The organism is Rhodococcus sp. NPDC077669, assembly GCF_040686915.1.
GTDB lineage: Bacteria > Actinomycetota > Actinomycetes > Mycobacteriales > Mycobacteriaceae > Rhodococcoides > Rhodococcoides fascians.
This window is the reverse complement of record NZ_JBFBMD010000006.1, coordinates 170,596-228,266: the sequence shown is the minus strand read 5'-3', so window position 1 is coordinate 228,266 and position 57,671 is coordinate 170,596. Positions and strand designations below refer to the sequence as shown.

Sequence of the window (57,671 nt, the reverse complement as noted above, 5' to 3'; positions counted from 1 at the left end):
TCGGGGTCGGCGGCGAGCACCTTTTCCACCGTCAATGCGTTGGTCACGTTGTCCAGCAACGTCGGAGCGGGGCCACCGCTGGCGTCGATGGCGTCGGAGATCCACGGATAGATCAGGTCGTCCCCACCGCCGTATTCGGCCGACGGCATGGCCACCGGCACCACGCCCAGTGCGAGCACGGCGTCGGTGGTGCCGAAGCCCCACGTGGCAACCCGCTCCGGCACGGCGTCGAGGGTGGTCTCGCCGTACATGTGCTGCACGGTCAACGGAAACGAGTCGGTGGACGACGCGGCGGAGGCGGAAGCGTCGTCGGCATCGGACGAGCTGCAGCTCACCAGGGCGAGCGAGGTGAGCACTGCGGCAGCGAGGCTGGTCAGTACACGATGAGTCATGAAAAGTCCTGTATGTCGGGGTAGTGACTAGAGGTTAGCCTTAGCTTGCATGAACCGCGAATCGGGCTCCCAGGAACCTCCCAGCCGGAGCCCAGGGTTCTCCCCGGATCTCCGCAGAGTATTGGCACTACCGAAACATCCAGTGCCACATCGAAGGAGACAGAGCACGATGCCTCGCATTCCCGAACCCACGAACACCCCCGACGGACCCGCGTACGAAGGTCGACTGCTCGACCGTCCCGACGAGGAGGTGGTCGATCAGGGTGCCGCGTTCGACATCACCACCCTCCTGACCCGTCGCCGCGTTCTGAGCATCGTCGGAGCCGGTGCCGGAGCACTCGCCCTCGCGGCGTGCTCGAGCACGTCGAACGCCGGAAGTACCACCACCACAGCTGCATCCACGACGGCGACCACCGCCTCGGCCACGAGCGAGATTCCACAGGAGACCAACGGCCCGTATCCCGCCGACGGCACCAACGGCGTCAACGTTCTCGAAGAATCGGGAATCGTTCGCCGCGACGTGACGTCGAGTCTCGACGGCGGCACCACGGTCAGCGGTGTGCCACTGTCGTTCACGTTCACCCTCACCGACATGGCGAACGACAACCGCCCCTTCGAGGGGGCAGCGGTGTACCTGTGGCAGTGCGACGCGAACGGCAAGTACTCGATGTACTCCGAGGGTGCCGAGGACGAGACGTACCTGCGCGGTGTGCAGACGGCCGATGCGAGCGGGAGCGCCACCTTCGACACCATCGTGCCCGGCTGCTACTCCGGCCGCTGGACGCACATGCACTTCGAGGTCTACCCCGACGCAGCGTCGGCAACCAACGCGGAGAACGCAATTGCCACGTCGCAGGTCGCCTTTCCGCAGGAGACCCTGAACGACATCTACCAGCTCGACACCTATCCGGGCTCCGCGAGCAACCTGGCCCAGCTCGGCAGTCTCGACAACGACAACGTGTTCGGTGACGGCTACGACCTGGAGATGGGCACCTTCACCGGCGACCCCACGAGCGGTTACGTCGGCTCGCTGGCAGTCGCGATCGACACCACCACCGAACCCGCCATGAGCGCAGCGCCTTCCGGCGGCGGTGCGGGCGGCGGGGGCGGCGGGGGCGGACAACCGCCGATGGGCGGCACACCCCCGGCCGACGGACCTGCCGGCACTGCTCCTACCAACTGACCCTCCCCGACCCTACCCACCGAAGGAAACATCATGTTGCACAACCTCACTGGATGGCACGCCCTCGTCGTTCTCGCCATCGTTCTGCTCGTGTTCGGTTCGACCAAACTCCCCTCGCTCGCCAAGGGTGTGGGCCAGTCGATGCGCATTCTGAAAGACGAAGTGCGTGAGGACAAAGCGAAGACATCGGCGACGCCCGACGACGTCTCGGTCCCGGTTCCGTACCGACACGCCTCATGACCGCAGCCACCGCCGTGCGGGGTGCGATGCCCCTTGCCGGGCACATGCGCGAGGCACGTCGCCGTGCGATCCGTGCGGCGGTGTCGCTGCTCGTCGGCATCGTGATCGGCTTCGCAACCTCCGATCGGATTCTCGATGTCCTCCGCGGCCCCGTCGAGGAACTGGCGCTGTCCCGCCAGGCCAGCCTCAACTTCGAGACCGTCACGGGCGCATTCGATCTCCAGCTGCGGATCGCACTGTTCACCGGCGTCATCGTGTCGAGTCCGGTGTGGTTGCGGGAGATCTTCGCTTACCTCACTCCAGGATTGACCCGTCGCGAGAAGAAGTACGTTCTCGGTTTCTCCGCGGCTGCTACCCCACTGTTCGTCGCCGGCTGCGCATTCGGGTTCACCATCTTCCCTCGTATGGTGAGCGTGCTCGCGGGCTTCTCGTCCGACGAGGACAGCACCATCCTCAACGCGTCGTACTACGTGGATTTCGTCATGAAGATCGTGTTGGCAACCGGTATCGCCTTCGTCCTGCCGGCCGTGTTGGTGATGCTGAACTGCCTCGGCATCGTCTCCGCAGACAGGCTGCGCAGCAGTTGGCGTGTCAGCGTGGTGGCGATCGCCCTGTTCAGCGCGCTGGTCACCCCCGCGGCAGACGTGCTGTCCATGTTCCTCGTCGCGCTGCCGATGGTCACCCTGTTCGGCGCGGCTCTCGCGATCACCGAGATACACGACAGACGATCGTCCAGACGTGCTACTGCACAGGAGAATTCATCATGTTCGGCCTGACATTCGAGAAATTGTTCCTCGTCGCGATCATTGCGGGGTTCGTCCTCGGCCCGCAACGACTGCCCGGCTATGCCCACCGACTCGGACGGGCGGTGCGCACGCTGCGGCACTTCGTCGACAGCACCCGCAGCACAGCGGAGGCCGAGATGGGCGTCCCGCTGCGCCGCAGCGAGTGGGAGTCGTTGGACCTCAAGCAGTACGACCCACGCCGCATCGTCGCCGACGCACTGCGAGAGAACGATACGGCGACGCCGACCGATCCAGATCTGGTCGCAGAGGCCGCCCGAGTGCGACCCGGTCAGAAGTATCTGATCACCGGGCCGTCGTCGCATCCGCGTCGCGTGCTCATCGAGTCACTGCCCGAGAACGATCCACGCCGGATCGCTGCCGAGGCATCGACGCGCGAAAGTGCGTGCTGAGGAGGTAAATTGTCGGCTCAGCAGCCGGGACTCCAGGAGAGTGAACGCCGATGTCCGATCACCGTGCACACGAGTTCGAGATCCCCACGATCGACATCGGCCCCTTCGCCTCGGGCAGAACCGACGACGCGGCGGCCCGCGCTCGTGTGGTGGCCCAGATCGACGACGCCTGCACCCGTTCCGGATTCATGCAGATCATCGGGCACGGCATCGGAGACGATGTGCTCGACGGTCTGGCGCGGTCCATCGACTCGTTCTTCGCTTTGCCGCTTGCGACCAAGAACGAGTACCGGATACCCGACGCGAATCGCGGATACAGCCCGCCCAAGAGCGAATCATTGAGCCTCAGTGTGGGAGTCGAGTCGGCGTCGCGGATGAACGACTTCTTCGAGGCGTTCAATGTGGGGGTCGAAGCGCGGTCCTTCGACTCCCACGATCTGGACGAATCGGATTACGGGATCAACGTGTGGCCCGACGAGCTGCCTGATTTCCAACGCGACGTCGACACCTATTTCGCCGAGGCGTCTCGAGTCGCCCGCACTCTCACCGGAATCTTCGCTGCGGCACTCGAGCTACCGGCCGACTTCTTCGACAACCTCACCGACCACTCGATCGATGTGCTGCGGATGAACAACTACGCCCTGCCCGAGGGCATGGTCACCCTCGACGGTGACCTCACCGGGATGGGCGAGCACACCGATTTCGGGATCGTGACGGTGTTGTGGGCCGACCAGGTGGCCGGTCTTCAGGTGCTGGGTACCGACCGCGTGTGGCACGACGTCGCTCCTCGTGACGGCGCTCTGTTGGTGAACCTGGGAGACCTCACTGCGCGATTGACCAACGACCGGTGGCTGTCCACTCTGCATCGCGTCAAGCCACCCGTCGTCGACGGCACGATCGTGCGTCGGCGGTCGGCAGCGTTCTTCCACGACGGCAATGTCGACGCGGTGATCTCCACGTTGCCGTCGCACCTGGACGCGGATTCCGGCCTGGCCTACGAGCCGGTGTCGGTACGCGATCACATCGCCGCCAAGCTCGCCGGATCACGGCAGGGCAAGGCGAATGTCGGCGCGGTCCGCGAGGCCGCACGCGTACGCGCGGCGGAAGGCCGATGACGGACGCGTCGGTCAGTCTTCCGACCTCTTGAGCACGGCGATGCACGTCAGAAAGACGATCTTGATATCGAGCCGGAGGGACCAGTTCTCGATGTAGTAGTTGTCCCATTCCGCCCGATCCGCGATGGGGGTCTGACCGCGTAGTCCGTTCACCTGAGCCCATCCGGTGAGACCCGCTTTGACGCGATGTCGCTCGCCGTAGCGTCTGATCTGCGCTGCGAACAGGTCGACGTACTCCGGCCGCTCGGGACGGGGACCGACCAGGCTCATGTCGCCGCGCAGCACGTTGATGAGCTGCGGCAGCTCGTCGAGCGAGGTCTGCCGCATGATCTTGCCGATCCGGGTGCGTCGATCCACGCCTTCCACACCGCCGGGTGCCGCTCCCTCGGTCCGGACGGAGTCCGCATCGGAGTCACGTGGTGGCCGCATGGATCGGAACTTCAAGCAGTCGAACGGAACTCCGTCTCGGCCGATTCGTTCTTGCGCGAAAAAGATGGGCCCGGGGGAACTCGCTCGTACCAGTACGGTGAGCACGAGGAACACCGGCGACAGCAGCAGCAGAGCCAGTCCCGCAGCGACCCGGTCCAGTGCACCCTTGAGGACGAACTGCCACCCCCTCGGGTCGACATGCCGCAACACCATCAGGGGCAGCCCGCCCAGATGCTCTATGCGCGCGTGCATTCCGACGGTATCGAACATGCGGGGTACGAGCCAGACGCGGGCACCGGCATGCTGTGCTGCACGGATCGCGTCGACTATTTGTTCGTGCGGAGCCGACGCGAACGCGATCACCACCTCCTCCACCCGATGCGCTCGGAGTATTCGAGTCAGGTCGGTGAGCGGTCCCAGATACGAAAGCCCGTGTTGCACAGAGGGGTCGACGTCGGGCGAGGAGTCGACTGTCCCGACGAGATCCATCCCGTATTCGGAGGACTGCTTCATTCTGCGCGCCAGTTGCTCTGTGACGGGACCACTACCGACGATGACCGTCGGTGCACTCGCATGGTGTTTCGCGCGAAGCCAGCGCTGTCCCCATCCTTCCAAGTTTCATGTCCTCAGAGCGGTGACGCCGTTCGGCAGGCGACATTTCGTACACCGAAGACATATCACCCTTCACCTTCATCCGGCGTGCAACGCAAGCATTGTCACTATCGAAACAGGGCTGCTGTCAACGAATTCGCTGTTGAATCAGCCAGGCGATGTCTTCGAGGGTCTTCATGTGGCCCGACGTCCATTTACGTGGTCGGTAGTCCCACATCCAGCATTCCGACGGTGAAACCCGCGTCGGACTTGATCGGCGCTGCCATATAGGCGATCAGATCCGCAGTCGCGTGATCCCTCAGTAGCGCGTGCTCTCGAATGTCCTGTGCCACCAGCGTTTCGCCGGTTTCCACCACGACACGGCACGCCGACCGTTCCACCGCTACGGTCTGTGGCTGCGCTGCCGTTCCCGATGTTCCGACGCTGGCTTTGATGAATTGAGTGTGATCGTCGACGAACGAGATCGACGCACCCTGTGCTCCCATGGCTCGCAATGTCATCCGGGCCAGTTTGTCGAACTGCTCGTCACGAGAACTGCCGATCATGCCCGTAGCTCGTACGGCGGCGAGACGGTCGACGTCACCGATCTACAGGTACGTCTGCGGAAGTGACGTCGAATCGGGATCGGACAACTCGATGTTCTCGTATTCGAAACTACGGGCGTCCGCGAGCACGGCGGCCACTTCCGGTGAGGACTCTCGTTCGAGTTCGGTGACGAGCCGAGTGATGATTGCCCGACGTGCGTAGGTGTTGAGGGACTCGCCGGCCTTGTCGGCATGGTGCGTCAACAGCCTGTTGATTCGATCTCCGAATCCGGTTTTTCCCAAGTCCACCTATCGGACGGTAGTTCACTCCGCGCTGTTGCGCGCAGCGATCGGACGGCCACCCCGGCTCACACTGGGCGGAAGCCGGCTCCCGGCTCTCCCGATTGATTCATCAGCCGAACGGATTCCGCTGCCGACGCGTACGCGGTGGGACTGATCAGCGGCACCCCGGATGCGTGGCTGGTGATCCCGACGAGGGTGGTGCCGACGACCAGTGGCCCACCGGAGTCGGACCAGACCGTGAGGGCGTCGGACATCAAGTCGCTGCCGCGCGCGTCGACGATGCTGCCGCAGGTCACTCCGCTGCCGAGCCCGGTCTTGCAGACGGGCTGCCCCACCGATGCGGTGCCGACGTCGGTGACGGTGACTCCGCCCAGACTGTTGACGGGTGTCACCTTGCTGGGGTCGAGAACGATGACGCCGTAATCCGGGCCCCAATGTCCGACGGCGGTAGTGCCGACCGGGGACACGGGCGATCCGACGAGCGTGACGGGTAGGCCCGGGCGAAGGATGCAGTGGCCTGCGGTGAGTGCGACCAGCCGGCCCGCGTCGTCGTAGCCGACGGCCGCGATGGAACAAACGGTGAGGTCGTCGAGGCCTCCGGTGGTGACGAACCCACTACCGGGGCCGACGACCGGAAGCGGCGCTGCGGTTGCGGTGCCGGTGGACGTCGCCGTGAACGCGAGAACCAGGGCGGTGAACAGTCCACTGACAACACCGAATCGAGCAGTCTTCATGGTGGGCATTCCTCGTCGATGAATGTCGGTTCGGGGTGAGCGACAATTGTCGCGTTTCACGCCCATCCAACCAGCGCCCGGCTACGAATGCGACTCGTGTGGTGGGTTGTCGGCATCGTCGCCGTGTGGTTGCTGATCGGCGCGCTCGTAGCCGTGTGGATCGGCCGTGGCATTCGCCGAGCCGACGTCGAGGAGTCGGCAACCGAGTCCCCGCACAGATCGACACAGGAACCACCACCTGAAAAGGATGCCGCGTAATCGAGCGGAGTCACTCCACACCGGCTTCAGGAACGCATCACGAGCGAACCGTGCGACTTCGAATCAACACGGCAACTCCCATCCCGATCAGGGCCAGAATCAGCGGTGCCGCTATTGCCATGTTCGCGCAGATGGCAGTGAACAGGACCACCGCCGCCAGAGCCGCGAGGAAATACACAACCGCAAAACGTGGTGCCCAGAACACTGTGTGCATGGATCCTCCTACATCGGAAGCAGTCTCACTCGGACCAGAAGACGAGAATTACTACGAACAAGACGACGAACAGCAACAGGCCACCGCCGGACAGAGCAAGTGTTCGCGCGTTGGTCACGGTGAAAACTCCGTCGCCTGCTGGGGTGGCGTTGCTTTCGGTGATCGAAAACGTGACCGCGAGCAAGAGCAAGAACTCGACAACCCATGCCCACCAGGGCAAGTCGAGTCGTGCCATCGTCAACGCGGATCCAAGCGTGATGGCCAGCGACACTATTGCCGCGTAGACCGCTGACGGCAGGGTCACACCCCACGGAGTGCGGATGCTCTTCATGTCTCCACCCCCGCCCAACCGCTGCCCTGCATTTTACGAACATGGCCACTGTCGTTAGCCAGAGTGCCTAGTTGACCTCCCCAGTCAAGGGTTGGTCGCACCATCACTCCGTAGGCGCGTCCCCGGCTTCGAGGGTGAACTGCACAACGTTGATGCGTGAGTTCTTGAATCTCTCCGACGACCCGGTGAGGTATTGCACGTATTTGTCGTAGGTCGCTTCCGACGACAGTGCGATGGCCTCGTCCTTGGACGCGATCAACTTCTCGGCCCACGTGTCGAGTGTCCGTGCATAGTGCGGTCCCAGTGCATGCTCGCGGAGCAACTCGAATCCCGCCTCGGCCGCTTTCGCCTTCACCACCTTGACCAACGTCAACTGCCCACCGGGAAAGATGTCGCGCAGGATGAAGCGGGAGAAATGCGCATCCTCGCGCGTGAGTCCACCCCCGGAGGCCGGGTCGGGAGGCGTGATGACGATGGTGTGCAACAGCATTCGGCCACCGGGCTGCAACACCGAACGGCACTTGGCGAAGAACGCCGAATACCGCTGACGTCGGAAGTGCTCGAACGCGCCGATGCTGACGATCCGGTCGACGGGCTCGTCGAATTCCTCCCAACCCTGCAACCGGATGTCGACGTTGCGTTCGGTCGGGAGGTCGGCGACGAGCGCGCGGCCACGGTCGTACTGGTTTCGACTCAACGTCAAACCGATGACATTGACGTCGTATTTCTCCACCGCCCGTTTGACGAGAGCTCCCCAGCCGCAACCGATATCGAGCAGTGTCATGCCCGGCTTCAGATCGAGCTTGCCCAGCGCCAGGTCGATCTTGGCCGTCTGCGCTTCCTCCAACGTCATGTCGTCGCGCTCGAAATAGGCGCAGCTGTACGTCATGCTCGGATCGAGGAACAGCGCGAAGAAATCGTCCGACAGGTCGTAATGTGCTCGCACATCATCGACGAACGGCTCCAGTTGTTGGTTCATCACGCCACACCCTTCCCCACAGCATCGGTGCCGATCACTCGGCCTAGTGCACGGGCACCCTGCTCGCCCAGCATGTCTTCGTGTTCCACATCGACCTCTGTCACCGAGATCCGGCCGTCGACCAGAGCCGTCCAGTGCTTCGCGCCGTCCGAGCCCCGGGCGGCGAAGTAGTGGACATCGCCCGCGTACACCGCCGGCCGGTACGACGCGACCCAGCTGGCAGCGGAGACGACCGGTCTATACATGGCACGTAAATCGTCCTCGGTGAGGAATGTCAGTTCGGTTCGCGTGCTCCGCAATTCGGTCACGATGTCCTCGAAGGACGTCGCCTCGACCCCGAGCTGACGAGCGAGATCGTCGATGCCGAATTCCTCGGCGTCGTCGGGGGCTGCGAGTTGCGCATCGACGAGCGCCAGCAACGCGACGTCCTCGCCTTCCGACTGCAACTGCACGGCCGCCGCGTGGGCGATCACACCGCCGAGCGACCACCCCAGCAGGTGGTAAGGCCCGTGCGGCTGCACATCTCGAATCATCCGCACGTACGCGAAAGCGAACTCCTCGATCGACGACGGCGCAGCGTCACGGTTCGAGATACCCGGATCCTGCAGGCCGTACACCGGGCGGTCCGTCGCCCCCAGCAACGACAGGTAGCTCCACGCGATTCCGATGGCCGGGTGCACGCAGAACAGGGGTGCGCCCACGCCGTCGGTCCGCAGGGGCAGCAGCACATCGAACGGGTCACTCGGTTCGATGTCCCCGTCGTCCGCGTCGAGGCGCGCGGCGAGCGCCGTGATCGTCGGGTGCTCGAGCAATGCACTGATCGGGATTCGACGGCTCAGCTTGTCGCCGAGGGCGTCCATCACCTGCACCGCCGAGAGGGAGTGCCCGCCGAGGTCGAAGAAATTGTCGTCGATACCGATGTCGTCGGCAGCGAGGTGCAGCACGTCGGAGAACACGGTGTGTACGAGTACTTCGGTGGACGAGACCGGCGCGCGTCGTTCACTCGACATCACTGCCGGCTCGGGCAGCCTGCTCGTATCGACCTTGCCCGACAACGTCATCGGCAGGGCGTCCACGACGGTCACCGTGCTGGGCACCATGTAGGCGGGCACCGTTCGCGCCAGGAAGTCGCGAGACTCTCGCGGTTCGACCGCACCCACCACGTAAGCGGCCAAGGAGTTCGCATGCCCGATCACGCTGGCTTGACGCACGGTGGGGTGACGCAGCAATGCCGCCTCGACCTCGGCGAGTTCGACGCGATGGCCGCGGATCTTCACCTGTGAATCCACTCGGCCCAGGTATTCGAGCTCGCGCCCGGTATCGCGCGCCACCCACCGCACCAGATCACCGGTGCGATAGAGCCGGCCGTCGCCGAAAGGATTGGCGACGAAGCTGCTCGCCGTCAACGCGGCGTCGCCCACGTACCCTTCGGCCAGACCGGCCCCGCCCAGGTACAGCTCCCCCACAACGTCGGTGCCCACCGGTCGCAAACGCGCGTCGAGAACCACCGTGTCGAATCCGAGGGTCGGCTCGCCGATGGTCACCGCAGCTGCTGCCCAGTCCCGCTGATGCGTGGTGCAGGTGCTCATGACGGTCCCCTCGGTGGGCCCGTACGCGTTGAACACCGAACGATCCTGCGACCACCGCTGCAGCAGTGCAGAATTGGCGGCCTCGCCGGCCATGACGACCACACGAAGAGAAGGCAGAGCCGCAGAGTCGGTCACCTGCAGCACGGTCGGCGTGAGGCAAGCATGGGTCACCTGGTACCCGTCGATGAGCGCTTCGAGCTCACGCCCTCCATGCACCTCGGGCGGCACGATCACCACGCTCGCTCCGGCACCGACGGCCATCAGCGTCTCGAAGATCGACGCATCGAAACTTGGTGACGCGAACTGCAGCACGCGTGATGTCGGCTCGACGTCGAACAGGTCTCGTTGGCTCTGAACGAGATTCGCGATGCCGCGGTGCGTCACCCGCACACCCTTGGGTACCCCGGTCGATCCCGAGGTGTAGACGACGTACGCCGTGCTGTCGACGGGTGCTTCGCGTAACTGGAAGTGGTCGAGCTCGTCACCATCAGCCGTCAGCCAGTCGTTTCCGGCCGAGTGGAAGTCCACGGACGTGATTCCCGTGACGGGGGCAGCGCGATCGAGTATCTCCCGTACGCGCGCGGCGGGCTGTGACGGGTCGATCGGCAGGAAGCCGGCACCGGTCTTGGCCACGGCCCAGATCGCGGTGATGTGTTCGACGGAACGCGGCAGGGCGATCGCCACCAGAGAACCCGGCTCGACGCCGGCCCGGACGAGGTTGTCGGCCAATGCATTCGATTGCCTGTCCAGCTCGTGGTAGGTCACTGATCGTGCATCGCCGACCACCGCGATGTTGTCGGGCCAGCTACTCGCCGCCCGCATGAATACTTGCGCCAGTGTGGACTGATCGGCCGTACCGTCTCGACGGGACACGACCGCCGATCCACCCCGACCGAATTCTGCACTGCCGAGCCGAAGGTCCGGTGCCCCGGCGACCGTGTGCAACACAGTCGTCAGACGTTCCGCGAGTCCGGTGACGACCGCCTGGGAGAACCGGTCGGCGGAGTACGCGAGAGTGCCCAGCAGCCCGGCATCGGATTCTTCGACGACGAATTCCAGATCGAATTGCGTCGCCGTGATATCCACTCGACGCGGATTGACGGCGCTCGGGCCCAATTCGATTGTGGGCGTGCTGACGTCACCGAAGGCCAGAAGCACCTGGAACAGCGGGTGCGTGTCGACGGCGCGGGTGGGTTGTACCGCGTCCACCACCCACTCGAACGGGACGTCCGAGTTCGCGAAGGCATCGAGGTCTCGATTGCGCACCTCGGTCACGAAATCCTCGAACGTCGACGCCGGATCGACGTCGGTCCGCAGGACAACGGTGCCGACGAACATGCCGACGAGGTGGTCGAGTGCCGGATCTGCTCGGCCCGACACCGGAGTTCCGATGGCGATATCCCGAGTTCCGCTGGCCTCCGCGAGTACGGCCGCCAGCGCCGCGTGGACGACGACGAAGACCGTCGCGCCCAGACGATGCGCGAGCGACCGCAGACTCGCGAAAGTGTCTGCGTCGACGGCAAACTGGACTCCCGACGCCTCCTGCTCGGCGTCAGGAGTGCCGGTGGGCAGGTCGAGGAATTCCGGCAAGCCGGCCAGGGTGCGACGCCAGAAGTCGAGTTGGTCGGACGCCACCGCGTCCAGGACGTCGCGTTGCCACACGCGGTAGTCCGGATAGTCGACGGCGAGTGGAGTGAACTGCGGTGTAGCTCCGGCCGTTCGAGCCAGCAGAGCCGTCTCGATGTCGCGGCTCAGTGGACGTAGCGACAGGCCGTCGACCGCGATGTGGTGGGCGACGACGGTCAACACGCGCTCACCGCGACGTCCCGCGAGCATGAGTCGTAGCGGTGCCTCGACGGTCAGGTCGAAGCCCTGCTGTGCCACCCCGCCGATGCCCGCATGGGCGTCGTCCAGGGTCGAGAGCACGATCTGCGGATCGAGCACGACGGTCACGGGCCCATCGCCCGTCGACGGGTATACCGTGCGGAGCGGCGTATGCCGTTCCAGCACATCGGCAATCGCCGCGCGTAGCACCTCGAGGTCGAGGCCTTCCGGAAGCGTTACCTCGAAGGCGATGTTGTAAGCCGCCGATGTCGGGTCGTATCGATTCTGCAGCCAGATTCGTCGCTCGGCCGGCGCGAGGCCGGAGTAGGAGCGCGCATCCGCGCGGTGCACCAGCGCAGGGAGCGCGGTGTAGTTTTCGGACAGCAACTCGATCGCCGACGCGAGCTGCGCCGCGGTGGGGGCCTCGAACACAGTCCGCACCGGCACCCGAACGCCGAGCACCGCACTGATGCGGGTGGCGACGCGGGTGGCCGCGAGGGAGTCTCCCCCGAGGACGAAGAAATTGCTGTCGACCGCGGGGGCGTCGATTCCCAACGTGTCGGCGAAGATTCCGAGAATGACGTCCTGCGTCAACGTACGTCCGACACCCGGTTCGGAGTCCGGCATCATCGCCGGCAACAAGGCCGCCTTGTCCACCTTTCCGTTGCCGGTCAACGGAATACGGTCGATCGACGTGATCACGGCCGGCTGCATCGACAACGGCAGCCGGTCCAAGAGCCACTGAGCCGCGTCGAACTCGCTGATTCCCACCACCCAGGCGTGAATTCTGTTGTCGACCACCAGTGCTGTTGCTGCACTGACGTCGGGATGTGCCGTCAGCGCACTCTCGATGTCGCCCAGTTCGATGCGCACACCGTTAATCTGCACCTGGTCATCGCGCCGGCCGCGGTAGTCGAGCAGTCCCGACAGCTCACGTCGGACGAGATCACCGGTCCGGTACATCCGGGCACCGCCGTCGGTTGCGACGAAGCGCGCGGCGGTGGACGCCGGATCGGCTCGATAGCCGCGAGCTACTCCTGACCCCGCGAGATACAGCTCTCCGACGCCTCCGAGCGGCACCGGCTGCAACCGGTCGTCGAGCACGAACGCTCCGACGTGATCCAACGGCCGGCCGATCGTGACGGGCTCTCCGGCGCGCAGCGAATCGGCCAGGGTGGCCACCACCGTGGCTTCACTGGGTCCGTAGGCGTTGAGCATCGACCGTCCGGGCGACCACTCGTCGACGACCCCGGCACCCAGCACATCTCCGCCGACGGCAACGGTCTCGACGCCGGCCACCGGCGGCACCGTCGCGAGTACCGCGGGCGTGGACAGGTAGTGAGTCACCCGGTGCTCGGCGAGGAAGGCCGCCATCTCCTCACCGCCGAGGAAGTCACGTGGCGCGATCACCATGGTCGCTCCGGCCCCGAAGGCGAGCACGAGCTCGAGCACCGCAGCATCGAAGTTCACCGAGTATCCGTGCAGCACTCGCGACGCCGCTTCGACTCCATAGCGCGAAACAACGTGCTGCGCGAGCGAATACACACCCTGATGCGTCACGACGACGGGCTTGGGCGTGCCGGTGGAACCCGACGTATGGATCACGTACGCCGGGTGCGCGGGTTCGAGCGTGTCCAGGCGGTCGGCGTCGGTCAGTGGCGCTTCGCTGAACGTCTGCGCGTGGCTCTCCTCGATCCACAGCACTCCCGGTTCCGTTCCGCCGAAGCCGATCTCGATGGGCCCCAGCATCTGTTCCCGTCGGGCCGCCGGGTAGCGGGGATCCACCGGTACGAATGCTCCGCCGGCCTTCACCACGGACCACAGCGCCACGATGTACTCGGCCGAGCGCTCGAGCGACAACGCGACGAGGGTTTCCGGTCCCACGCCGTGGGCGATCAGCAGGCGTGCGATTCGGTTGGACCGACGATCGAGTTCGGAGTACGTCAGCGATTCCGGGCCATCGATCGCCACCGAATCCGCTGTTCCACCGGTCAACACGTCGAGAAGCGTGCCGGTGCCGGATTCGGTCGGCTGTGTCGGCTCATCGGCGAGAGCGAGGTTGCCGACGACAAATGCGGAGTCCGACACCGCCGCCTGCAGGATTGCCGTCACCGCCGATGCGAACTGTTCGACGGTGGCCCGCTGATACAGGTCCAACGCGTATTCGATCTGTCCGACCAGACCGGCGGATTCGGCCTGTCCGGCGGAGGATTCCTCCAGCACGAGATTGAGGTCGAACTCCGAGGTACGAGTGGGTATCTCCAGCACCGAGAACGGCAGGTCCTCGACCGATCGGTGCGGTGCGTTGTCGAATGCCAGCATCACCTGGAACAGCGGGTGCCGGTCCAGCGATCGATCGGTCGTCACCGCGTCGACGATGCGCTCGAACGGCACGTCCGAGTGCGAGAAGGCGTCGAGGTCTGCGGAACGGACGGCATCCAGCAGGTCGGCGAAACTGCCGGCCGGGTCCACTGTGACTGCGAGAGGGAGTGTTCCGACGAACATTCCGACCATCTCGTCGAGCGCCTCGTGGCCTCGCCCGGCCGTGGGAGATCCGACCACCACGCTGTTCGACGTGCCGAATCGACTCAGGGCTGCAGCCACCGCGGCATGGACCACCATGAACGTGGTTGCGTTGTTCGACCGCGCCAGCTCGCGGATTCCCGCATGCAGGTCCGGCCCGATCTCGAACGGAACCGCATCGGTGGTCATCGATTGCACGGCAGGCCGGGGGAAGTCGGATGGCAATTCCGCCAACGCGGTGTCGCGCTCCCCCAGCACCGAGGTCCAGAACGAGAGTTGTTCGTCGGCAACCGCATCCACCGTCGCGCGGTTCCACACCGAGTACTGGCCGTACTGCGCGCGTAGGCGTGGCCACGTCGGTGCATGACCGGCCGTGCGTGATGCGTGGGCGAACGCGAAGTCGCGCACGAGTGGGTCGAGGGACCATCCGTCCATCGAGATGTGGTGCACTGCCACGACGACCACCGTGTCGCCGGACTCCTCCGCGCTCAGCAGCGCTGCCCGGATGGGGACGTCGGCCGCGACGTCGAATCCGTGCCCGGCAATAGCCGCGACGGCGTCGTCGAGGTGATGCTCGGGCACAGTGCGCGCCGGTACACCGACCAGGACGGTGTCGGTGGGCCGCACCACCTGCCGCGGACCGTCACCGTCGTCCGGGTAGTAGGTGCGCAGCGCCTCGTGTCGTTCGGCGACATCGCGCAGTGCTGTCAGGACCAACGACGCATCGCTACCCGCTGCGACCCGGATGGCGATGGGCATGTTGTAGGCAGGTGATGTGGGGTCGAACTGGTTGAGGAACCACAGGCGTTGTTGCGCGTACGACATCGGAACATGTTCCGGCAGAACGGTATCGAGCAGGTCGAGGGAGACTTCGCGCTCGGCGGACGCATCGATGGCGGCCGCGACGGCGCGGACGGTGGGGTCGGCAAACAACGCGGTGAGCGAGACTCCCGAGCCGAGGCGAGCGAGAACTCGGGTGGCGCTGAGCGAATCACCGCCGAGGTCGAAGAATGAGTGCTCACGCCCCACCTCCTCGACGCCAAGGACGTCGGCGAAGGCTGCGGCGACAGCACGTTCGGTCTCGGTCTGCGGTGGCACGTACTCGGTGTCCGTCGGCGCGGTGGGGGCCGGTAGTGCCCGGCGGTCGACCTTGCCGCCTGCCGTCATCGGCAGTGCGTCCAGAACGACGATGTGGCGGGGAGTCATCCATGCCGGCAACCGGTTCCGCAAGTGGCTGTCGAGCCCGTCGGAGACACCGGTGACGTACAGGGCCAGTCGATCGTCACGAACGACGGCCGCGGCCGCGGTCACTCCAGCGAAAGAGGTTGCTGCGAATTCGATCTCGCCGAGTTCGAGTCGACGCCCGTGCAATTGGATCTGCTGGTCGGAGCGGCCCAGGTACTCGAGTGAGGACCCGTCGAACGACCATCGGACGATGTCGCCCGTCCGGTACAGCCGCGCTCCCGCCACGCCCGGGTCGGCAACGAACCGCGTCGCGGTCGAACCGGGTTGGCCGTCGTATCCGCGGGCGAGTCCGTCGCCGCCGAGATACAGCTCGCCGACGCCGCCGTGGGGTGTGAGCCGCAGGTGCGAATCCAGTACCAGCGCACGAACGCCCGGCAGTGGCGCACCGATCGTGATGCGGTCACCGGCGACCATCGGGTCAGACAGTGTCGCCAATACCGTTGTCTCGGTGGGGCCGTAGGCGTCGAACATCGTTCGTTCAGCAGTGGCGAACCGGTCCCGCAATGTGGGTGGGCACTCTTCGCCGCCGACGTCGAAGACCTCGATGGAGTGCAGATCCGCCGGGTCGAGTGTCGCCAGCACCGTCGGCGAGGTGATCAGATGGGTGATCTTCTCGCCGGCCAGAAACTCGGCGAGGGCAGGCCCGGCGTAGACATCGGCCGGGGCGATCACCAGGGTGGCACCCGCCGCGAATGCAGCAAGAACCTCCTGGATGGACGCGTCGAACACCGGCGAGGCCAGGTGCAGCACTCGCGAGTCGGCGGTGACGGCATACCGCTCGACGACGTTGTCGGCCAGTTGCGCCAGGCCGCGATGAGTGACACTGACGGCCTTGGGTTTTCCGGTCGAGCCCGACGTGTGGATGACGTAGGCCTCGTTGTCGACGTGCAACGCCGGCGGCGCGAGGTCACGTTCGTTCGCGTCGAGCAGATCCTCGATGTCGAACCATTCGATGGTGCTCGGAAGTTGTTCCAGCACATCCTTGGTGGTGATACCGAATTCGATGTCTGCGCCGGCCAGCACCGTGGCCAGCCGCTCGGTGGGCTCGGTGGGGTCGACCGGAACGAACGAGGCCCCGGCCGTGGAGATCGACCACGAGGCGAGCAGGGATTCGTAGGAGCGTTCCATCGCCACGGCGATGCGCTTCTCGATGCCTGCACCGAGCGAGACCAGTTGCGCTGCAATGTGTTCTGCGACCCGGGTGAAGTCCTCACTGGACTGGTCGACACCCGCGGCACGCACCACCGCACCGCGTCGCAGCAGCGACGGCAGCGGTGCCGGCGTCACCGTGTCTACTGGACGTGCCGTCAGCAACGCTGATCCGGCCTCGGCGTCGAGCACATCGAGTTCCGATACCGCGAGGCCCTCAGGGGCATTGACCACCGCACGCAGCAGTGCCAGGAACCGGCGGTGATGGGCTGCGAGCTCATCGGTGGAGTAGAGAGCCGGATTGCCGAGGAAGTCGACGCGGGTGCTGGTGCCGGCAACTCCGGGGTAGACGTTGACCATCATGTCGTCGATCGGGCCGCTGGAGAGTACGCGGTATTCGCCGATGACGTCGCCGAGCCGAATTGTGCTGTTGTACATCATGATGTTGACCGTGGGGCCGAACACTCCGCGTCCAGCGGCGGCGCTGCCGGTGCCGTCGCCGGTCTCGCGCTGCATGTCCTCGACGCGGAATCGCTGATGGCGCAGCGCACCGGTGAGTTCCACCTGAATACGTCGGAGGAGTTCTTCGACGGTCACACCCTGTTCGACGCCGATGCGCAGGGGCACGACGTTGGACATCATGCCGGACGATTCCCGCAGTTTGGTGGTGGCTCGCCCCGATACCGGGAGGCTGAGCATCACGTCGTCGGTGTCGGTCATGCGCGCGAGATACAGCGCGAACGTAGCGAGCACGACGGGAACATCGGAGCTGTTGTACCGATGTGCCACGGCCGCCACGGCTTCGGTGAGGTCTGCGTCCAGCACGGCACCCACACTCACCGTCACGCCGCTCGGTGCCGCGCGCGTGTACGTGTTGCCGGCCAGTCGGGGTGCGTCGAGGTGGCCGTCGAGTCGGCCGAGCCAGTACTGGCGGTCGGTGTCGTAGCGAGAGGAGTTGGGGTACGCGGCCTCGTAGTCGTAGATCTCACGGACGCCGATAGCGCGCGTCTTGGGTATCTCGGTGCCCTCGGTCAATGCGGTGTACACCGCGGCGGTGCGTTCCTGGACGGAGATCGCGCCGAGTCCGTCCATGACGATGTGGTGGGCGCGGCTGTACCAGTAGTAGTGCGCCTCACCCACCTGAATGATCTCGGAGGCGATCAACTGATCGCGAACCAGATCGACGGGGCGACGGTACTGCTCGTTCATGTAGCGCTGAGCATCCTCGACGGGATTCTCGCGGTCTCGGAAATCGCGATAGATCATCGCGTACGGCACCCGGAGGTCTCGCCACTGATACGGATGACCGTCGTGCAGTCCGATCCGCACTGCGGGCGATTCGAGTTGCCTGCAGGCGATGTCCGTGGCTCGGATCAGCACGGCCGGGTCGATGTCGCCGCGAATTTCGACGTACTGCGCGATGGTGAACGGCACGTCCGGTGCCAGCTGCTGGGCGAGGTAGATATTCATCTGAGCAGCGGACAAAGGGAAGCGGCCATCCTCGAACAGCTCACCAACCTCTGGCGACACTCGATGACCTCCTCAACGCATATGCTTCGACGGCGTGAATTTTCGGCTGACGTGCCGCCCAGCAACGTCGATCTACATCGCCCGTAACAAACCTAGTCGACCCACTGTGAATGCTCTACCCGGATCGAACGACAGGTACGCCGGAACCGCCGCTCCCCTTTAGGCTATGCACTCGACCGACTTCCTATGACCGAGAGGCCACCGACAATGGCGACCAGTTCCACCGATGTTCGTGGTTCTCGATCCGGCAAGAAGCGGCCGATTCTCCTGACGGTGGGGGTGCTGCTGGTCGTCCTCGTCGCGTTTCTGGTGTGGCTGGGGTACGAGGCCTACACCGCTCAGTCCAGCCTGAACGCGACGCGCGACTCCGCTACGCAGGCGAAAGATGCTCTGCTCGACGGTGATGCGGCCGGTGCCGAGGCCGCGGCCGCTCGGGCCTCGGAATCGGCGGACGACGCGGTGTCGGCAACGTCGTCCGTCCCGTTTTCGATAGCGAAAGCCGTTCCTTACCTTGGTAGTCCGCTGAAATCGGTAGCTCAGATCACCGATGTGGTGCACGGTTTAGCCGTGGACGTCCTCACTCCCGCATCGACGGCGGGCGAAAGCCTGAACCCGAGCAGCCTCGTCGAAGGTGGCGGCAAGGTCGATACCGCCGCTCTCCGGGACGCACAACCTGTGCTGGAGCAGACCGCCGCCGCAGCCGAGGAATTGAGCCTCCAAGCCCAGCAGGTGGACGAGCCCGCATTCCTCAGTGTCGTCAGCGATGCACGTACGTCGTTGATCGATCAAACACACGACCTCGCAGGCCTGCTCACCAACACGCGCATCGCCAGTCAGCTGTTGCCGTCGATGCTCGGCGACAACGGCCCGCGCAGTTACTTTCTCGCGTTCCAGACCAACGCGGAGGCCCGCGGTACCGGCGGCCTGCTCGGTGGCTACGGCATCATTCGCGCCGAGAACGGCACCGCCCGTGTCGACACCCTCGGCAGCAACAACGAACTCGAATTTGCGAAGCAGCCCATCGACCTGGGCCCCGAGTACAACGCACTGTGGGCGCCGCGTAACACCACGACCGACTTCCGTAACTCGAATGCGAGCCCGCACTTTCCGTATGCCGGCCAGATCTGGTCGTCCATGTGGACCGAGCAGACCGGTGAGGTGCTCAACGGTGCCATAGCCACCGATCCGATTGCGTTGAGCTACATCCTCGGAGCTACCGGGCCGGTCACGCTGGCCGGCGGTGAACAGATCACCGCAGACAACGTCGTCGAAATCACCCTCAGCACAGCCTATTCGAGGTTCGGCGACGACCAGTTGGCACGCAAGGCGTATCTACAGCAGATTGCGTCCGCAGTGGTACAGAAGATGACGACGGGCGCTGCCCCCACCAGATCTTTGCTCGACGCGGTGGGCCGCGCCGGCAGTGAAGGTCGAATTTCGGTGTGGAGCGCAGATCCGGCCGAGGAGGCAATTCTGGCCGGTACCAAGGTGGGTCACGTGTTGCCGGACAGCCCGGCTCCCTACGCCAATGTGGTAGTCAACAATGCCGGTGGCAACAAGCTCGATTACTACCTGGCCCGCGATATCAAATATTCCGCAGAATCCTGCACCGCCGGGACCCGTAAGTCGACAGTGACGGCGACCCTGACCAACAATGTGGATCCGAACGGCCTGACGTCGTACGTGGCGAGCACATTCCAGCCCAACGTCCCGTACGGCACCAACGAGTCGATCGTCTATCTGTACGGCACTCAGGGCGCGAAGATCACGTCCATGAAGGTGAACGGCGTTTCCGGATTCTCCATCCAGGCCGGAACCGAATTGGGTCGTCCTGTGCAGGCCGCGTATCTGACCATTCCGCCCGGAAAGTCGCAGACGGTTACCTGGGAACTCGAGGAGCCGTCAGCTCCGGGTGAGGCGACGGTGCCCGTGCAACCTTTGGTCGATCAGCCGACGGTCAGCATCGACGTCCCGCAATGTTGACTCCCCAGCGTTGACAGCCCAGCGCTGACAGCCCGATAACCCCAGCCCCGCGCGTCTTCGTCACACTAGGCGCGACGGGGCTGCGGTTGTTCTTCGGCTGACTTACAGTTCGTTCCGTGTTCGGAAAACGACGTAGGGACCGGGTCAGGCCACCAGAAAAGGCGCATCCATTTGTTTGGATCGCGTTGATAGTCCTGACGCTTGCACTAACCGTGCTGTTCGTGGTCGCGGAATTCGAGGGTCGCGTCTAGCCTCCAACAGTCGAAATGCCCCGCCACAGCAATTGTGGCGGGGCATTTCGGGTTGTGGCTGTGAGTAATCTCGGCCGCGCTAGTTCTGTCGACGGAACCGACTATTTACGGAAGCGGGGGTTGTCCGTACCGTTTCTAGGCGGGTCGGTGTGTACTTCGGGACGCCGCGCTCGTCCGTATGGAGCCGCGCTGACGGCCGAGCGTGCAGTTTCGGTCGGTGCCGAAGGCGCAGGCTGCGCCGAGCCGGTGGATGTCGATGCAGCCTGCGGCGGCGTGGGTGCAGCGACCGGGCCAGATGGCTCGACCGGGCCTTGCGGTGCCGGTGCGGGCACCGGGGGCACAACCTGACGAGGCAGGTTGGTATCGGCGGTGTAGTTGTACGAGTAGCTGTACATGTCCCCCTTCTTCGACGGGGTCAACGCCAGCACCACGCCGAGGACACGGGCACCGATGGTTTCGAGATTGCCGATCGCTCGCGCGAGTTCGTTGGACTTCGTGTGTCCGTAGCGGGTGACGAGCAGAGCACCATCCGCATGGGTGGTGAGGACAGCCGAGTCGGTGACGGGCAGCAACGGGGCACCGTCGACGATAACGTAGTCGAACCTCGAACGCAGTTCGACCAACAGAGCACGCGAGGCTTCCGAGCCCAACAGCTCGGACGGGTTCGGCGGGATGGGGCCCGAGGCCATGGCCTGCAGACCCTCGTACTTGGTGGGCTGCAGCACCTCTTCTACCGTTGCTTGGCCGGCGAGAACGGTACTCATTCCGACCGAGCCAATGAGACCCATGTACTTCGAGACGCGCGGCCGACGCAGATCGCCCTCCACGAGAGCCACGTGGTGGCCTGCTTCGGCCAGGGCGACAGCGAGATTCACTGCGGTGGTCGTCTTGCCTTCACTGGGGATCGCACTAGTGACGACGATGACTCGTGGTGGATGGTCAACCTCGAGGAACTGCAAGTTGGTGCGCAGCTCACGGAACGCCTCGGCGCTAGCCGATTGAGTGAGGTCTTGGAAGTCGACAGCCGGATGTGCCTTCCGTTCTTTGTCGAACGGAATTGTGCCGACGAGCGCCTTGCCGGAGATCGACTCGATTTCTCGACGACCCTTGATGGTGTTGTCGAGCCGGTCGCGCAGCACCGCGAGGGCAATTCCGAGCAGAAGGCCGACAGCCGCACCCAGGGCGAGATTGCGCTTGGTCTTCGGGCTGACCGGAGTGGACGAGGCATCCGCTTGCTGGAAAGTCTTGACTCCGGCGGATGGACTCCCGCCGTCTGCGGGTGTCTCCAGCTCTTCGACCTGCGTGGTCAACTCGGACGCCATCGCGTTCGCGATATCGCGTGCCGTCGAAGGGGACGAATCAGTGACGGTGATGTCGAATAGGACCGTGTCGGGAGTGGACGATGCTTTCACTTTTGCCGCCAACTGCGATGCAGTTAGATTCAGCGGCAGCACAGCCAGAACCCGAGTTGCCAACGCCTCACTGGTCACCAGTTCTGAGTACGAGGCGACACGCTGCTGGGAGAACAAGTTGCCCTGGTATGCCTCGTTGACCGAGGTTCCTCCAGACGTTGAAACGAACATCCTGGCGCTCGACTCGTACAGCGGCGTTGTCAGCAGGGACGCGCCCAGGGCACCGAGGATCGCTACGACCACGGTTACGGCGATGATGATCCATCTCGCCTTCAGGATTTTCAGATAATCCTGTATCTCCATGCTTCGAGCTCCTCGTCCGTTCCTACAACCCCGCAACGGGCTACTGTGTGGCTCAATCGTTACATAAGTATTCGATCGCCGTGCACCGGATGAGTACTGACACTGAAGCCGCACACTCATTCGTTTGATTCACGAGACTTACTCGGCGAATTCCCTGTTGTGACGTGTCACGACAATCCGTGTCCCTAATTTCGACTTCAGAATTCACTACCGGGCTAGGAGAGCCAGCAGCGTTCGCCCCAGCTAGAGCAGGAACGATAAAGAGCTTCGCCACCCAGGCCTAAGCGAGGGTGATTCTCGACACCTCGGGACCCATGCATCCCTGTTGTTCAAGCAGCGAGACAGCCCGACCTCGGCATCGTCGGCTCGGTAGGGGCCAGTTCCGTTCTCGCACACGACGCCGGCCTCGACGAGGTGGTGCAGACCACCGGCCACACCGATCTGTGGGCACTGGGTTCGGGCCCGGACCCGCCCAATCCGAGCGAACTGCTGGGAAGCTCCACTGCCCAATCCCTTCTGCGTGATCTGGGACGGGCCTTCGACTACGTGGTGGTGGATTCGCCTCCCCTGTTGACGGTCACCGACGCCGCCACTCTCGCCACACAATGCGATGGCACCATCCTGGTCACGCGGTACGGATACACCCGCCGCGAGGAATTGACGCGCGCTGCGGCCAACCTCGAGAACGTGGGTGCCTCGCTGCTCGGTGTGGTCATGTCGATGGTCCCGGCAACGGGACGCGGACGAGATCAATACGGTTACGACTTCGAGCCTGGTCGAGTGCCAACACCGCCGACGCAATCGGCACCCGTGCGCACCAACCGGCACTGACCCGATGTTCCTCACCGGGCGAGTAGGCCGCAGAGCAGGCCAATCCTCTGCAGAAATGACAGGACTCGTCTGCGCTGCCTCCGTCGTCGTGTACCTGGCGCTGGCCGTTCCCACGATCGCCTCGATCGCGCTGGCGGCGGCGATTGCTGTTGTCCTCGCTGTCGGATCCTTGAGAAGCATGGAATGGGCATGGTGCGTCTTCTTCTTCGCGTTGTGCTCCAACGGTGTTCAGGTGACGGTCGCAGGGCTGAGCATTCGTCCCGAGTACTTCGCAACACCGTTGTTCCTGCTCGCCCTGCACGCCCATGTACGGCGGGACCCGCCCGCGAGCGTCGGCAACTCACTCGGTCCGGGTCTCGTCCTCGGCGGGGCCGGACTCATCGCAGTCGCACTCGCGTCGAGCATGGTCTTCGCTCTCGACCCGGAGCGAGCCTGCGCATGGCCATCCAGCTGCTCGTCGCGCTCGTCGCGGTGGTTCCACTCGTCACGTCGGCTCTCGACCTCAGGTTCTTCGTCCGTTCCGGCACAACGATTCTCGGGTTCATCTGCGTTGTGAGCATCGCTGCCTTCGTACTCGATCCGAGTACCCGCATCGACGGCCTGGCCTTCGAGTACAACATCATGGGCTGCTTGTGCTTCGGATGGCTGGGCATCGACTACTACTTCGCCGGCACCCCGGCCGTGACCAAACACGTTCTGGTGATGACAATCCCGATCACTATCGCACTGATACTGACGTCCACCAGATCGGCCTGGATTGCCCTTGCGCTCATCGCCGTCTGCGTCTTGTTCCGTTGCGTCAAGCGTTATCCCACAGCCGTAGTCTCGGCGGTGGCCGCGTTCACCCTCGTCGCCTTCTACCTGCAGGACGTGTATTACCGCGTGGGTGACGAGGACACGTTTCTGTGGCGCGTGGTCCACGTGATCGACACACAGAGCGGGACCGGTGCCTACCGCGTCCAACTGTGGAACAACGCCATCGATCAAATTGCCGCACGCGGCTGGGGCGCGTCGTCGTTCGGAACCGGACTGAACACGTTCTCGCAGTTCAACCCCGTCGACCCGACCAATACCGGCCCCGCGTATCTCAGCTCGATGTGGCTGTCACTTCTGTACGACGTGGGCTTCGTGGGCTCGGCCTTCTTCGCCGTCTTCGCCGTCGCACTGTTCCTGGCCGCCCGAGACAAAGCGCACGCCCTTCCCTTGTTTCTGGGCTTGGCGATCTGCACATCCGTGACCAGCGTGATCTGGTTGGCATTCCCCTGGGTCTTCCTCGCACTGACGGCGACCACACCGATTCGGAACGCAGAGACGCATGCCCGGACGCCGGCGTCCCACGGATCGCCCCGACGGCGCAGACGGCATCGCCTCGCGGGGTCGCGATGACCTTCGCGGCGTCCGATGGTCGACCGCGTGCAATCGTGTTGTCCTCGTTTACGGTTCACCCGGACATGCCCAGCGAACCGGGGATCGGCTGGCAGTTCTTGATCGCCACCCTCGAGCACGCTCGAACCGTGGATGCAACGGTGGTCCTGGTGACGATGCGCCGTTCTGCCGAAGCCTGCGCCGGGCGGGTTCCTGCCGAGCTCGAGCAGCACCTCGAGATCGTCACCGTCGAGATTCCACTGGCACCGCCGTTCTTTCGTTGGCACTATCCTCGGTTCACCCGGCTCGAGCACGAATTATGGGTTCGACTGGCTGTCAGACACATTCGCGAGATCGAGCGGAGACACTCCGTGGTCTACGCGCATCACGTGACGTTCGCATCGGAGATACTGTCGACACCGATCACGAGGATGTCACCGAACACCTACAAAGTCTGGGGGCCGGTCGGGGCGGGCGGCGTCGCCGCGGTGTTCGCCATTTCGCCCACCTCGCCCGCATCACGTCGACATAGGATTCTGCAGACGGTTCGGGACCGTGTGGCATCGATTCCGGCGACGCGCATCGCGCGGCAATGCGATCTCGTACTCGCGCAGAACGGAGCGATGGAAGCGACTGTCGGACACTTTGATACCGAGTTCCGGCGGTTTCCCAACGTCGTGGTTGATCTTCCCACCGCACGGCCGTCTCGGGCCGACCACGACGGAATCGAGATCCTCGTCGTCGGGCACCTCATCACGCGCAAGCGGCAGGAACTGGCGATCGAGGCGTTGGCGTCGACCATGCTGCAGAACGCCCACCTGCACATCGTGGGCTTCGACAGTACGAGCCACGGCGCGTACCTGCGCAGAAGGGCAGAGATTCTGGGCGTGCACGATCGAGTGACCTTCCACGGATCCCTCGACCGCGCAGCGGTATTGGACATGATGGTCCATTCGGATGTGCTGATGCATCCCTCGGGCCGGGAAGGTGCGAGCGGCGTGGTGGGCGAGGCGGCCTCGTGCGGGCTCCCGGTGGTGTGCTTCGAGCGAACCGGCGCCAGCTCGGTGCTCGAGGATTCCGGAACGTCCGGGGTCGTGCTCCCTGCCGACCCGGCGACCACACGGGACATGTTGGCGGCGGCTGTCGTCCGAGCATCCACCATGCCGCGCATCAGCACGACGCAGTGGACCAAGCAGCGGTTTGTCGACCTCGCCGCGCAGCTGTACGCCGAGGGCCTGGCGTTCGGGGCAGCGATGCCTGGCCGAGTGGGTCGGCCACGATGACCGCCAGCCCCTCGGTCGAGAACTCGACCGTCACCCGAGCCGGCATTCTGGTCCGCACTCTCGACCAAGGCTTGTGGTCCCTCGGCTTCTTCGTCTTCAACGTCGCGGCCGGTGTGTCGTTGACTGTCGGCGAATTCGCTTCGCTGTCGGTCGGTGCCGCACTGGGTTTCATCGCCGTTGGGACCTCACGAGCGTGGGGGATCTACGCCCCCATCGTCGACGCAGCACGAATAGGTATCAGCCCCGAGGATTCCATCGACCGGTGGTCGAGTTGGCGCGGAACCCTTGTCTTCGCGACTGTGGTCGGTGTTGCTTCGTTCGCGTGGACAAGCCACGGCGGCGATTGGGGCTATGCCGCCGCGGTGGGAGCTCTGGCAGCGACGATGGTGATCTCCGATCTCCCGCGTCAGGTGCTCATCATCCGTGGCAGCTACTCGCATGCGGCACTGTTGGCGGGGCTCTACGCCGTCGGCGCACTCCTCGCTGCGGGAACGATCGCGCTCGGTGTCGACAACAGTGCGCTGCTGCCGATCTGGTTCTGTACGTTGCTGATCGTGCTCGCGGCCGGGCTCGTCTTCTGCGGCACAGCCACCTCCACCAGTAAGTCCGATTCGCACTTCGCCATCGCGTGGCGGATCACCGCAGAGGCCGTCTACCTGGGATTCGGAAGCCAGATCGCCACACTGCTGCTGTATCTGATTCAGGACAACACTGCCACTGCCGGGATCCGGTTCGCCTATTCACCGGTGTTCGCGCCGGCGTTCGTGATCATCCAGAGCATCCAGCCGTTGATCTTCAAACAGTTCGCCACACTCAGCGCGCAGGGAACCCGTGCAGTACTCGCGGTCTCGGTGCGCTGGAACATCGCGGTGGCCCTCGGCCTCGGCGCGTGTGGGGTGGTGGGTTACACGGCGCTTTCGACGCTGTTCTCCGACATCGGTCCCGCCGCTGCGCTGCCGTACGTGGTTCCGGTGGGAATGGCGATCCTGTCTACGCAGACCTTCGAGGTGGCACTGATGGCCACCCGATTCTTCGTCGGCCCTGTGTTCACACATCGAGCCCGACTGGCCTCGGTGCTCGTCGACGTAGGTAGCCAAACGATCGGCGTATTCGTTGGCGGTGCAGCAGGTTTGGTGTGGACGTTGATAGTCCTGAGCGGACTACGCATCGCGGTGGCGGTGGCGATGCTCGTCGTACTGCCCCGACGCGACAGAACGGAGACGACATGAGGGTCCTGTTCGATGGGTACTACTGGTTCGACGGTCCCCCCGCCGGCATCGTCATCACACACGAGAAGATCGCGGCGTGGCGACGCGAGTTCCCGGGCGACGTACTGACCGTGGCGCTGCGGCGCAGTCCCACAGCGGCGGAGGCGGCAGACTTGGAACGGCAAGGGGTGCGATGGATCCGCACATACCTGCCTACGCAGCCGCTGAAGAACATGGTGGAGCTGTCGATACGAGTACGCACAGGTCCATATGACATGGCATGGGGGTCGAATTACTCTCCGCTGCTGGGCAAATCGGCCGTCTTCGTACACGATGCTCTGTTCCAGTCCAACCCGGAGTGGTTCACCACGATCGAGCGCATCTATCTCTCCCCCATTATGATCGCCGCTCGCGCGGCGAGTGTGCTGTTCGTCAGTAGCAACACCGAGGCCGCGCGCATCGTTCGGCACAACCCTCGGCTGACGCCCACAGCGGTAACCGGCTTCGGCATCTCGCAATCCTTGCTCGACGCCGATCCGCAACCACCTCCCGCACTCGACCTCCGTCCCGGCTCCTTCGTGTTGTCCGTCGGTCGATTGAACACCCGGAAGAATCTGGCAACAACACTCTCCGCAGCAGTGCGTTCGGGAGCGATCTCACCCAACCGCCCGTTCGTGGTCGTGGGGCCGGCCAACGGGAAGGCCGACCAGCTCGAGCAAGAAGTACTCGCTGCTATCGACGACGGCTCCATTCGCTACACCGGTTTCGTCGAGACCGAGCAGCTGGCATGGCTGTATAGAAATGCCGCACTGTTCGTATACCTCTCACTGAACGAGGGCTACGGTCTGCCTCCACTCGAGGCGCTACGCCTCGAGGCACCGGTGCTGGTGACCGACCGCCCCATCTTTCGAGAATTGCTCGGTGAGTCGGTGCGGTACTGCGATCCCACCGACATGGACGCGGTAGCGCAGGCCATGACAATGAGCCTGTCCAGCGGTCCGCGCCCACTGCCGTCCGGTTTCGAGTTTCCGTCGTGGGAGCACATGGTCCACACGATGCGGGTCGCGATGACCCATCCGAAAGGCGTGTCCTGCCGGCGGTCGATCTCGTGACGCGGTGGCAAGTGGGGGCATCATGACGGGGCGCAGAACGGTGCTCATCTCGATCGCTGTCTCGGTGTTGGTCGTGGCGTTCAGCGGAATCGTGGGATGGCAGATCGGGTCGCGGTCCGAGGCTCCTCAGGCAGCAACACCCCCGCCTGTGTCCATTCCGGATTCCGTGCCCGTGGTCGCATTTCTGGGTGACTCGTACAGCAAGGGCATCGGTGCGTCGTCGAATGGACAGCGCTGGACGACGCTCGTGTCGGCGGCGATGGGGTGGTCGGAGCTCAATCTCGCTGAGGGCGGTTCCGGTTACACCACGAGCTACCTCGGACAAAAAACCGACTACGGAATCAAACTGGATGTGATCGCCGCGGCCCAGCCGGACATCGTCGTCGTGTCCGGTGGCCGCAACGACTACGAGGCCGGTACCGCGAGCGTCACCGGCCAGGTTGCATCGTCGCTGTTCGCGGCCATCAGGGCTGCGGCACCGAACACGGAGGTGATAGTCACCAGCCCGATCTGGGATTCAACCAAACCTCCGGCGGACTTCGCGACCCTGATCGACGGGGTGAAGGCCGCAACCGCAAGCACAGAGGCCAGGTATCTCGATATCGGTGAGCCACTGTCCGGTCATCCGGACGTGATCGACCCCGACGGCCTACATCCGAACAACGAGGGTCACCAAATAATCGCCAGCGCGGTCGTCAGTGCGTTGGTGTGAGACTTGCTCGTCCCGGTGGACGGATAAATGGGGGCATATCCATCTTCGAGATCCGGTAGCTAGAAGGTGGGCAGGTTTCCTGCTTCGAGGGCTTCGGTGAGGGTGGGGGCGGCTTTGTCTTTGGCGGAGAGCTCGTAGGTCAGGGGCGATCCGTCGCGGCCGGTGGTGGGCCAGTCGATGCCCAGCGCGGGGTCGAGGGGGTTGATGTCGCGGTCCAGTGCCGGGGTGTACTCCAACGAACACAGGTACATGACGGTCGAATTGTCTTCCAACGACAAGATGGCGTGCCCGAGGCCTTCGGAGAGGAACACTGCTTTGCGGTCTATGTCGTCGATCAGCACGCTGTCCCATTGCCCGAACGTCGGGGATCCGACGCGCAGGTCGACGATGACGTCGAGGAACGCTCCGCGGGCGCAGGTGACGTATTTCGCTTGCCCGGGTGGGTTGGTGGTGAAGTGGATCCCGCGCAGCACTCCGGCGGCGGAGACCGAGCAGTTCGCCTGCTTCAGATCCAACGCTCGCCCGGTGGTCTCCTCGAACGCGGACGCTTTGAACCATTCGAAGAACACGCCGCGGTCGTCGCCGAACTGGCGTGGGGTGTATTCGTAGGCACCGGATATTTTCAGTTCACGAAAGGTCATCGGTTTCCTCGGTCGATCAGGTCGAGCAGGTAGCGGCCGTACCCGGATTTGACGAGTGTCTCGGCGCGGGCGCGTAGTTCGTCGTCGGTGATGAATCCTCGTCGCCAGGCGACTTCTTCGGGGGATCCGATCTTGAGTCCTTGGCGTTGTTCGATGGTGCGCACGTAGTTGGAGGCGTCGAGGAGGGAGTCGAAGGTGCCGGTGTCGAGCCAGGCGGTGCCGCGGGGCAGGACTTCGACCTGGAGGCGGCCGGCGTCGAGGTAGTGGCGGTTGACGTCGGTGATCTCGTATTCCCCGCGGGCGGAGGGGGCGAGGTCGCGGGCGATGGCGATGACGTCGTTGTCGTAGAAGTACAGGCCGGGGACGGCGTAGTTGGATTTCGGGGCGGCGGGCTTTTCTTCCAACGACACAGCTTTTCGGTTCGCATCGAATTCGATGACGCCGTAGGCGGTGGGGTCGGAGACCTCGTAGGCGAAGACGGCTCCGCCGTCGATGGTGTCGAAGCGGGAGAGTTGGGTGCCCAGGCCGGGGCCGTAGAAGATGTTGTCGCCGAGTACCAGGGCTGCGGAGTCGGTGCCGATGTGCTCGGCTCCCAGGACGAAGGCTTGGGCGAGGCCGTTGGGCTCGTGTTGGACCTTGTAGGTCAAGGAGATGCCGAATTGGGAGCCATCGCCGAGGAGGCGTGCGAATTGGTCGGCGTCCTGGGGTGTGGTGATGATGAGGATCTCGCGGATTCCGGCGAGCATGAGGGTCGAGAGGGGGTAGTAGATCATCGGTTTGTCGTAGACCGGGACCAGCTGTTTGCTCACTCCCATCGTGATCGGATGAAGCCGTGAGCCCGTGCCGCCCGCCAGAATGATTCCCCGCATGAGGGCGAAGTCTTCCAGACCCTCCGATCACCCGCTCGGCGGCTTACACCCGTGGACGATCTACTTCCCGACGGACGCCACCCTACTCGCGCAGCGCGACCGATTCGGGGCATGTCTTACCTGGCTGAACTTCGTCAACCGACTGCCGTCGTAGGAAGCCCAAAACACAGCGTTGTGGAATGATCTGCCGTCATGGAGACCAGCAGTGGTTATAAATGGTGGAGGATGAACCAGTGAGGTCCACCTCCCGTCAAGTCCCACCACGTCGCCGCGTGCCATTAGCCGCGACGACACCGCTGGCGTCCCGTTTCTGAAGCCACCGCCTACTGAGCATGAAGGAAGACAGACGTATGGACCCGCTCACGCTCGATGACATTCAGGTCGTTGCCGCAGTCAACGACACACGAGTGCTTGACTTTTGCCTCCGTCGGTCACCGGCAATAGCATCGGGGGAAGTTCCTTTGGAGATTATCCAAGGCTGCCGAAGGCCAGCTGAGGCTTTCAACCCGCGGCTCCAAAATGCGTCATATAAGGTACTAATTTTTATACATCAAGACGTATACCTGCCTGCGCCATTCTTTACTAGACTGCTGGGGCAGCTCAACAATCTTGCGGACGACGACCCCGAGTGGGCAGTTATCGGCGCAGTTGGAATTGACAGCGAAAACAAAATATACGGACAAGCATGGTCATCTGGTTCAGGAAAAGTAGTTGGTGTCTCCTGCAGCGGACACCATAAAGTAGAGAGCCTCGACGAAGTACTCCTTGCCGTCCGTGTGGCCAGCGGTGTACAGTTCGACGACAACTTTCCAGGCTTTCATCTGTATGGAACTGACCTCGTTCAGACAGCGCAACGGCGTGGCCTGAACAGCTACGCAGTTCCAATGCAAATAGTTCACCACAGCAAGAGGCTGGCAAATTTAGCAGGATCATATAGGCAAACCTACAAATACTGTCGCCGAAAGTGGTCCAACGAGCTGCCAGTCCCTACCTTATTTGGCGGGATAAATCGGACTCCAATTGCACTTCTCCGAGCAGATCGATTCGTACGAAGAAACAACGATTGGAAGAAAGATCGACCTGAACCAACTGGCGACCCGAAGCAGATTGCTATTCAACTCGGATATGAGGACGCCACCGAGGACGATAAGGGTCATCAACCTAAGTCCATCCAGACTCAGAGCGCTCAGCGCCCGAGAACCCAATGACTGACGGAAACCCGGACATCAAACGCAAATCGTGGAGACGAGCGGTACGTAGGATCCTCGGATCACCCTCCATGATCGCCATTGGTAGGTTGATCGCTTTGCTCTTCTCGCTGGCCACGGTTCCGATTGTCGCGCGAGCACTGGGCCCCGATGGTCGCGGAATAGCCGCCTCGATGTTGGCAATAATTGCAGTCGGTCAAGTACTCTTCGGCCTTGGAATACCTTTAGCTGTTCGTCGACGGGTCGTATCGGGCGAGCAGCGACCGGATGTCATGAAAACAGCTCGCCTATACGCAGCACTAACCGCTCTGCCATGCCTCGCCATCGCACTTCTTCTTGACCGCGCATTTTTCGCAGACCAGACCCTGACGACACGGGTCGCATTCTATATATCTATGATGCTAATTCCATTGTCGATATCATGGGCAGCTGACGTCAGCGTACTGGTGGCCACCAAAGAATACCTACGTATGGCGATCCTCGGCGTCACACAAGCCGCATCTTCCTTTGTGGTGATTGTATCAATTTGGGCCACTGGGAACCTGACGATATCCAGCGTGCTATATGCAACCTTAGGCGGCAATATAGCCACATTCATAATGGGCCTTTACTGGGTACGGATGAAATCAGGAAAAATACAAGATTTTTGGGGAATGGCGAGAGAAGGGTCCACACTGGCCGGCGGACAACTCGCTGCGATTGCATCTGGACGAATAGACCAAATCATGATCCTACCGATCCTGGGTCCGACCGGCGCAGGACTATATTCCATAGCACTGACCGTCGGCACGCTTCCAACACCGATTTCTCAAGCGGTCGGCGCAAGTAGCTTTGCAGCCATGTCAACCGGTAACCAAAACCACATCTTACGGTCAATCCGCCAAGGCGCGGCGTTGTGCATATTGACCGCGTGCATATTATCCGTCGTCGCTTACTTCGCAATCCCAATTATATTTGGCGATGCATTCACCGAAGCCGTGCCCGCTGCAATTATTATGGTGACTTCCTCGATCTTCACAGGGATTGCGTTTATCGCATCCATGGCACTAGCAGGCCAGAAAAAGGGAACCGTAATGACGGCGGTTCAAGTAGCAGGACTCGCAGTCGGATTAATACTTCTATTTCCGCTTTCGTATATTCTCGGCATAATTGGAGCCGCCCTTGCGATGACAACGGGCGCAATAACAACAATGATACTCGCGCTAAACAGACTTAGGTTAACGCCGTTCGATGCAATCCCGAGAAAGCATGACTGGTCGAAGTCGATCCGAGAGCTGTTTAAGCTTTAGATTGAAAGGTAGACTATGCCCGAGAATATTACGCATACGCTCAAGTTGAATTGCGCACCCGACGAAAAGTACCGACTGCCGCACGGAGATTCTGTCGGACATTTCTTGCAAATTTTCCAACCATTCCGTACCCAACATACTTAGGCATAGTCGCACCGCCGACAACGCCTCCCAGCACCCTGCCGGCCACAGATCGTCTGCGGTCAACCTGGTAGCGTTGAACTGAAGCAAAATCGGCCAAGTCAACCTTCGCTAACCTTATGTAGCCGGCCGACTCAGCGCCCAGAACAGTCTCCAAGCCCCGTTCAGTCTTAGCGATCAACAGCGTTCGGCCCGGACGATCGTCCAGAATTGGCCAGCCATTTTCATCTGCATCCCAATAGTCCGCACCGGAGATATCCGCGCTGTCACCGACACCATCCGGACAGATTTTGCACCTCCACTGAAGCGTCTGATTCAAATGTCTGCCCCACGATTCCGAATAAGACATGGACCCTTCAGTTCCATCGGCGGCAGCTACGAAGAACTTCCCGGGCCAACCATGACCTCGATAGCGCAACTGATCGATCCGCACGGCAGGATCCACAAATGAACGAACGAGACGGCTCGTAGCCTCTTGAGACGGTACACCCGCGCAGAAGAAAGAGATGCGTAAAGGAGTTCCAACTCCACCTCCATTTGATTGCCTAAGCGCGCTAATCTCGCAGGGCTTTCCAACGACTACCGAATCAGAGGCTAGGAGATTCGCGCCGACCAGACTTGAGGATGGCGCGTAACGAGAGCCGGCAGATTTCATCACATCACCACTCGTCGACGCCGAGTGCGGCACGGTCCTCTCTGGGTCGGCGTCATCGGCAGCCACACCATATGTTGCCGCCATACGGTGGGTGTCAAGCAGGAACATCTGCAAGGCAGACAACGCACCACCACTGCTGCCGACGAAACGCACTACATCATCGGTTGCCTCTGCACTCCAGACGCTAAGGGCCGAACCTAACCCACCTGGGAGGTCGTATTGGTTCGAAGTACTCTGGGGCTTCGATACTAATAGGCCCGGACACGACCGTGAAAAAAGGTCGGCGCTGCTTGCCGTGGTGACCGATGCTGTGGCACCTTCCGGCATGAACGGACGGAGGAAGCCCTCCCGATCGAGTTGCATGGAGATCGACGAATCGAGCGATGCACAGAACCCGCAACCGGAACAATTGCCGTTGTCGATGACCTCTTCGATCATGCGCCACAAATCTCTCATGACCGACCCGTCAAGACTGATCCTATTAAGGACTCGACGGACTGGGTAAGCTTTAAACGAGCGTCATTCTCCACCCGCTGGGCGGCAACACCCGAGTCCATTGTCACTAGCAATTCGCCAAACACCTCATCCACGCTATTTGATACACGAAGGTCGATGACATGATGCCATCCGATGTCGCTCAACAATGGTTCAAATTTTCTTGAATATGCTAGGGCAAGGCTCGGAATCCCTAGCGACAAAGCATTAAGACAGGCATGCATACGTGCGCCGACTACAACTTGAGAGGACGAAATTATATCTCGCACCTCCGCCAGACTGTTAGGCACGTGAACCGTTCCACTAAAACCATTAGCAACTAAATGATTTATAGCAACCATGTCGTTGTCTGGGCTATCCGCTTCTGAGTGGACGTGAGCCAACAGGGAAACCTTCAACTCACGGCGTTCGCACTCGCGTATTAAACCGGCGGTTAGTTCGCGGTATCCGACATGGCTAACATGCGGATTCTCGTTCCACAGAAGCCCGGATACGTTGAGCAAAATGCCGTCCTTACGAACCGGCTTCCGAACTGAGGGCAACGCGAACACTAGATCGGTACTAGAAACACTCGGAACGTTCGGTGCCAGCACTTTGGAGGTCGCCGCACTTACTTCATCTCTCGACATAACCGCCGCAACACCCCTCAAACTCCATTTTGAAATGATTTTTCCACGGATGCTGTTAAATGGGCCGATGGTCTGAGGGGTCAATACCGTCGTCACACCAACGCGTATTGCGAGCTTCCGCAATAGCGCTATATGTTCAAGGCGCTGAAGCCCGTAGATGTCCGCGAAACTGTCACCCGAACCCGTATCCAACACCAAGTCGAACTGCCTCAACCATTGCGAGATTGGCCCAGGTCGTAGCAACTCGCAAAACAATTGTTTGCGACCAAATTCGAATCCAGGGCCGCGGTCGCCGAAGTTGTACTGCTCGCAATCTGAAGCACCAAACAACCTAGCCACCTCCGCCGCACCGCTGCCCAACACCCGTACGCCAAGATTTGCGGACGATTGGCTGCCCCATAAGATCAGTGTATTCAAAAGGCCTCCTTACATAGACTCGTTCGCATCCATTGCTCTATTCAATCCGCGCTCAAGGTTCTGCAGACCTGAACCAGCTTTTCCCCAGATACAAACACCGTGAGAGGGCTAATCGCGCCAATTAACACACGGCGCCACTGCCTTTTTGACAATGGCTTCAGGATAAAGTCGACGATCCAACATCCGATCCAGAGGACGAAAGAGAAATCAGGTAGCGATCGTACGATCTTCAATCTGTTTCGGGCACTGAAAGCAAACTCCAGATCACTGGAGACCGCCACAGTTGACGAACCGGCGTGGTGAACCACCAAATCGTGCTGGACTAACCCAACTGAGTACCTACTGGACATCTGCCACTCTAACTCTTCTAAGTACAGAAAGAAGTCCTGCCGCCAGTCCGAGGCATGAATTAACGTAGACTTGGGGACGACGATGTTTGCGCCGGAAGCCCACGATGTCGCTTGTGTAGCGCCGGATGAATGATATGAGCGATCGGACCCGTAGCCCACGTGTGCAGTTCGACCGGACCGTCGATCAACAAATCCCCCCGCGTACCACACAGTTCTACGATCTCCGTATGTTGACACAGAGGTGTACAAATCGTGCGAGTTAACACTGATCGCGTCCATGTAACGAACAAGGCAGTCGGCTCGAACTTCACAATCATTGTTCAGAATCCAAAGGTAGTCGACGTCTAGTAACCGTGCGGCATGCATTAAGATATTAACCGCTCCAGCATATCCTAGGTTTTTACCAGGACTAAGAACTTTAACAGATGGATTGTCGCTCGCATAACTTCCGGAATTGTCAACAACCAGAATTTGCAACTTTGCGGACGCCATATCAATAGAAAGCAGCGAAGTTACACAGCGGTCGGTGTCAGCGCTCGAATTGTAGTCAACCAACCCAACGACCCAGAAATTGTCGGTCATGAAACAACCTCCTCGTATAACGATAAGTAGGAGCTGCTAGTTTGCTCAATATCGAACTTTTTCTCAGCCAACTTCCGGCTGTTTTGACTGAGCTCACGATACTGTGCATTCGACAATTTACTAGCGGTCAAAGCGACATTGGCCAACGCGATGGGATCATTTGGCGGACACATTTGCCATGGTTCCACTACCAATTCGGGACACGATCCTACCGATGTAGTCAGTACCGGCACACCTAACGCGAGCGCTTCAATCCCAGACATTGGTAGCGCCTCACCGTATGAACTGGAAATAATCAGGAAATCAGATGACCTGATTATGGGAATCGGGTCTTTCACAGATCCAAGTGCATGGATCCTGTTCGCCTCAGGTTTCGACGCACCTGAGGAGAGCACCGCTAATTCGTCGCCGTTCGCCCCTACGCACGTCAAACTAATTCCCGGAATGCTGTCCGTCAACAACGCAAAACAAGTCAGCAACGTATTGTGGTCTTTCATTGCGTGCATTCGGCCGACGTGGACTAAGCGCATTGCATCTGTTCGACTACCGGGGGCGTTCCATTGCGGAAGAACAGTACCGTTCCTGATAGTGACAATTTTACTTGGCGTAATACCTTGCGATATGGCAAATTGCGCCGCTGAGTCTGTGCACGCGACAACTCGTTGCGGCCGGACAGCGATGATCCGGATTATTTTTGCGAGAGTTCTGGTGCGCCACCGATCACCAGAACCGTAACCTGATGAATGTATTGTCCAGACTAACGGCATACGCGGACGAAACCATAACGCAATAGCTGATATCAGATCCGACTGCAGAAGGTGCGATTGAACTAAATCCGGTGAGATACGACCGATAGCTTTATGAACTGCAACCACGGCGCGGTCAACGCGCCAGCTTTCCCGCGAAATATCCAAGTAAGACACCGATTGGCATACCTCTTCCAGGCGTTCTGACAAAACCCCGGGAGCGGAGAGAACTAAACAGTGGACATCCATGTCGATCCGTGGTGCATCCGTCGCTAAACTCTCTATGAGTGTCTGGGCACCGCCGAGACCGGTGTCGTTGATTACATGCAGAATCCTCACCGTTGGACCCCTCTCACGGTCGCAGTCTTGACCTGTACTGCATTGGTCTGCAATATGTCCCGGTAAGGGATGTACCTTATGGAGATAAAGACCCCCAGACACACCCATACCAAGCTAGCGGTGTCGTACGAAATTGCTAGGGTGGGGACTAGCGCAGCAACCAGTAGGGCAGCAGTAGCTTGGAGGCTACTTAACCTCGACCGCATTGATCGGTAACAGAATACGAAAACCGCGACTAATGGAATAAGGCCTAAGATTAGGCCGCCTTCAACGACGTATCGCACGAGAACACTGTATATTCCGCGTGGCGCGAAGGTGGGGTCCAAGTCCGCGACTGGTATTAGGCCTTGAGAGAACAAATACGCTGAAGAGTCTCGACCCAAGCCGACCATGGTCGTCCGCCAGTCCGAAAATGCAAATCGAAGAGCGCCGTAGGTAGAGGCCCACCGATCGCCCCATGACCATTGACTCTCAGCCGTGCGACTCGTGTATATCTGTGTCGCAGTGTAGACGGCGGCACCGAGAAATATATACACGACGGTTGCTCGACTGCCCATACGCCTTCTACTGAGAAACAGGACCACCAGGGGACAGATGCATGCGATCAACACACCGGAACGCGTCTGGATTGAGGCAATTGATGCCAGTGCAACGATAGACCATGTCATTTTCCCAATGTGGTCGGACCCGGCCTTCTCAATGCCGAGTAAAGCGGCAATGCCTAAACAGAGAGAACCGGCCAGGAATGAAGGCTCAGGGAACCACCCATACGGACGTTGAGTGGAATAAACGCCCTGCTGTCCGACGCCTTGCGCCGGCGGATACCCACTGAGCTCATATATTCCTTGAAACGGTATTTCCCCTGATGAAATCTGAACTGACTGCCATATCGCAAAAGCCGCGCTAGACAACAAGCCGATTTTTAAGGCGACCACAACAGAACTCCAGTGACCACACCTTAAGATGTCATATACTGCATAGACTGGAAAAGCCCAGGCAGCGAATAGGATCGAACCTTGAATGGCCGAAGGCGCTTGCGGAATTAGAAGTAAAGTGCCGAAATACACCGAAACTATTGGAGCGAGTAGGAATGTCGCAAGAATCATAGGTGGGAGTCGAACTCCCGAAGTTACAATCCATAAGACGGACAGCAGTACGCACACCGGAATGTGGCTGTTAGCGCCGACCGGTATCGCAAAGTACGGTAAAAATGCAGTTAGAACGACTGAAGCAGCTAAAAGTTCACGGGACGATAATTTCCGCGAAGACAGAACCTGAAACTGCATAAGCCACCTCTTCCCATTGGGTGCGTCCGACGCTGTCGACTCGTTCGGTGCCTTCACTTATCCATACATTTGACAACGCATGCGCCAAGTCTGCTTCATCGCCCGGAATGACCCAGATGGGCCAATGAGGTCCACACTGCTCTCGAAGAGCTGGCAGATCGCTGCAAACGATTCGCTTGTTGTAACGACGAGCCTGCTCCACTATGCCGCTCTGCGCCTGGAAATCCCTGTATGGGATCACAATTGCCCGGCAACCACGAATCAGCTGATCAAATTGCTGCTTCTCAACAAATGCTGGCCTGTAGTCCAGTAATCGCGGATTGTCTGCAACCAAATTTTCTATAACAGCTGCAGACTCTTGGTCAACGACAGAACCTGCAACTACAAGTCTAACGTTTGCACGTATCGCAGCGCGCGCTGCGATGTCGAACCCTTTGTTCCATCGAATCTCGCCGACGCACAGCAGGTAATCGCCCTCCCCAACATGTGGCTCGCGATTGTCGGGGCTCTCGAGTCTCTCCTCTACCCACCCCACACTTGGTAGCGCAACGTGGTGAACAGGCACCGCGCTTTCACGTCTGATCGCTTCAGCTTGGCTCTGGCCATGGGTCAGAATCTGATTGCAGGTGGACAACAGCAAGCTTTGTAGTCTCGACTTCACCTGGTAGGAAAGCGCCGCTCGGCCAGTCGTGTGGAGTTTAGCGTTGTGAACAACGAGCACCTTGCGGTTTGCTTGTAATATTCTTACGATCGGAAATCGTGGTTCTTCTAATACGAGAAGATGCAAATTTTTGCTCCGCACCCAGATGTATAGCCGAAGATTGTGCATCACCAGCCTGTAGATTCTGAGCCAGGTCGAATCCGCGCTGCTGGTCTCAGTTCGACCAAATATTTCCTGCAGTACAACATTCTTGGGCAGGTTATAGTCAAAGTACTTCTTAGCGCCATTTGAAGTTAGAATTACAACTGGCATGCCCTCTGTCCGGGACAGGGCTTCTGCCAGATTCATTGCGTGTTCGATGTGCCCACCTTTCGGTGTAGCACAGACTACAGCATTGATCATAAGCTTCCGCTCCCGATGGATCTTGGGCTTTTTGCATTTGTCTTGCTGGCTGATCGACGGGTAGCGCGTTGGTACGCATCTTTGAGTGCGTACGTCATAGCGGAGGCACTGTTTACCCGGACGACATCTTGAGTCTTCATTTTGACTGATTCACGGAATGTCTCTTCATCAAAATATCGACGGACCGAGGCGACTAGCTGGTCCGCCGTTGTTCCAAAAGTTTCGTACCGAAGGCTAACCATGCTGGATATGCGGCGCGAGATGACCGGAACGCCCAGGCCTGCTGCCTCAATGGTTGAAATTGGTGCCCCTTCCCATCGCGCTGTATGTACATAAAGTTCGGAATCTGCCAGTAGTTGCAACGCATCTGCTGGGTCGAGCCAGCCAGTTACATTGACTCCGCTGGCCCGCAGCTCGTTCACCGCTCTGCTATCTCCATCTCCGATCCATAGGAACTTCTCAGGGTATCCTTTTTGCTTGGCCAGTCGTGCTGCGTCCGCGAAAATATCGGGACCTTTTTGGGGGCAAACCCGTCCAACCATCACGACCCTTGCGACCTTGAATTTACGTGTTACTGATGAGACCTGAATAGGTGGAGGGTTCGGAACAAGCACCACATTTGCCTTATTATTGAGACGGTAGGCAAGAATTGCTTCGTTCGGGCTTACCGCCGCCAGTACCTGTAGTCGGGCTGAGAGCATCTTCTCGATAAGCGAGATTCCCAATCGGACAGGAGAGCTTATGTCCTCGCGTTCGGTTGCAAAGCAATGCGGAGAATAGACGATAGCGCATCCACGCTTGAGAATTAGCCTGAGTACTCCAGCGTGACTGGAGTGGAGATGTACAACATCAGGCATCTCCTCATTGATCGCAATAAGCGCAGCTTTCAAGAACCCAAGTAGCCCGGAATTTACAAGTTTGATCTTTACATTGTCCGGCCACTCGTAGGTGCTCTGTCCGCTGCGTTCTCTCGCCACCACAATGTGCTTGTATTCAGGCAGCGCAGACGTGTAGTTCACCAGTGCCGAACGGACGCCTCCCCCAAGTGCCTCAGTGACGTGGACGACAGTGGTTTGCTTCACGATTCCTCTTCGCTAGAAGACAACATTGATGCCAAAGTTGCGGCAATTAGTAGGCTCCATCGCTCGCGCCAACTGCTCGTACTGTCTTGGCAATTATTAGCAAATCCCCCACCATGGACCAATTTTCCACGTAAGAGAGATCTAGTCGGACGGTCTCTTCCCACGACAGGTCGGACCTCCCGCTGACCTGCCACAGCCCGGTGACACCAGGCTTGACCAGAAGGCGTCGACGAACCTCGCCGTTGTAGGTCTCTACCTCACGCCGCAGGGGAGGCCTCGGGCCCACGACACTCATCTCACGCTTGAGAACGTTGATGAACTGGGGTAGCTCGTCAAGACTGAAACGACGCAGGAACTTGCCCACCGGCGTCACCCGTGGATCGTCGCGCATCTTGAACAACACTCCGCCGGCACCCTCGTTCCGGTCGAGAAGATGCGCAACCTGCTGGTCCGCATCCACGGTCATGCTGCGGAACTTGATCATCGAGAACGGCTTGCCGTCGATACCCATCCGCTCCGACTTGTAGAACACTGGTCCGCGGCTCGTCATCTTCACAGCGATCGCGACTGCCAGCAGTACCGGCGAAATCATCAAGAGAACGAGCGCGGCGAATGTCAGATCGAACGCGGTTTTACTGAATCGGGTCGCGCCGTTGTACTGGGGCTTCTCGACGTGAATCAGGGGGAACCCTGCGACGGGCCGCATCACCAAGCGTGGGCCGGCCACGTCGACGACGCCGGGCGCGACCACGAGGTCGACATCCTTCTTCTCCAGATCCCAGATCATCTTGCGAATGCCCTTGTGTCCTAGGTGTTCGGTGGCGGTGACTGCAACCGTGTCGGCACCACATTCGTCGATTGCAGCGAGGACGTCTCGCTCACTACCGAGTACCGGTATGTCGGCACCTTCGACGTGAACGATTCCGTCACTCGGCACCTCGTAACCGGGCATGCACATTCCCACCACCGCGTAGCCCGAGGACGGCGAGCGCTCGAAGGACTCTGCCATCGACACCGCAGCTGCGCGGCTTCCGACGATCAGAACCGATGTCTTGTACTTGTCTTCGCTGCGGAGTCGAGTGACCACCTTGCGCCACAGCCAGCGACTGACTAGTAACGCCACCAATCCCACGGGAAGCGCGATGGCCAGGTACAGCCGTGCAAAGTCGACACGGAAAAGCAGGGAGACGATGGCGATGACACCGAAGAGCCGGAAGGTGGCCGACACGATGCGGCGGTACTCCTCGGCACCGTTGCCGATCACCCGCGTCGACCGGGTTCGGAAGATGGCGAGAAACGCGATCCACACACTAGCCACCGCGACGGAGACACCGGTGTAGATCGCCGAGTTCGTCAGTCCGGTGGTTTCTACCCCTCCGAAGCGAACGATCTGAGCCAGAGCAACGGACAGGACCACAGCCAGCACGTCGGTCACTCGAAGACGGGCGATGTACTGGCGTTCCCACACATGCCGCGATGTCAGCTTGCGAGTCTTCAACTCCCCGGACCGCGAGGATCCCCAGAGTGAGCGTGGTGCCGCCTCGACAGATGCCACCTGCTCCCCTCCTTCTGCGCGTCTGCGTCCACCTCCGGTGGACGCTGGTCTGACATCCGAACCAATCCGGAATGCGACTGGTATCGATTTGGAATAGTCCCACGCTGCTATGCGAAGCACCACGCGAGCGGCGCAGATCACAGATGAATAACAGCGTCCGTTCGGTTTACCACACATACGCTGACGAGGCGAAACAGGTGGCTGGGACTTCCAAGGTGTAACCGCCGCGAGGTCCAAAAACGTTACACACGAGCACGATCGACGCACTTTAGTGACCACTCACAGTGTTCAGCGCTGTTTATCGGGTGATTTACCCGCCAATTGAGGCCAAGACCGCTTCTAACAAACATCAACACTAGTCGATGAGTGCAAAGCAATACGTTCGTCTCGTAGTCGGTGTGCGTTAATGCAATTTACAGATACCTACGAGCGCAACTGGCCGACAATTCATTCCATCGAATGAATTGTGCGATCGAATTGCCTGGTCGAGCTCAGGGACGACCTAAGCCTCGGTAGTTCCACCCCGCCGCCCGCCACTGCTCCGGGTCCAAGCAGTTGCGGCCATCGATCAACTTCTTGCTGCGCACCACGCCGTCCAGGTCGCCGGGAACGAGAGCCTTGAACTCTTTCCACTCCGTCAGCACCAGCACCACGTCTGCACCCTCGCAGGCCTCGAGAGCGGTGTTGTTGTAGGTCAGCGTGGGGAACAGCGCCCGGGAGTTCTCCATGGCCTTCGGGTCGTACACGTTGACCGTTGCCCCCTGCAGCTGGATCTGACCTGCCACGTTCAGAGCCGGTGAATCACGAACGTCGTCGGAGTCGGGCTTGAAGGCCGCGCCGAGCACAGCCACCCGGGCACCGAGTAGCGAGCCGCACGCCTCACGTGCCAACTCGACCATGCGGGTGCGTCGTCGCATGTTGATGTTGTCGACCTCACGGAGGAACGTCAGCGCTTGGTCGGCACCGAGCTCGCCGGCCCTGGCCATGAACGCCCGGATGTCCTTGGGCAGGCAGCCACCACCGAAGCCGATGCCGGCGTTGAGGAACTTACGGCCAATGCGCTCGTCGTGGCCGATGGCGTCGGCGAGGACGGTCACGTCTGCTCCGGCCGCCTCACACACCTCGGCAATGGCATTGATGAACGAAATCTTGGTGGCCAGGAACGCATTGGCCGAGGCTTTGACCAGCTCGGCCGTGGCCAAGTCGGTCACCAGGAAAGGGATCTGCTCGTCGAGCAGCTGCGCGTAAACCTCGCGGGCCAGCTCCTCCGCCCTGCCTGGCCGCTGACGATCGACACCCAGAACCAGACGGTCCGGGCGCAGAGTGTCTGTGACGGCATAGCCCTCGCGCAAGAACTCGGGGTTCCAGGCAACCTCGACGCCATCGCCGGCCGGGGCTAGTTCGCGGGCCATGCTGCCGAGCCGCTCGGCGGTGCCGACGGGAACTGTGGACTTACCGAAAATCACGGCCGGCTTGGTCAGCAACGGTGCGAGCGTCTCGATAACTGAGTCGACGTACTTCATGTCGGCGGCGTACTCGCCCCGTCGCTGAGGAGTTCCCACACCCAAGAAATGCACCTCGGCGAATTCGGCAGCTTCTGCGTAAGACGACGTGAAGCGAAGACGGCCGGCAGCGATGTTGCGCTGCAGAACCTCTGTCAACCCGGGCTCCCAGAATGGCACCTCACCGGATTCCAGCTTGCGGAGTTTGGACTCGTCGACGTCGACTCCCAGGACGTCGTGTCCCAGCTCTGCCATACACGCTGCGTGGGTAGCGCCCAGGTACCCGGTTCCGAACACTGTGATGCGCATACGTCGGCAATCTCCTCGGTCTCGAACGCAACCCTGACGGTTCCGCAGTATCGGGTCGACATTGTGAGCGCCCAAAGACAACTCCCGGACAATGCCGGCTGAATGACAAATGAGCGTTGAGGAGTTACCCGGGAGCCCGGTAACCAAACTGAGCGACTGTCAGAGAGACACGAACATAACGGAACAACAGTGGGGCCAATCCATCCAGCGCCGTCAGTACGCGCCTTTACTCTTGGCGACCGCGACAGCTGTCTTCGCGATGATGAGCAAATCGCCTGTCATGGACCAGTTCTCGACGTACGAGAGATCCAGACGCACGCTCTCTTCCCACGACAGATCAGATCGACCACTCACCTGCCACAGCCCGGTGATGCCCGGCTTGACGAGCAATCGTCGTCGCACTTCGCCGTCGTAGGTTTCGACTTCACTGCGCAGTGGCGGGCGCGGACCCACCACACTCATCTCGCGCGTGAGGACGTTGACGAACTGCGGAAGCTCGTCGAGGCTGTATTTGCGCATCACCTTGCCGACGGATGTGACGCGGGGGTCGTCGCGCATCTTGAACAGCACGCCCGCACCCTCGTTGAGGGCAGCGAGATCCTGCACCCGCTTGTCTGCATCCTGAACCATGCTGCGGAACTTGATCATCTGGAACGGCTTGCCGTCCATACCCATTCGCTCGGACCTGTAGAAAATCGAGCCCTTGCTGGTGAACTTGATGATCACGGCGAGGGTGAGCAGAATCGGCGAGATCAACAGCAACACCGACGCGGCGAAGACGAGGTCGAAGGCCGTCTTCCCGAATTTTTTGGCCCCGTTGTACTGCGGCTTCTCGACGTGGATGAGCGGGAAGTCCGATACCGGCCGCATCACCAGGCGCGGGCCGGCGACATCCATGACGCCGGGAGAAACGACGAGATCGACCTTCTTCTTCTCGAGGTCCCACACCATCTTTCGGAGCCCGTGATGGCCGATGTGCTCGGTTGCCGTCACTGCGACGGTGTCTGCGCCGGAGACTTCGATTGCCTCGACGACACTGTGCTCGTCCCCCAGCACCGGAATGTCGATGCCGTCGATGGTGAAGGACGCGGCGCTGCTGGGCTCGTAGTTGGGCAGGCAGATGCCGACCACGCTGTACCCGGCTCCGGGAGAACGCTCGAACGACCGCGCCATCGACAACGCCGAACTCTTACTTCCGACGATGAGCACCGCCGTCTGATACTCACCGCGCGCACGCTTGCGAGCGACCACCTTGCGCCATCCCCATCGACTCAGCAGCAAACCGATCAGGCCTACGGGAAATGCGATGGCGAGATACAGACGCGCGATGTCGAAGCGAAACAGCAGAGACAGAATTGCCACGGTGCCGAAAAGCCGGAACGTGGCCGAAATGATGCGTCGGTACTCTTCCGAGCCATTGCCGATGACCCGAGGGGAACGAGTGCGGAAGATGGCGAGGAACGTCGGCCACACTAAAGCGAGGGCACCCGATACGCCGATGTAGCCGGCAATCGACCATGGATTGCGAAAGTCGATCTCACCGAAACGGATGATCTGCGCAACCGTCACGGCGAGGAGCACCACGAGCGTGTCTGTGATGCGCAGTCCATCGATGTAGTGCGACTCCCACTCACGACGCGAGGTCACCTTGCGCAACCGCCGAGCGTCGCGTCGAGACACGACCGATCCCAGCGCGCCCGAGCCGCTGATCGCCAACTGATTCCCCTATGCATCCGCTGTATCGCGCCCTGCGCGATCGACACGACTGCGTGCCACCCCACGGAGCAGACTAGCTGGTCCTTCATGCTTTGTCCTGATGGAGATCGGCAGATAGACGCAGGTCGTTACATATTTTTGCGGGATTGCCTCGACGTGTCCGCTACGTTGCCGACGACTCTCGGAACTCCCACTCGGGAGGTTCCCGCCCGTTCATTAGCTCCGAATCGTCGAATCGAAGTCAAGGGTTGTCGGTCGAACGGCGCACCGGAACAGGGCCGTCGATTCCGATTCGGCCGGCTCGTCGATGTTCGATCCGTGAGGTGTCCGTCGAATGGTCGACGTCTGAATAGCGGGACCGAGGGTTCCACCCAGGTCGCCCGAAGTGGAACCGTTCCGGCCGCCCGGAGGCCTGCATCGCCCACGGAGGTAGCAGCTCACGGCACAGCGTCGGTCGACCTTGCTACCCTGCCGGAATGATCGACATTCATCAGGCTTGGTGGTGGCTGCGCTAGCAGCCCGGTCGACCATGTCCTGCGGGCTGTACTTCAGCCCGCCGGTCTCTCGAACGAACACGACGCGGGTAAAACAGCCCGCCCGTTCGTACAGAGAGGTCTTCGATGAGCACCGACACCTACATTTGCAGCGTCGAGCGCAGCAATGTACTCGCCACCGATATTGCCGCTGATCCGGGCAGGTACCGCACGCTGACCGGGGAAAGGCCCACCGGGCCATTGCATATCGGTCACCTGTTCGGGACGATCCGAGAGCGCGTGCGACTGCAAGACCTGGGCGTCGAGACGATGATCGTCCTGGCGGACTACCAGGTGATCACCGACCGCGACGCAATCGGGCACGTGCGACAGCACGTGTACGACGCAGCCTTGGACAACATGGCGGCCGGCATCGATCCCGACAGATCGACCATCTTCACGCACTCGGCGGTACCTGCCCTCAATCAACTGATACTGCCCTTCCTCAGCTTGGTGACAGAGGCCGAACTCCACCGAAACCCGACCGTGAAAGCCGAACTCGCAGCCAGTGGTCGTGCCCTGAGCGGCCTGTTGTTGACGTATCCGGTACATCAGGCGGCGGACATCTTGTTCTGCAAGGCCAATGTGGTTCCCGTCGGTAAGGACCAACTCCCGCACATCGAGATGGCACGGGTCATCGCGCGGCGATTCAAGGACCGCTACGCCGCGGTATTCACCGAACCACAAGCACTCCTGACCTCGAGTCCTGACGTTCCGGGACTCGACGGACGCAAGATGTCCAAGAGTTTCGGTAACGCGATCACGCTGTCGATGACACCGGACGAGACAGCTCGGGTCGTACGTAGAACTGCTACGGACTCGGAGCGACACATCTCCTATGATCCGGACACGCGACCGGGAGTGTCGGCGCTGCTCACTATCGCAGCACTCTGCACTGGCAGAAGTCCGGAATCGATCGCCGCCGATGTGGGCTCAGCAGGGTCGGGCGCACTGAAAACCCTTGTGACAGAGGCGGTCAACTCATTCCTTGCCGGGCATCGTCGTCGTCGCGCAGAGCTTGCCCTCGATCCCGGTTATGTCCGGTCGGTAGTGCGTCGGGGGAACGAGCGTGCGAATGAGATAGCCGAGCAGACCCTGGACGAAGTGCGGAGGGTCATGGGCACCCACTACTGAGCCGGTCGGCACTGACGCACGCACAATTCGGAAAAAGCGGTTGCCTCTATGGGAGGGGCTGCCCGACGTCGATTCGATTTCCGTCCGGGTCGCAGAAGACGAAGCCGCGAAGTCCGTAGTCGGCGTCGCGCAGACGTTTGACGATGCGCACCTGGTGTTCGACCAGGTGCTCGTAGAGGCCCACTGCATCTTCGACCATCAGGTGCGCAACGTTGTAGGTTCCAGCTCGGTGTCCGCTCACCAAGGTCAGGTGCAGTTCGGCGGCATCTCGCCGCATGATGACGAATCCGGGCGGGCTGCCGTTGGTGAAGGTCACGGTCATGCCGAGCACGTCGCGATAGAACTCGATCGAGTGCTGTATATCGGTGACGGGAATTGTGGGTGCGATGCGGCCGAAGCCCACGGTGGTTGCGCTCATGATCGATCTCCTTGCACAGAGTTCGGGCGGCGAGGCGGTGCTCGCGTCAACCCTGTCTCTGGGCGCGGTGGCCCCTGATCGAAGTGTAGACAATGAGCGCACCATCGCGTCACTGAAGCACTGCTCACCCCGTCAGCGAGATACATGCGAGGCGACCGGTGACGAGGTCGTCTGCCACTACCCTTTGGGCAAGCGTCGCGTCGGATCGTCCCTATTTCTGATGGGCGTCGCGGTCGCAGCCGCATGGGCATGTACCCAGCTGAACCCGTTCGCCGACAGCGTCTCCTATCGGCCCCCGACAGCGAAGGTCGTCTCAGCCCCTGATTGTCTGGCCGAGAACATCTACACAGCATTGACCGGCTCTGGGCCGTGGGATCCAGCACTGACGGCAAATGCTCCGGATCCGGGGTACCCACCCAGAACGTTCGAGCCGGTTGCAGTAGTGCGATGCGAGAGAGGCGTCGACGAGTCCGGGATACAGACGGTGGACTCGGTACGACTCGAAGGCAACATCGATGCTGTCGACGCTGCGTTCTCAGTGGATTCCGAGCGCTTCCCTCCCGGCGTCATGGCGTCGTGCGCGTACGAGATGACCCCACCCGTAGGTCTGTGGTTCGTCGACGATGCCGGCAAGGCATTCCGTCCCGCATGGCCTGCGAGCCCGTGTGGTCCACAGAACGGACCGATCGAAGCACTGGCCGATCTCACCGAGGTATCCAGAACGTCGCACTCGACCGGCTACGACGACCGATACACCACAACCTGCCAATCCAGTTCTTACGCAGATGGATTCGCGAATACCACCCCCGAGGAGGTAGCTGCCGCCGAGGAACGCGATGATCCGCTGGTTCCCTCCTTGGTAATGCCGATAGACGACGTGGACCGGCTGCAGTTGTGCACGGTCCCCGCTGCGGAACCGTTAGTCGACGCGGTCGGGTCCCTGACGACAATGAGCCGAGCGGACAGCGCTCGGCTCGTCAGGTCGGTGGCGGACGCGCCCCTCGCGCCGGCGTGCAATCAGAGCAGTACCCGTATTGCATCGACCGAACTGCGCAGACCCGACGGCTCGGGCCGCTCCTTCGTATCCTTCGAGCTCGACGGCTGCCAGCGCGCAGCGGGATTTGGGTCTTATCGAACAATCCCTGCGGAGGTCCTGGCCGCACTGACCCGCACCGGGTGAATTCTGCGGGATCGCTGCACTGAGCACTCCACACGTCTCGGTCAGCAATTAGGCTGTGCCTGAGATCAATTGCGCCCAATCGACGAACGGATACTCGTATGGCCGACAACCCACAGAAGCCGAATGCCGGCTCTTACGTGCTGTACGGAGTAGTCGCGGGCATGTTGGCCGGTGTCATCGTCGGCGTTCTGATCGACAACCTCAGCATCGGGATCGGCGGAGGCATGTTCGTCGGCGCTCTCGTGTCGTCGATCTTCATTGCCCGCATGAACCGACCCCCAGGCTCGGGCAGCTGAACGAACATGCTGGCCTCGCGTCGGCTCGCATGAGGGGTTGACACCTTTGGCTAATCGGATTAGCTTTTAGCTACACTAGTTAGCTACATCGACGTCGGAGCCCACCATGACCGAAGTACTCGCCATCGGCGACAACACCCTCGCATACGACCTGATCGGAGAAGGCCCCCTCGTCGTCCTCGCCCACGGCATCGGCGACAGTCGGCACGCCTACCGATTCTTGGCTCCGGCGCTGGTAGAGGCCGGATACCGGGTAGCGAATCTCGACATTCGCGGTTGCGGGGAATCCAGTATCGGGTGGGACGGCTACAGCCGGACCGACATCGCCGGAGACCTCGTCGCCCTCGTTCGTCACCTCGGCGGCCCCGCAGTGATCATCGGACACTCGATCAGCGGAGGAGCAGCGACCATCGCTGCCGCCACCGCTCCCGAACTGATCGTGGGCCTGATCGAGCTCGCACCGTTCACTCGCGCAGTCACCTACTCCATGGGCGCACTGCTGACGAACAAGCGGTACCGCCGCGCGACCACACTGCTGGGTCGAACCCTGCTGAGCGGCAGCGTCAACGCCTGGCAGAAGTACCTCGATCTCGCGTACCCCACCAAGCCTGCCGACTGGGACGACGAGCTGGCCCGCATCGTCACTGTCCTCCACGAGCCCGGCCGCACGAAAGCCCTTCAGGCCATGTGCAAGTCGGCCCCCACCGATGCCGGTGCACAACTGACCAACGTCCAGTGCCCCGTACTCGTCGTCGAAGGCGATGCCGATCCGGACTTCGCGGACCCACGCGCCGAAGGCGACCGCATCGTCGCAGACCTGCCCACCGGCATCGGCGAAGTAGCCGTCCTCGACGGAGTCGGTCACTACCCACATGCCCAGGCCCCCAATGAGTTTCTCGCCGTTGCACTTCCGTTCCTCGCCAAAGCGCTGCACCATGCCTAGGGCCGGTCTCGCGCCCGCATCGGTCACCGAAGCGGGAGCCGACCTCGCCGACGAGATCGGAATTGCGCAGATGTCGATGGGATTGGTGGCCGAACGACTCGGCGTCAAGACCCCCTCCCTCTACAAGCACGTCGACAACCTGGCCGACCTGGTGCATCGTGTGGGCGTGCTTGCCATTAACGAATTGGGTGACACCATTCGCGACGCCATCGCAGGGCGGTCCGGACGCGAAGCCCTCGTCGCCGGAACGCGTGCAATGCGCGAATACGTCGTCTCCCATCCCGGTCGATACGCCGCGGGTAACGCCGCCCAGATCACCGGACCCGACGACCCACTCATGGCTGCCGCCAACCGCGTCATGGAATCCTGGGCTGCGATGTTGCACGGCTACCGCATCGATCCGGCGCAACAGACGCATGCTCTCCGGATGCTGCGGAGCCTGCTGCACGGATTTGCCACTCTCCAAGCGGAACACAGCTTTCAACTCGGCACCGACCTCGACGAGAGCTTCGACTGGATGATCGACTTCGTAGACCAATCCTTGACTCGGGCTGCGAAACCGACGCGTTCGGAACATGATTGAGCCGTTGGCGGAGTCGGTCGGTCGGCGGTCGTGAAGTACCCTGCGCTTGAGGAACAATGGCGCAAATTTGAGGTGCGCATCCTCATTGGTCTGCGAAGCTACGCATAGGGATACGCCATGATCTGGTATGAAGGCGGATATGAGTGCGGGGGGAGAGCGACACATCGTCGCGGAAAGCGAACGACTGAGCTTGGGCTGGTTCCTGCCTGAGGACTTCGATGCTGTCCACGCTTTTGCTTCCGACCCGCGCGTATGTGAGTTCATGACGTGGGGGCCGAATAGTCCTGCTGACACGCACCGGTTCTTGGTGGAGCGGTTGACGCCCTCGGTGGATGACTACCAGCTTGCGATTATCGTCCGTGGCGAGGTCGTCGGCAGTGCGGCGGTGTGGGTGACAGATTCGACGAACAAGGTTGGCGAGCTAGGTTATTCGCTATCGGCTGCGGCATGGGGGCATGGCTATGCGACCGAGGCAGCCAGGGCACTCATCGGTGTCGGGCGTGATCGACTCGGGCTAGTGCGGATAGCGGCGACGTGCGATGTCGACAACATGGCGTCGGCGCGGGTGCTGGAGAAGGTCGGGATGGTTCGTGAGGGCACTCTCCGATCGTTCAAGGTTGTCCGTGGTGAGCGACGCGATCACCACCTGTATTCGTTGATCGCGACCGGATAGCGCTTGGACGCGTGCGGTCTCGCGTCACGCCGCATTGATTGCGGCCGTGGGGTGTCGCGGTCGCGTCGAGCATCGTCCTTGGCAGGAAGCCCGGGGATTCGACTTTTAGAAAATGTGTTGCTCGTTTACTTGTGCCAAGGATTGCACCAGGGTTTACTGGCCATCCTGGAACGAACCGTCAGGTTTCCGTCGGTGAGAAAGCGTGACGGTCGATCCTCATGAAGGAGTAACCCATGCGGCGTTTCCCGACCCACCGAACGGTTCGCCGGGCGGTGTTGACTGCGCTGATGACAGTGTCGCTCGGTGTCCTGGTCGCACCCACGGCCTCCGCGGACTGTGCGGGATTCGGATCGGAAACCGAACGGTTTACTTTCGCCCACGATCGAGCTGCGATAGCCGCGATAGCGACTCCGACTGCTGTGGAGACGACCCCACGCCCTCCGTCGGGTGGACTTCCGGTGGCCGTGTACACCTTCACCATCGACACTGGCATCAAGGGCGTAGAAGCTGGCGAGAGCGTGAAGGTTGCTGCACCTCAGGATAATTCGAATGCACGCACCTTCGAGATCGGCAAACGGTACTTCCTCGCTCCGACCGAGTCGCGTCAAGATTCCGGCGGCGGCGATCTCACTCGTTTGGCTCCTTACGCGGACAATGCGTGTAGCCCGTCGGCTGCTCTCGACGAGCTGAGTACAGCGTTCGCCGATCAATGGACGCCGACGTCGGCGAGTTCCACGACCGCGCCTACCGGTAGTGCGACACCATTGGCGACGGCAGGGCACATGGTCGACGACGGCAGCACGGGTGACGACGGGGCGGGGCCGATTCTTCTCGGTGTGGTCGCAGTGGTGGTTGTCGTCGCCGGCGGTTCTGTTCTGCTCGTGCGTCGACTACTTCGGTAGCGATCACCTGTCGTGGATGAGATCTATTCTGTTCTGGTCGATTTGGAATGGATAGTCAGGTTTACGGTTCGATGCAGGAGTTCGGCCAAGGCGATCGTCCGGGCATTGCCTGCGGCGCCTTCCGCCGGCAGTGGTCAGCGTTCATGAATCCGCACAGCACACTGCCGTGGAAGGCACCAACCCGGGATTTGCTGTGTCGCTGCAACCGAGATCGCCACGGCACCAACTCGTAGTTCCCCCCGAACGCATCGTGATGGAGCTGCGAAAGCTGGACATCATCCACGTCGAAGCGGACTCGGAAATCGATAGCCATCCGAACAGCATAAAAATGACGACAATAGCCCGCATTCAGGCATGGAACGACGTTCCAGTTGTGACAGGATTTGCGCATGCCAGAGAAGAAGCCGACACCCGCGCGCCGTTCCGATGCCCTGTCCAAAGGGCGCATCGTGCAGGCAGCGATCGAGATGCTCGACGAGGGTGGCACCGACGCTCTGACGTTTCGCACGCTCGCCGCACACCTGTCCACCGGTGCTGGGGCGCTCTATCACCACGTCGGCAACAGGGAAGATCTGCTCACGGCAGCGGCCGAAACCGTCATGGCGTCGGTCCTGGAATCCTCGCCCGAGAACGAGCCGACAGAGCACGGCGTTCGCGGCGTGATGATGAGGGTGTTCGACATGATCACCACGCGGCCATGGGTGGCGACGCAACTCGCCGGTGCGCCGTGGCAGCCCGCCGTCATGCATCTGTTCGACCGCATCGGAACCGAACTGGACGTACGCGGAGTGCCGGAGAATGCGCAGTTCGACGCCGCGTCCGTGCTCATGTACCACGCCCTCGGGGCCGCGAGTCAGCGCGATGCCGGGAGGCAATTGGCCGCCACGGTGACGGACCGCGCGACATTTCTCGACTCCACACGCTCGGCGGTGACGGATACCGGCGACTATCCGTTCCTGACCCGAATCGCGTCACAATTCGCCGAACATGATGACAGAGAACAGTTTCAGGCCGGTGTCGACATCATCCTGGCCGGTATCGACCGAACTAGCGCAAGACGATGAAGACAGCGCACAGGAGAAATACTCCGGCGGTGGTTCGGTCCACTATGCGTTGACCGCCGCGGTCGAAGAAGCGCCGAAGGCGCAATCCAGCGAGACCGTAGAGCCCGATGATCACCGCCATGACCGTGGTGAGGGTGAGTCCGAGCAACAGATAGTCGTCGAGGTGCACTTGTGTGAGGTCGATGACGCTGGGAAGTAGCGCAACGTAGAAGCCGATGGCTACGGGATTGGACATGGTGAGCACGACGCCGAGGCCGACACTGTGAGCTCGGCGGGGCGTGTCGCGTGTGGGCACTGATAGCGCCGGCGCTCCGGCTGTCCTCCACTTCTTCGCGGCGAGGTAACAGAGGTACCCAGCGCCGGCCCAGGTGAGGACGCGAAGGATCGGCTCGTAGGCCGCCGTCGCCGCGGCGAGTCCTGCCATGGCCATGCCGAGGAGAGCCAACTTTCCGACGACGATGCCGGCGGCCAGTCCAGGAACGCCCCGGAACCCGGAGTCGAGGGATCGAGCCATCACCGCAACAACTTCGGGGCCGGGGGTGGCAGCTGATGCCGCGAACACTCCGGCGAACAGCGCGATATCGGAAATGCAGATCACTGCCCGTCGCCGTCGACAGTGCGCGATGCAATCCGCGTCGGTGCCGTCACGTGCCGGGGGTGTTGATCGAGCCAGTCGAGGACGGTCTGCGCGTGGCGGTCCGGTGGGAACACAGGGTAGAACACATGCTCGATGATTCCCCCGGTTATGACGAGAGCAAGTCGTCGGTAGACCGTGAGATCCTCTGTGCTGAACGTCGGTAGTCCGATCACGTCGTGCAGAATCAATTCGCTGTCGGTGAGCAGTGGATAGGGAAGTCTTAGTGCCCCAACCAGTTCCGATTGATATTCGACTGGCTGGCTCGAGAGTCCATAGACCGCGCTGATCCCGGCCTGCACCAGCTCTGCATAGTGGTTACGCATGTCGCAGTTGTGCGGGCTGCATCCGCGGGCACCGGGGATGGCGTCCCAACCGTCGGGCATGTCATGCCCTGGTGCACCGGTCATCGGAAATACATAGACCAGGACACGGCCCGTTCCGAGGGCGGAGAGGTCGACGTGGCCACCGTCGGTGGACGGCAACCGGGTCGTCGGAATTGCCACCCCGTGCAGATGATCGGTCGCTCCGTCGTCGTGTGGGACGTCGAGGTCGGCCGGCAGCGGGGCGAGATTGGGATTATGCGCATCGGCGGTGGCCCACTCGTCGGCCATCCGTGCGCTTGCCTCGGCGAGGTTGGCGACCAGCGCGACGCGTTGTCGGTCGAGGTCGTCGATGGCCTGTTCGACCCGCTGGATCGCCCGGCGATACCCCGACAGCGAGGCGGGGCAGGTGTCCGCGTGCAGACTTCCGGCGTTCAGGCAGTCGATGAACGGGTGCATCTCCGCGAGCGGAATTCCGAGTGCATTCAGCCGATGGATCTGCGCGACGACTCGAACCTGGTGGCGGTCGTACATGCGGTAACCGTTGGTCGCCCGTTCGGGGACAACGAGATTCAATGCCTCGTAGCCACGCAACGCCTTCGACGAGGCACCGGTCTCGCGGGTGACATCTCCAACACTCAGCAGGTCGTCCATCTCCGTACCGTAAACCCGGCCCCCAGGGGACAGGTCAAACGCGAAAGGCGACCGAGGGCTTCCGCCTACTTGACAGCGTTGGAACAGTGTTCCATTCTTACTTGGAACAACGTTCCAACAAAGAGCGGGGACATTCATGAAGACATCCATCTCGATCATCGGTGCAGGACTCGGCGGCCTGGTGCTGGCACGAGTCCTGCACGTGCACGGAATCACCGCCACGGTCTACGAGGCCGACGCCACGGCTGACGTGCGCACCCAAGGCGGGCAGCTCGACATCCACGAGGACGACGGGCAGGTCGCCCTCGCCGCGGCCGGACTCACAGAACAGTTCCGCGCCATCATTCACGAGGGAGGCGAAGCAACTCGCGTCCTGCGTCCGAACGGCGAAGCTCTACTCGACGAAGCCGACGACGGCACCGGCGGTCGACCGGAAGTGCTGCGCGGCGACCTGCGACGCATTCTGCTCGACTCACTGCCGGCCGACACCGTTCAGTGGGGGCACAAGCTCACCGCCGTCCGCCCACTGGGCAATGGGCAACACACACTCGAGTTCGCGAACGGAACCACCACGGTCAGCGATCTGCTCGTCGGAGCCGACGGCGCGTGGTCACGAGTCCGCTCCCTGCTCTCGGCTTCCCAACCCGACTACGTGGGCACCGTCTTCGTCGAGACCTACCTGCACGACGTCGACGCACGTCACCCCGCGACGGCTCGCGCAGTCGGCGGCGGTGCGATGTTCGCCCTCACCCCGGGTAAGGGAATCTCCGTGCACCGCGAGGCAGGCGACATCCTGCACACGTACGTTCAGCTCAATCGCAGCGCCGACTGGATCGACGCGATCGACTTCACCGACACCGACACCGACTCCGCCAAAGCCGCGATCGCAGCCGAATTCGACGGTTGGGCACCGGAATTGACAGCGCTGATCACCGACGGCGAAACCGCGCTGGTTCCCCGCAAGATCTTCACGCTCCCCAACGGCCACCGCTGGGATCGCACGCCGGGAGTAACCCTCGTGGGCGATGCCGCACACCTGATGCCTCCCTCCGGAGACGGCGCGAATCTCTCGATGTTCGACGGTGCCGAACTCGCTATCGCCATTGCCGATCACCGCGACAACATCGACGAAGCCCTGTCCGTCTACGAGAAGTCCCTGTTCACCCGAAGTGAAGCGGTGGCCATCCAGTCACACGACACGCTCGACCTCTGTCTCGGGGAACGCTCCCCGTTCGGAATGATCGACCTGATCACCGGCGTCACCCCTGCGAGCTCGGGTGATCGTCTCTCGCAGTAGCAGATTCACTGTCCGACGCCGTATCGAGCGCGAGGGCTGCAAGCAGCCGCAAGCCGTCCTCGCTGGCACTGCCGGCCGCGGCGCTCAGGACGATCATCTCCATTCCCGGCTCACCCGGCAGAGCGAAGTTCTCCTGATGAAGCTCCAACAAACCCACCAGCGGGTGACGGTAGGCCTTGCGCCCGTGGGTTCGAGCGCACACATCAGCGCGTGCCCACAGTCGACGGAATCGGTCACTGCCCATGGACAATTCCCCGATCAGCGACGCCAACTGGGGATCGTCCGGATATTGTCCCGCAGCAAGCCGAAGATGACCGACGACGTCCATGGTGCAGGTGTTCCAGTCGTCGTACAGCCCCCGCTCGGTCTCTTCGAGAAAGATGTGTCGTGCAGTGTTCAACCCGGGGACGGGTTGGCCGTACAGCACACGTGCAAGTCGGTTGGCCGCAAGCACATTCATGCGGTGATCCATGATGAACGCAGGCGCTCCCTCGACCAGATCGAGGACGCGCAGAAGGTCCGGTCGCACGCGCCCCTTCGGGGTCTTCGCAGGTCGACGACGTCGGCGGGCGAGCCGATCCAGGTGCGCCCGTTCGGTGTCGTCCAAAGCGAACACCCGCGCCAGCGCATCCAGAATTTGCTCGGACGGCTGGGTGGCACGGCCCTGTTCGAGACGAACGTAGTAGTCGATGCTGACGCCCGACAGGTGAGCGACTTCCTCGCGCCGCAGCCCGTCGACGCGGCGATACCGGTCGACGGGAATTCCGACAGAGGCCGGATCGACACGGGACCGCCGAATTCTCAAGAAGTTCGCCAAATCGTCCACACCTGAAGTATCCCTCGGATTCGTCGATCGAGAGTGGTACCGCCGATACCAGGAACAGCAATCAGAGGACATCGCGCCCCTGAACGAGACGTACCGAACGAGACAGGGTGAAGGCGTCACTCGAACACAACTCGACAACAGGGAGCACCCGTGAAGACGCTCATTGTCTATGCCCACCCAGAACCGCTGTCGCTCAACCACTCTCTCAAAGACCTTGCCGTCACCACATTGGAAGCCGCAGGCCACGAAGTGCAGGTGACCGATCTGTACGGATCGAAGTGGAAAGCTGCCCTCGACGCGTCGGACTACGGCCCTGCCGCGTCGTCACCGCTGCGGGTGGCTGCCGATTCCGGACGTGCCTTCGACACTTGCACCCTCACGTCCGACGTCCGCGCCGAGCAGGAGAAGTTGCTGTGGGCCGACACCATCATCTTCCAATTCCCCCTGTGGTGGTACTCGATGCCCGCGATCCTGAAGGGATGGGTGGACCGAGTGTTCACCTACCACT

At 61.6% G+C, this 57,671-nt stretch carries 50 protein-coding genes (2 of these 50 only partly in view); 25 read left to right on the top strand and 25 right to left on the bottom strand.

Annotated features, from left to right (window positions below; genetic code table 11):
- A protein-coding gene (locus AB0P23_RS10540; protein WP_363797545.1) for an ABC transporter substrate-binding protein crosses the window boundary here: on the bottom strand, nt 1–392 show its 5' end (the start). 631 nt of this gene lie to the left of the window's left edge; only the first 392 of its 1,023 coding nucleotides appear in the window; its start codon is at nt 390–392; its stop codon lies off the left edge, out of view.
- Between the two features lie 169 nt (nt 393–561).
- Here AB0P23_RS10540 and AB0P23_RS10535 point away from each other — a divergent pair, with 169 nt between their 5' ends.
- Genes AB0P23_RS10535 through AB0P23_RS10515 form a run of 5 tightly spaced genes read left to right on the top strand, consistent with a single transcriptional unit; the run spans nt 562 to nt 4,125 of the window.
- Nucleotides 562–1,575 (top strand): 3,4-dioxygenase subunit beta, encoded by a 1,014-nt coding sequence (locus AB0P23_RS10535; RefSeq protein ID WP_363797543.1) that lies wholly within the window; start codon nt 562–564, stop codon nt 1,573–1,575.
- Nucleotides 1,576–1,608: 33 nt separating this feature from the next.
- Complete coding sequence (gene tatA, locus AB0P23_RS10530; protein WP_032366957.1) at nt 1,609–1,815, top strand: twin-arginine translocase TatA/TatE family subunit; 207 nt, start codon at nt 1,609–1,611, stop codon at nt 1,813–1,815.
- Nucleotides 1,812–2,591, top strand: coding sequence for a twin-arginine translocase subunit TatC (gene tatC, locus AB0P23_RS10525; protein ID WP_363797541.1), 780 nt, complete (start codon nt 1,812–1,814; stop codon nt 2,589–2,591). Before tatA ends, tatC begins: the two co-directional genes overlap by 4 nt.
- Nucleotides 2,579–3,010 carry a preprotein translocase gene (locus tag AB0P23_RS10520; RefSeq protein ID WP_363797539.1) on the top strand — a complete coding sequence of 144 codons (432 nt, stop codon included), beginning with the start codon at nt 2,579–2,581 and terminating at the stop codon, nt 3,008–3,010. The genes tatC and AB0P23_RS10520 overlap by 13 nt, the downstream gene beginning before the upstream one ends.
- A gap of 50 nt (nt 3,011–3,060) precedes the next feature.
- Nucleotides 3,061–4,125, top strand: coding sequence for a 2-oxoglutarate and iron-dependent oxygenase domain-containing protein (locus tag AB0P23_RS10515; RefSeq protein WP_363797537.1), 1,065 nt, complete (start codon nt 3,061–3,063; stop codon nt 4,123–4,125).
- A gap of 12 nt (nt 4,126–4,137) precedes the next feature.
- Here the strand turns inward: AB0P23_RS10515 and AB0P23_RS10510 are convergent, their stop codons facing one another.
- The 8 genes from AB0P23_RS10510 to AB0P23_RS10475 all read right to left on the bottom strand — a co-directional run bounded on the left by AB0P23_RS10510 (nt 4,138) and on the right by AB0P23_RS10475 (nt 18,369).
- Nucleotides 4,138–5,169: an exopolysaccharide biosynthesis polyprenyl glycosylphosphotransferase gene (locus tag AB0P23_RS10510; RefSeq protein WP_363797535.1), complete on the bottom strand. Its 1,032-nt coding sequence runs from the start codon at nt 5,167–5,169 to the stop codon at nt 4,138–4,140.
- 191 nt (nt 5,170–5,360) lie between these two features.
- Nucleotides 5,361–5,711, bottom strand: coding sequence for a GAF domain-containing protein (locus AB0P23_RS10505; RefSeq protein ID WP_363797533.1), 351 nt, complete (start codon nt 5,709–5,711; stop codon nt 5,361–5,363).
- Nucleotides 5,712–5,753: 42 nt separating this feature from the next.
- A complete protein-coding gene (locus AB0P23_RS10500; protein ID WP_363797531.1) occupies nt 5,754–5,999 on the bottom strand; it encodes a hypothetical protein in 246 nt (81 codons plus the stop codon).
- A gap of 59 nt (nt 6,000–6,058) precedes the next feature.
- Nucleotides 6,059–6,727 (bottom strand): hypothetical protein, encoded by a 669-nt coding sequence (locus tag AB0P23_RS10495; protein ID WP_363797529.1) that lies wholly within the window; start codon nt 6,725–6,727, stop codon nt 6,059–6,061.
- Nucleotides 6,728–7,022: 295 nt separating this feature from the next.
- Nucleotides 7,023–7,199 (bottom strand): hypothetical protein, encoded by a 177-nt coding sequence (locus AB0P23_RS10490; RefSeq protein WP_363797527.1) that lies wholly within the window; start codon nt 7,197–7,199, stop codon nt 7,023–7,025.
- A gap of 25 nt (nt 7,200–7,224) precedes the next feature.
- Complete coding sequence (locus AB0P23_RS10485; protein WP_363797526.1) at nt 7,225–7,530, bottom strand: hypothetical protein; 306 nt, start codon at nt 7,528–7,530, stop codon at nt 7,225–7,227.
- Between the two features lie 103 nt (nt 7,531–7,633).
- Nucleotides 7,634–8,509 carry a cyclopropane mycolic acid synthase family methyltransferase gene (locus AB0P23_RS10480; protein WP_094651020.1) on the bottom strand — a complete coding sequence of 292 codons (876 nt, stop codon included), beginning with the start codon at nt 8,507–8,509 and terminating at the stop codon, nt 7,634–7,636.
- Nucleotides 8,509–18,369 carry an amino acid adenylation domain-containing protein gene (locus AB0P23_RS10475; RefSeq protein WP_363797524.1) on the bottom strand — a complete coding sequence of 3,287 codons (9,861 nt, stop codon included), beginning with the start codon at nt 18,367–18,369 and terminating at the stop codon, nt 8,509–8,511. Before AB0P23_RS10475 ends, AB0P23_RS10480 begins: the two co-directional genes overlap by 1 nt.
- 207 nt (nt 18,370–18,576) lie before the next feature.
- Between AB0P23_RS10475 and AB0P23_RS10470 the strand changes: the two genes are divergently transcribed.
- Nucleotides 18,577–20,352 carry a DUF4012 domain-containing protein gene (locus AB0P23_RS10470; RefSeq protein WP_363797523.1) on the top strand — a complete coding sequence of 592 codons (1,776 nt, stop codon included), beginning with the start codon at nt 18,577–18,579 and terminating at the stop codon, nt 20,350–20,352.
- Nucleotides 20,353–20,704: 352 nt separating this feature from the next.
- Here AB0P23_RS10470 and AB0P23_RS10465 read toward each other — a convergent pair whose 3' ends face one another.
- Nucleotides 20,705–22,318 carry a polysaccharide biosynthesis tyrosine autokinase gene (locus AB0P23_RS10465; protein WP_363797521.1) on the bottom strand — a complete coding sequence of 538 codons (1,614 nt, stop codon included), beginning with the start codon at nt 22,316–22,318 and terminating at the stop codon, nt 20,705–20,707.
- A 414-nt stretch (nt 22,319–22,732) separates the two neighbouring features.
- Here AB0P23_RS10465 and AB0P23_RS10460 point away from each other — a divergent pair, with 414 nt between their 5' ends.
- The 7 genes from AB0P23_RS10460 (at nt 22,733) to AB0P23_RS10430 (ending at nt 28,829) form a co-directional block, all read left to right on the top strand.
- Entirely contained in the window at nt 22,733–23,149 is a 417-nt protein-coding gene (locus AB0P23_RS10460; RefSeq protein WP_363797519.1) for a CpsD/CapB family tyrosine-protein kinase, read from the top strand.
- Between the two features lie 55 nt (nt 23,150–23,204).
- Nucleotides 23,205–23,705, top strand: coding sequence for a hypothetical protein (locus AB0P23_RS10455; protein ID WP_363797518.1), 501 nt, complete (start codon nt 23,205–23,207; stop codon nt 23,703–23,705).
- Nucleotides 23,588–24,535 (top strand): O-antigen ligase family protein, encoded by a 948-nt coding sequence (locus AB0P23_RS10450; protein WP_363797516.1) that lies wholly within the window; start codon nt 23,588–23,590, stop codon nt 24,533–24,535. The genes AB0P23_RS10455 and AB0P23_RS10450 overlap by 118 nt, the downstream gene beginning before the upstream one ends.
- Before the next feature lie 65 nt (nt 24,536–24,600).
- Complete coding sequence (locus AB0P23_RS10445; protein ID WP_363797514.1) at nt 24,601–25,797, top strand: glycosyltransferase family 4 protein; 1,197 nt, start codon at nt 24,601–24,603, stop codon at nt 25,795–25,797.
- The gene (locus tag AB0P23_RS10440; RefSeq protein ID WP_363797512.1) at nt 25,794–27,026 is read left to right on the top strand and encodes a hypothetical protein; all 1,233 of its coding nucleotides are present in this window, start codon (nt 25,794–25,796) and stop codon (nt 27,024–27,026) included. Before AB0P23_RS10445 ends, AB0P23_RS10440 begins: the two co-directional genes overlap by 4 nt.
- Nucleotides 27,023–28,117: a glycosyltransferase family 1 protein gene (locus tag AB0P23_RS10435; RefSeq protein ID WP_363797510.1), complete on the top strand. Its 1,095-nt coding sequence runs from the start codon at nt 27,023–27,025 to the stop codon at nt 28,115–28,117. The genes AB0P23_RS10440 and AB0P23_RS10435 overlap by 4 nt, the downstream gene beginning before the upstream one ends.
- Nucleotides 28,118–28,139: 22 nt before the next feature.
- Entirely contained in the window at nt 28,140–28,829 is a 690-nt protein-coding gene (locus AB0P23_RS10430) for an SGNH/GDSL hydrolase family protein (protein ID WP_363797508.1), read from the top strand.
- A 59-nt stretch (nt 28,830–28,888) separates the two neighbouring features.
- On the opposite strand, the gene rfbC is transcribed toward AB0P23_RS10430, so the two are convergent.
- Together rfbC and rfbA are read right to left on the bottom strand one after the other, a co-directional pair.
- On the bottom strand, nt 28,889–29,470 hold the full coding sequence (rfbC, locus tag AB0P23_RS10425; protein ID WP_363797506.1) for a dTDP-4-dehydrorhamnose 3,5-epimerase: 582 nt from the start codon (nt 29,468–29,470) through the stop codon (nt 28,889–28,891).
- Nucleotides 29,467–30,339 (bottom strand): glucose-1-phosphate thymidylyltransferase RfbA, encoded by an 873-nt coding sequence (gene rfbA, locus AB0P23_RS10420; protein ID WP_283548691.1) that lies wholly within the window; start codon nt 30,337–30,339, stop codon nt 29,467–29,469. The genes rfbC and rfbA overlap by 4 nt, the downstream gene beginning before the upstream one ends.
- A 332-nt stretch (nt 30,340–30,671) precedes the next feature.
- Between rfbA and AB0P23_RS10415 the strand changes: the two genes are divergently transcribed.
- Nucleotides 30,672–31,547, top strand: a complete 876-nt coding sequence (locus AB0P23_RS10415; protein WP_363797504.1) for a glycosyltransferase — start codon at nt 30,672–30,674, stop codon at nt 31,545–31,547.
- A gap of 71 nt (nt 31,548–31,618) precedes the next feature.
- A complete protein-coding gene (locus AB0P23_RS10410) occupies nt 31,619–32,836 on the top strand; it encodes an oligosaccharide flippase family protein (protein ID WP_363797502.1) in 1,218 nt (405 codons plus the stop codon).
- 40 nt (nt 32,837–32,876) lie between these two features.
- On the opposite strand, the gene AB0P23_RS10405 is transcribed toward AB0P23_RS10410, so the two are convergent.
- The 9 genes from AB0P23_RS10405 to AB0P23_RS10365 all read right to left on the bottom strand — a co-directional run bounded on the left by AB0P23_RS10405 (nt 32,877) and on the right by AB0P23_RS10365 (nt 45,667).
- Nucleotides 32,877–34,070 (bottom strand): Coenzyme F420 hydrogenase/dehydrogenase, beta subunit C-terminal domain, encoded by a 1,194-nt coding sequence (locus AB0P23_RS10405; protein WP_363797500.1) that lies wholly within the window; start codon nt 34,068–34,070, stop codon nt 32,877–32,879.
- 14 nt (nt 34,071–34,084) lie between these two features.
- On the bottom strand, nt 34,085–35,173 hold the full coding sequence (locus AB0P23_RS10400) for a polysaccharide pyruvyl transferase family protein (RefSeq protein WP_363797498.1): 1,089 nt from the start codon (nt 35,171–35,173) through the stop codon (nt 34,085–34,087).
- Nucleotides 35,174–35,214: 41 nt separating this feature from the next.
- Nucleotides 35,215–36,105: a glycosyltransferase gene (locus tag AB0P23_RS10395; protein ID WP_363797496.1), complete on the bottom strand. Its 891-nt coding sequence runs from the start codon at nt 36,103–36,105 to the stop codon at nt 35,215–35,217.
- Entirely contained in the window at nt 36,102–37,190 is a 1,089-nt protein-coding gene (locus tag AB0P23_RS10390) for a glycosyltransferase (protein ID WP_363797494.1), read from the bottom strand. Before AB0P23_RS10390 ends, AB0P23_RS10395 begins: the two co-directional genes overlap by 4 nt.
- Before the next feature lie 1,242 nt (nt 37,191–38,432).
- Nucleotides 38,433–39,485: a hypothetical protein gene (locus AB0P23_RS10385; protein ID WP_363797492.1), complete on the bottom strand. Its 1,053-nt coding sequence runs from the start codon at nt 39,483–39,485 to the stop codon at nt 38,433–38,435.
- A gap of 50 nt (nt 39,486–39,535) precedes the next feature.
- Nucleotides 39,536–40,621 (bottom strand): glycosyltransferase, encoded by a 1,086-nt coding sequence (locus tag AB0P23_RS10380; RefSeq protein ID WP_363797490.1) that lies wholly within the window; start codon nt 40,619–40,621, stop codon nt 39,536–39,538.
- 46 nt (nt 40,622–40,667) lie between these two features.
- The gene (locus AB0P23_RS10375) at nt 40,668–42,119 is read right to left on the bottom strand and encodes a sugar transferase (protein ID WP_363797579.1); all 1,452 of its coding nucleotides are present in this window, start codon (nt 42,117–42,119) and stop codon (nt 40,668–40,670) included.
- Nucleotides 42,120–42,667: 548 nt separating this feature from the next.
- Nucleotides 42,668–43,987 carry a UDP-glucose/GDP-mannose dehydrogenase family protein gene (locus AB0P23_RS10370; RefSeq protein ID WP_363797488.1) on the bottom strand — a complete coding sequence of 440 codons (1,320 nt, stop codon included), beginning with the start codon at nt 43,985–43,987 and terminating at the stop codon, nt 42,668–42,670.
- A gap of 213 nt (nt 43,988–44,200) precedes the next feature.
- On the bottom strand, nt 44,201–45,667 hold the full coding sequence (locus tag AB0P23_RS10365; protein WP_363797486.1) for a sugar transferase: 1,467 nt from the start codon (nt 45,665–45,667) through the stop codon (nt 44,201–44,203).
- A 656-nt stretch (nt 45,668–46,323) separates the two neighbouring features.
- Between AB0P23_RS10365 and trpS the strand changes: the two genes are divergently transcribed.
- On the top strand, nt 46,324–47,370 hold the full coding sequence (trpS, locus tag AB0P23_RS10360) for a tryptophan--tRNA ligase (RefSeq protein ID WP_363797484.1): 1,047 nt from the start codon (nt 46,324–46,326) through the stop codon (nt 47,368–47,370).
- A gap of 46 nt (nt 47,371–47,416) precedes the next feature.
- Here trpS and AB0P23_RS10355 read toward each other — a convergent pair whose 3' ends face one another.
- The gene (locus AB0P23_RS10355) at nt 47,417–47,788 is read right to left on the bottom strand and encodes a glyoxalase superfamily protein (RefSeq protein WP_363797483.1); all 372 of its coding nucleotides are present in this window, start codon (nt 47,786–47,788) and stop codon (nt 47,417–47,419) included.
- Between AB0P23_RS10355 and AB0P23_RS10350 the strand changes: the two genes are divergently transcribed.
- The 7 genes from AB0P23_RS10350 (at nt 47,787) to AB0P23_RS10320 (ending at nt 53,429) form a co-directional block, all read left to right on the top strand.
- Entirely contained in the window at nt 47,787–48,968 is a 1,182-nt protein-coding gene (locus tag AB0P23_RS10350) for a hypothetical protein (RefSeq protein ID WP_363797481.1), read from the top strand. The genes AB0P23_RS10355 and AB0P23_RS10350 overlap by 2 nt on opposite strands.
- 98 nt (nt 48,969–49,066) lie before the next feature.
- Nucleotides 49,067–49,264 carry a hypothetical protein gene (locus AB0P23_RS10345; protein WP_032400406.1) on the top strand — a complete coding sequence of 66 codons (198 nt, stop codon included), beginning with the start codon at nt 49,067–49,069 and terminating at the stop codon, nt 49,262–49,264.
- Nucleotides 49,265–49,370: 106 nt separating this feature from the next.
- Nucleotides 49,371–50,207: an alpha/beta hydrolase gene (locus AB0P23_RS10340; RefSeq protein WP_363797480.1), complete on the top strand. Its 837-nt coding sequence runs from the start codon at nt 49,371–49,373 to the stop codon at nt 50,205–50,207.
- Nucleotides 50,200–50,790 (top strand): TetR/AcrR family transcriptional regulator, encoded by a 591-nt coding sequence (locus AB0P23_RS10335; protein WP_032400408.1) that lies wholly within the window; start codon nt 50,200–50,202, stop codon nt 50,788–50,790. The genes AB0P23_RS10340 and AB0P23_RS10335 overlap by 8 nt, the downstream gene beginning before the upstream one ends.
- Nucleotides 50,791–50,917: 127 nt before the next feature.
- Entirely contained in the window at nt 50,918–51,463 is a 546-nt protein-coding gene (locus AB0P23_RS10330) for a GNAT family N-acetyltransferase (RefSeq protein WP_363797479.1), read from the top strand.
- Nucleotides 51,464–51,696: 233 nt separating this feature from the next.
- Complete coding sequence (locus tag AB0P23_RS10325; protein WP_363797477.1) at nt 51,697–52,365, top strand: hypothetical protein; 669 nt, start codon at nt 51,697–51,699, stop codon at nt 52,363–52,365.
- 389 nt (nt 52,366–52,754) lie between these two features.
- Nucleotides 52,755–53,429 carry a helix-turn-helix domain-containing protein gene (locus AB0P23_RS10320; protein ID WP_363797476.1) on the top strand — a complete coding sequence of 225 codons (675 nt, stop codon included), beginning with the start codon at nt 52,755–52,757 and terminating at the stop codon, nt 53,427–53,429.
- Here AB0P23_RS10320 and AB0P23_RS10315 read toward each other — a convergent pair.
- Nucleotides 53,413–54,027 carry a LysE family translocator gene (locus AB0P23_RS10315; RefSeq protein WP_363797474.1) on the bottom strand — a complete coding sequence of 205 codons (615 nt, stop codon included), beginning with the start codon at nt 54,025–54,027 and terminating at the stop codon, nt 53,413–53,415. The two genes, AB0P23_RS10320 and AB0P23_RS10315, sit on opposite strands and share 17 nt — an antisense overlap.
- Nucleotides 54,024–55,040 carry a MerR family transcriptional regulator gene (locus AB0P23_RS10310; RefSeq protein ID WP_283348680.1) on the bottom strand — a complete coding sequence of 339 codons (1,017 nt, stop codon included), beginning with the start codon at nt 55,038–55,040 and terminating at the stop codon, nt 54,024–54,026. Before AB0P23_RS10310 ends, AB0P23_RS10315 begins: the two co-directional genes overlap by 4 nt.
- 136 nt (nt 55,041–55,176) lie before the next feature.
- Between AB0P23_RS10310 and AB0P23_RS10305 the strand changes: the two genes are divergently transcribed.
- The gene (locus AB0P23_RS10305; protein ID WP_363797472.1) at nt 55,177–56,337 is read left to right on the top strand and encodes an NAD(P)/FAD-dependent oxidoreductase; all 1,161 of its coding nucleotides are present in this window, start codon (nt 55,177–55,179) and stop codon (nt 56,335–56,337) included.
- On the opposite strand, the gene AB0P23_RS10300 is transcribed toward AB0P23_RS10305, so the two are convergent.
- Nucleotides 56,300–57,163: a helix-turn-helix transcriptional regulator gene (locus tag AB0P23_RS10300; protein WP_363797471.1), complete on the bottom strand. Its 864-nt coding sequence runs from the start codon at nt 57,161–57,163 to the stop codon at nt 56,300–56,302. The genes AB0P23_RS10305 and AB0P23_RS10300 overlap by 38 nt on opposite strands.
- 150 nt (nt 57,164–57,313) lie before the next feature.
- Here AB0P23_RS10300 and AB0P23_RS10295 point away from each other — a divergent pair, with 150 nt between their 5' ends.
- A protein-coding gene (locus tag AB0P23_RS10295) for an NAD(P)H-dependent oxidoreductase (RefSeq protein WP_363797469.1) crosses the window boundary here: on the top strand, nt 57,314–57,671 show its beginning. 452 nt of this gene lie beyond the right edge of the window; only the first 358 of its 810 coding nucleotides appear in the window; the start codon lies at nt 57,314–57,316; the stop codon falls past the right edge of the window.

Bases quoted from the DNA above. Each gene is read 5' to 3' on its own strand.
- AB0P23_RS10455 (WP_363797518.1), top strand. From the start codon at position 23,205: ATGACAGGACTCGTCTGCGCTGCCTCCGTCGTCGTGTACCTGGCGCTG.
- AB0P23_RS10410 (WP_363797502.1), top strand. From the start codon at position 31,619: ATGATCGCCATTGGTAGGTTGATCGCTTTGCTCTTCTCGCTGGCCACG.
- rfbA (WP_283548691.1), bottom strand. From the start codon at position 30,339: ATGCGGGGAATCATTCTGGCGGGCGGCACGGGCTCACGGCTTCATCCG.
- AB0P23_RS10430 (WP_363797508.1), top strand. From the start codon at position 28,140: ATGACGGGGCGCAGAACGGTGCTCATCTCGATCGCTGTCTCGGTGTTG.
- tatA (WP_032366957.1), top strand. From the start codon at position 1,609: ATGTTGCACAACCTCACTGGATGGCACGCCCTCGTCGTTCTCGCCATC.
- AB0P23_RS10490 (WP_363797527.1), bottom strand. From the start codon at position 7,199: ATGCACACAGTGTTCTGGGCACCACGTTTTGCGGTTGTGTATTTCCTC.
- AB0P23_RS10470 (WP_363797523.1), top strand. From the start codon at position 18,577: ATGGCGACCAGTTCCACCGATGTTCGTGGTTCTCGATCCGGCAAGAAG.
- AB0P23_RS10350 (WP_363797481.1), top strand. From the start codon at position 47,787: ATGATCGATCTCCTTGCACAGAGTTCGGGCGGCGAGGCGGTGCTCGCG.
- AB0P23_RS10465 (WP_363797521.1), bottom strand. From the start codon at position 22,318: ATGGAGATACAGGATTATCTGAAAATCCTGAAGGCGAGATGGATCATC.
- AB0P23_RS10485 (WP_363797526.1), bottom strand. From the start codon at position 7,530: ATGAAGAGCATCCGCACTCCGTGGGGTGTGACCCTGCCGTCAGCGGTC.
- AB0P23_RS10395 (WP_363797496.1), bottom strand. From the start codon at position 36,105: ATGACCGACAATTTCTGGGTCGTTGGGTTGGTTGACTACAATTCGAGC.
- AB0P23_RS10335 (WP_032400408.1), top strand. From the start codon at position 50,200: ATGCCTAGGGCCGGTCTCGCGCCCGCATCGGTCACCGAAGCGGGAGCC.
- AB0P23_RS10310 (WP_283348680.1), bottom strand. From the start codon at position 55,040: ATGGACGACCTGCTGAGTGTTGGAGATGTCACCCGCGAGACCGGTGCC.
- AB0P23_RS10520 (WP_363797539.1), top strand. From the start codon at position 2,579: ATGTTCGGCCTGACATTCGAGAAATTGTTCCTCGTCGCGATCATTGCG.
- AB0P23_RS10320 (WP_363797476.1), top strand. From the start codon at position 52,755: ATGCCAGAGAAGAAGCCGACACCCGCGCGCCGTTCCGATGCCCTGTCC.
- trpS (WP_363797484.1), top strand. From the start codon at position 46,324: ATGAGCACCGACACCTACATTTGCAGCGTCGAGCGCAGCAATGTACTC.
- AB0P23_RS10325 (WP_363797477.1), top strand. From the start codon at position 51,697: ATGCGGCGTTTCCCGACCCACCGAACGGTTCGCCGGGCGGTGTTGACT.
- AB0P23_RS10345 (WP_032400406.1), top strand. From the start codon at position 49,067: ATGGCCGACAACCCACAGAAGCCGAATGCCGGCTCTTACGTGCTGTAC.
- AB0P23_RS10440 (WP_363797512.1), top strand. From the start codon at position 25,794: ATGACCGCCAGCCCCTCGGTCGAGAACTCGACCGTCACCCGAGCCGGC.
- AB0P23_RS10355 (WP_363797483.1), bottom strand. From the start codon at position 47,788: ATGAGCGCAACCACCGTGGGCTTCGGCCGCATCGCACCCACAATTCCC.
- AB0P23_RS10435 (WP_363797510.1), top strand. From the start codon at position 27,023: ATGAGGGTCCTGTTCGATGGGTACTACTGGTTCGACGGTCCCCCCGCC.
- AB0P23_RS10340 (WP_363797480.1), top strand. From the start codon at position 49,371: ATGACCGAAGTACTCGCCATCGGCGACAACACCCTCGCATACGACCTG.
- AB0P23_RS10415 (WP_363797504.1), top strand. From the start codon at position 30,672: ATGAAGGAAGACAGACGTATGGACCCGCTCACGCTCGATGACATTCAG.
- AB0P23_RS10445 (WP_363797514.1), top strand. From the start codon at position 24,601: ATGCCCAGCGAACCGGGGATCGGCTGGCAGTTCTTGATCGCCACCCTC.
- AB0P23_RS10385 (WP_363797492.1), bottom strand. From the start codon at position 39,485: ATGAATCTGGCAGAAGCCCTGTCCCGGACAGAGGGCATGCCAGTTGTA.
- AB0P23_RS10450 (WP_363797516.1), top strand. From the start codon at position 23,588: ATGGCCATCCAGCTGCTCGTCGCGCTCGTCGCGGTGGTTCCACTCGTC.
- AB0P23_RS10405 (WP_363797500.1), bottom strand. From the start codon at position 34,070: ATGATCGAAGAGGTCATCGACAACGGCAATTGTTCCGGTTGCGGGTTC.
- AB0P23_RS10505 (WP_363797533.1), bottom strand. From the start codon at position 5,711: ATGATCGGCAGTTCTCGTGACGAGCAGTTCGACAAACTGGCCCGGATG.
- tatC (WP_363797541.1), top strand. From the start codon at position 1,812: ATGACCGCAGCCACCGCCGTGCGGGGTGCGATGCCCCTTGCCGGGCAC.
- AB0P23_RS10480 (WP_094651020.1), bottom strand. From the start codon at position 8,509: ATGAACCAACAACTGGAGCCGTTCGTCGATGATGTGCGAGCACATTAC.
- rfbC (WP_363797506.1), bottom strand. From the start codon at position 29,470: ATGACCTTTCGTGAACTGAAAATATCCGGTGCCTACGAATACACCCCA.
- AB0P23_RS10495 (WP_363797529.1), bottom strand. From the start codon at position 6,727: ATGAAGACTGCTCGATTCGGTGTTGTCAGTGGACTGTTCACCGCCCTG.
- AB0P23_RS10515 (WP_363797537.1), top strand. From the start codon at position 3,061: ATGTCCGATCACCGTGCACACGAGTTCGAGATCCCCACGATCGACATC.
- AB0P23_RS10370 (WP_363797488.1), bottom strand. From the start codon at position 43,987: ATGCGCATCACAGTGTTCGGAACCGGGTACCTGGGCGCTACCCACGCA.
- AB0P23_RS10305 (WP_363797472.1), top strand. From the start codon at position 55,177: ATGAAGACATCCATCTCGATCATCGGTGCAGGACTCGGCGGCCTGGTG.
- AB0P23_RS10535 (WP_363797543.1), top strand. From the start codon at position 562: ATGCCTCGCATTCCCGAACCCACGAACACCCCCGACGGACCCGCGTAC.
- AB0P23_RS10330 (WP_363797479.1), top strand. From the start codon at position 50,918: ATGAAGGCGGATATGAGTGCGGGGGGAGAGCGACACATCGTCGCGGAA.